Below are 56,940 nucleotides of genomic sequence, written 5' to 3' on the forward strand. Positions count from 1 at the left end.
GGCCGACTCCTCTCTCAACGGGTTCGTCATCTGTGCGTTGTTGTAGCCCGTGAGATCGTCGATATACGTTCCGGCCGATTCGGCTACCCAGAACACCGTCGAAGCGGCGAAGCCGAGCACGAGGCCGATAATGGCCTCTTTCAGTGCCATCACGATCATGAACGTGCTGCTCAGGGACTCCATGACCATGACGGGCTGCCCATAGGCAACGAACGAACTGAAGAGAAGCACGATACCGTTGCGCACCACGCCCTGAAGGACGCCGTCCGCGGTCGGCGGAAAGATGGAGAACACCACATAGAGCCGCACCGACGACAAGCCCAGCAAGGTCAGAATGCGAACCGGGTTCGTCTCGGGCGACGAGAGTAGATAAAGTAGATCGTTCATCTCGTGGGGCGCGCGTTTGCGGCAATCGCCTCGTTCATGTGTTCGTTATCCGTTGTTCGACCTGCCGTGCCGCATCATCGTGACTGCGCGGCAAGGCGTACCCTGGCGAGCGCAGCCTCTTCCGCTTCCTCGTCGGCGGCGTCGGTGGTCTGCATCGTTTCGCCGCGTCGCAATTCGTCGATCCTGTCGTTGCACAAATCGATCCGTCCTCGGTTATTGGCTACGGCACGAACCGCATGCGCGACTTGCTGCACCTTGTCGGCGAGATCCGCCTCGTATTGCTGCAGCTCGCCTTCGAGCGCGCGCAGGCCCTCCGCGACTACATCCGCGTAGCGCATCGTCGCCGTCATTTCGGTCACCGAAACAACCGAGCCGCCGCTCATCATCCGGGCGATCCGGTCGTAGTATTGCTGCAACTGCCCGGCTTTCTCGCTGACCTCGGACGCCTTCTCGTCACGCGCCTGCTGTGCCTGGCTTTGCTCGGCACGGCGAGCCGACAGTTCGGCCGTCAGAGTCTCGTCGAGCCGGCGCCGGCGCGATACCGTTCGTTCGAGCGCCGCGATACGCCGGGCGATGGCGGCCAGCTCCATTGCGTCAGCGATCGGCCAGCATGAAAAGGTGCGCCTCGGTATCGTCCGGCGACGCATACTCCTGAGTCGATTGAGAGAAGAACGCACGAATGGCGTCGTTCTTTTCGATCGCCTCGTCCGCCAGCGGATTGCCGCCGGGTTGATATTCGCCGATCTGAAGCAGCATTTCGACCTCGCGGAATTTCGCGAGCAGCTCGCGCACGCGCGCCGCGGCGCGCACATGTTCACTGGACACGACTTGAGGCATCACGCGCGACAGACTTGCCAGAACGTCGATGGCGGGATATTGGTTCTTCGCGGCAATATCGCGCGACAGAATCATGTGCCCATCCAATATGCCGCGCACTTCTTCGGCGATCGGGTCGTTGCCCGATTCGTCTTCGGCAAGCACCGTATAAAGCCCCGTGATCGAGCCCGTGGCACCCATTCCCGCGCGCTCGAGCAAGCGCGGCAGTTCCGCGAAGATCGACGGCGGAAAACCGCGGCGAGCAGGCGGCTCGCCGGCTGCGAGTCCGATCTCGCGCTGCGCGCGCGCAAAGCGCGTCAACGAATCCATCATCAGCAGCACGCGCCGTCCCTGATCGCGAAAATACTCTGCAATCGCGGTCGCAACGTAGGCCGCCTTCGCGCGCTCGATCGACGAACGATCGGAGGTCGCACACACCACGATCGAACGCGCCATGCCCTCGGGCCCCAGGATCTGCTCCACGAACTCACGCACTTCACGGCCGCGCTCGCCGATCAGTGCGATCACGGTCACGTCGCATTGCGCGCCGCGCGCGAACATGCCGAGCAGCGTGCTCTTGCCGACACCGGCAGGAGCGAAGATACCCATGCGCTGCCCCTCCGCTATCGTCATCATCGCGTCGACCACGCGTACTCCAGTGGCAAGCGGCGCCTCGATCAACTGGCGGCTCATCGGCTGGGGGGATCGCCGAAAATCGGCCGCTCGTCGTCGACCTCGATGGGGCCGAGCCCGTCGATGGGCTCCCCGAGACTGTCGATGACTCGGCCCAGCAGCGCGTCGCCCACCTTGACCGAGAGCGGTCGCCCCAGGCCGACGACCCGAGTCGAACGGGACACGTTCGCCAGGCGCGAGAATGGCGAAAGCAACGCAACGTCGCGCGTGAAGCCGATGACCTCGGCATGCTGGAGCAATGTTCCGTTGGCTGCGCGCAGCTCGCAAAGCTCGCCTAGCGTCACATCGAGCCCGGCCACTTTCACGAGCGTGCCGATCACCTCGAGTACTTTGCCGGTGCGTTCGACCGGCGAACTCGAAAGGATCTCGTGCTCGATCGCCTCGGTCAGCCGTTCGACGTCGAGGCCTGAGACGTCCGGGCTCATACGCTCAGCGGCCGCGCTCGTGGTCGGCATGGCCTGCATCGTGTCTCGCCACTGTTTCGTCGTCGTCATCGAGTTCATCGCCGGTTTCGCATCGCTCGAACTCGCCCAATTCGTCGAGCGCCTCTTCCCGCTCGCGCGGGGCACCGGGCGCGCTCCATGAACCCTCGCGTTGCATCTCGTTGACCGATTGCTTCAGCGCACGCGAGACCGCCGAGCGCATCGCACGGAGCTGGGTCGCGAGACTCGCATCGACGGCGCCGAAATCGGACTCGCACAGACAGGAGCCGGGCGGCAACCGCTTGTCGGCAACGACAGACAACGGAAAGGGGCGCCCCAGCTCGCGCCAGCGCGCAGCCAGGCGCTCGAATGCGCTATTGGCAACCTCGTAGTCCGTCGGGCTCACGCTGACACGCAAATACGTGGCCCCTTCGACGATACGATCGACGGCGCTCAGCGCCTTTTCGAACAGGCTGCGGGATTCCTGAACGCTGACGATCTGCTCGACGGCAACAGTCACGATCTGCGCGAGGCGCTCGCGCATCTTGGCCTGCAGGCGGCGCTCATCGGCGTGCGATAGCGCGAGCCGCTCCATCCACTCGCTGACGGCGCGCCGCTCGCCGTCGCGATAACCATGTTCGGCGGCGGTTTCGAATTCGCGCCGCGCTTCAGCCACGAGCGCCTGCGCTTCCTCGCGGGCCGCCGCAAGAATACCCTCGGCTTCGAGCCCCGCCTCAGCCAGTATTGCCTCGCGATCCGCGGCAAGCTGCGCGTATGCCTCGTCGATTTGCATGAGGGCGCCGAACGCATCGCGCGGGACGACGTCGCCGTGCACCCCCACGCGCGAAGCGTCCGGCTCCAACCCTCTCCGATCCGACCTCAGCCAAATAACCATGCCCACTCCGGAAGCAATTTCGGAAGCATCGCGAAGAGTTCGGCAGTACCGTTCGGATCGACCTGCGCCGCCCCCTCTCGCATCCAGCCCGTATCTGGCAGGGTCTTGGGTAAGGCGAGCCGCAGCAGCGGAAATGGCGGCGCAACGCTGCGCAAGTCGCGAATCACGAGCGCGTAGCCCTCGAAAGTCAACGCTTGCGCATCGAGCCTGTCGAGCGCCGGCATCTGGCCGCGCTCGATGAGCCGGGCGATGTCGGGCGCGTTGCCGCTCGTAGAGCTCCCTTGATTCATGACCTGGTCGAGCGGTATTCCCAGCCACTCGGACAATTGCATCCGGCTGCGCTTCTCGATGAGCCGCCGAGCCTCCGCACGTCGCAGCCGCACCGCACGCATACGAAGCACTTGCAGACCCAGCCGCGCCGGCAAGCAGTCGAGCAACGCCGGCCCGCTTGCGCGCAAGACCCCGAATCCCGGTTGTGTCACGCCCGCGGCGCGCAACAGCGCCCGCGAACATAAGTCGACCTCTTTACGCCCCGCGGATTCGATCGCCTGGCGCAGCAGATCGAGCGCACGCGTCTCGATACGCAGCGCCGAGCCGAACCAGCTCGCGTGGGCCCAGCGCGCGGCGTCCCGCGCATTGCGCTCGTATGCGGCAAGCGCCGCCGCAGCGCGGGCGAAGGGGAACGCCGTTGCGGTTTCCATCAAGCTGCCGAAGACGGTTTGGACCGGCGCAAGCGCGCCATCAGCGCTTTGGTCTTCGCCTGCATGCGCGCCGCAAACGCTTGCACGTCGAACGACGCCGGCATGCCGCGCTTGAGCCAGACGTAAAGTCCGGCCGCGCAAACGAGGAAAACGATCGCAGCGGTCAGGACCACCGTCGGCGCGCTACCCGTCTTCGGGCGCTTCGCCAGCTCGACGGGGTCGGCCGCCACGGCCGTCACGCTGACGGCGTCGTAGGTCAAGCCTTCCACGCTGTGCATCACGAGCGTCTTGATCTGCGGCACGAGGGAGCTCACGTCGGAATCGGGGCGGTACTTGATGAAGACCGCCGCGGAGGACGGCTTCATCTGCTGCGCGAGCGGATCGTTGTTCGGCAGCACGATCTGCACGCGAGCGACGATCACCCCGTCGATCTTCGTCAGCGTCGACGACAATTCCTGCGACAGCCCGTAAATGAAGCGCACGCGCTCTTCGGTCGGCGTCGATACCAGACCATCCTTCTTGAACAACGCACCGAGGTCGTCGTACTTCGCGTGCGGCAGGCCTCGGGCCCGCAACACCTGCATGGCACGCACGATCTGATCTTCGTCCACGTCGAGCGCCCAGGTCTTGCCATCGTCGGCAGTCGTCTTCGCCGCGTCGACGTTCTGCTCGAGCAACGCCTCCACCATTTCGTTGACGTCTTGCTCGCTCAGATTGCCATAGAGCTCCTTCTTGCAACCTGCGAGCGCGAGACACGCCACGAGGACGGCGAACACCGCGAACGCGCGCGGCCGTGACACGAGAGCGCCCATCATTGCCTCATGCATGGCTCATTGATTCTTCATCAGCGTTTCGACAGCCGACTTGGACGAGTTCACGATCCCCATCTTTGCCTCCATGTCGAGCTGCGTGCTCGCGATTTCCATCGTCACACGCATCGTCGCGGCGGTCATTTCCTGCATCGACATATTCGGTGCCTGATTCATCATCGTCACTGTGTCGTTGACCGACTGCTGCAACTGCGCATCCTGCTGCGCGGCCATGGCCGCAATCATGCTCGTGCCACCGTTATTCCCGTCCGATGGCGGCGCCATGTGCGGCTTATCCATCATCGACTTGAATTTATCGCCGAGCTGTTGCGTCGCGGCATCGGACGCACCGGGCTGCACGGCTGCTTGCAGCGCCTCTTGGATCTGCTTCGCGGTAACAGGTACGCTCATGACATGTCTCCTTCGCCAATAGGCTTTCAGATCCGCAGGTAGCCTGGCTGAGGCACAGCCTCCTCCTGTGCGTGTCCGGCCGGTACGGGCGCCGGGTCGGCCGTCTCCCGCGAAGCGGGCGCGCTCAGAGTCGAATCGGCATCGATGTCGTCGGCCAGCGTCGCGATCGATGGGGGCACCTCGAAGGGCGCACCGTTCTTGTGGGCACGCGATGCATCCTGCAGGTCATCGCGTGCCGCCAACGCGCGAACGAGCTGGCGCGTTTCGCGATCCGGATTCTCCCGTATCGCTTCGGCCGCGCTCTGACGCCAGTTCGGGTCGCCCTTGAACGACAGGCAAAATGCCAGCAGCGCCTTGGCGTAAGCGAATTGCGGTACGTTCGCCACCAGGCGCGAGAAAATGTGGATCGCCTCGTCCCAGTGGCCTCGCTGCATCTGCAACAACGCGGCAAACGTCTCCAGCTCGACCACCTTCGGCCGCAGCACCTTGAGCGCGTCCAGCGTCATTTCGATATCTTCCGGATCCGCGTCGATCACCGGAAAGCTGTTCAGCAGGGCCGCCGTCACGGTTTCTATCAAACCGCCGACTACTTCCTGACTGCAGCTCAGATACGTCGGCAAGGGAGTGCTCATGGCGCGAAACTCCTGCAATGTGAATTCGACAGAGAAACGACGCCCGGCCGCCATCATTGCGTCGCGGCGGCACGTTCGCTCGGAGAAAGATATCCAAGCGCGACAGCGGGTTGCATGCCCGACACGAAGCAAGAACATCGTGCGCGAAGTCTCTCAGACTTTCGTAGGAAATGAGCGGGTCGCTTCGCGCTTGCGTCGCTTGCTTCGCATCGCGCGTACGGTCTGGCGGGCGCTCCGATATCGTCGGAAGTTCAGGGATTCCCGGATTCCGGCGCTCCCGCCGGAATGGGCGGGACGAGGCCTCTTGCCGGATTGCAGCGATGAGCGAAGAAAAAACCGAGCAGCCAACTGACAAAAAGCTGCGCGACGCCCGAAAGGACGGCGACACGTCGAAGAGTACCGATCTGGTCGAGGCCGTCACGATGGTAGCCGTGCTCGGCGTACTGGTGTTCGGCGCGGGCGCGTTCGCGGGCGCCTGTCGTGCCATCGTCGATGCGGCCCTGAACTTCATGCGAGGCGATCGCGCGCTGACCGAGTTGTATGCCAGCCTCCTGTCGATCGGCACACGGTTCGTGACGATCGTCGGGCCGTGCGTCGTCTTTGCCGGTATCGGGGCCGTCGCAGGACTCGCGCCGCAAGTCGGCTTCGAGATTGCAACGAAGCCGGTCGTGCCGGACCCGAACCGCCTCAACGTGGTCGAAGGGCTCAAGCGCATCTTCACCTGGCGCTCGCTGATCGAGCTCGCCAAGATGATTCTCAAGGCGGTCGTGATCGGATGCGTGATGTGGTTCACGATCACGCGGATGCTACCGCTTATCGTAGGATCGCTCTATCAGCCGCTGCCGCAGCTCTCGGTCATGTTCTGGGGCCTGCTCGTCAAGCTTTTCGGCGTCGCCGCACTGGTGTTCATCATCATCGGCGCCGCCGACGTCAAGCTGCAAAACATCATGTTCATGCGCAAGATGCGCATGTCGAAGGACGAGGTCAAACGCGAGCACAAGGACCAGGAGGGCGATCCGCGGATAAAGGGCGAGCGCAAGCGGCTCGCGCGCGAGCTCGTCATGAATGCCGCCCCGCAACAGCGCGTCGGCCTCGCCAATGCGTTGATCGTCAATCCGACCCATTACGCCGTCGCTATCCGTTACGCGCCCGACGAACACCCGCTGCCCCTGGTGACCGCCAAGGGCATGGACGAATCCGCGGCGCAACTGCGCCTTTTTGCGCAGGAAGCAAATGTGCCGATCATCGGCAACCCGCCGGTTGCGCGGGCCCTCTATAAAGTCGGGCTCGACGAGCCGATTCCCGAAGAACTCTTCGAGACCGTCGCCACCATCCTGCGTTGGGTCGATTCGATCGGCGCGAAGGGCGGGCGGCCTTCCGGCGCCAATCCCGCATCGGCTCTCCATTGACCGGCATGGCGCCGGGCTCGATGAGCATCGCAACGGAATTCAACGCTTCATGTCACTGATTCGGGTTACCAGGGGATGGTCGAAATGCTGAAAGCGTTCAAGACTCCGGCGAGCGGCGAAATCGGCATCGCGCTGTTGGTGGTCGCGATCATCTCGCTGATGATTTTGCCCCTGCCTCCGGCAGTGATCGACGTCCTGCTCGCGCTCAACATCACCATCAGCGTTACGCTACTGATGGTCACGATGTACGTGCCGAACGTCGTGTCGCTGTCGGTTTTCCCCTCCCTGCTGCTTTTCACCACGCTTTACCGGCTGTCGCTCAATATCGCGTCGACGAAGTCGATCCTGCTGCATGCCAACGCCGGGCACATCATCGATAGTTTCGGGGAGCTCGTCGTCGGCGGCAATCTCGTGGTTGGGCTCGTCGTCTTTCTGATCATCACGACCGTGCAGTTCATCGTGATTGCCAAAGGCTCCGAACGTGTCGCGGAAGTGGGCGCCCGGTTCACGCTCGATGCGCTGCCCGGCAAGCAGATGAGTATCGATGCCGACCTGCGCGCCAATCTGCTCACGCCTGAGGAAGCGCGACGCAAACGCGCGACGCTCGCCGTGGAAAGTCAGTTGCATGGCGGTATGGACGGCGCCATGAAATTCGTGAAGGGCGACGCGATCGCCGGCCTCATCATCACGATGGTCAATATCGTGGCTGGCATTGCGATCGGCGTCGCCTATCACGGCATGACGGCCGGCGAAGCCGCTAACCGCTTCTCGATTCTGTCCATTGGCGATGCGATGGTTTCGCAGATTCCGTCGCTGCTGCTCTCCGTCGCCGCGGGCGTCATGATCACGCGCGTGTCCGACGACCGCGATGCCAAACCGCAGTCGCTCGGCAACGAAATCGGCAAACAATTGTCGGCAAGCTCGCGCGCGCTTTACTTCGCGGCGCTTCTTCTCGTCGGTTTCGCCGCCGTGCCCGGCTTTCCGACCGCGCTTTTTCTCTTGCTTTCCGCAACGCTCGCCTTTTGCGGCTATCGCCTCAGCAAGAATGAGCCGTCGGCGGCATCGCACAGCAGCGAACCGGTCACCGCAATGCAGCGTGCCGGCGCAAAAGTCGACGTGCCGGCAATTCTGACGCGTCCGCCGCAGTTCGCCTGCCCGCTCGGCGTCAGAATTTCACCCGATCTCGTGCCGAGACTCTCGACTTCAGCGCTCGAAAAGTCGTTCGACACGGAACGGGAGGAGCTACAGGAGTTTCTCGGCTTGCCGTTTCCCGGTATCACGATGTGGACGAGCAGTGCGCTACCAGGCTCGACCTGCGAGCTGCTGATGCATGACGTGCCCTACTGCAAGATCGAACTGCCGGCCGGCAAAGTCATGATCGCCGAATCGGTCACGCGCGACGCGGCGCTTCTTGCCACACCGGATATCGCTCAGTTGCTCGATCGCTGCGAAAAACGCGGCGGACTGGACGGCGGCCCCGGTCCCAGCTACTGGACCGACGAGAAATCGGTGCCGCAAAAAATCGCGGCATGGCGCGCGGAGCATGTCATTGCGCATGCGTCGATCATCATGCTGCGCCGGCACGCCTCGCTTTTTCTCGGCATTCAGGAAGTGCAATGGATTCTCGAGCAGCAAAACGCCGAATATCCGGGGCTCGTTGCCGAAGTTCAGAAGGTCCTGCCCCCGCAGCGTATCGCCGACGTGCTGCGGCGTCTGCTTGAAGAGCAGATTTCGATTCGAAGCATGCGAAGCATTCTGGAAAGCCTGATCGTATGGGGCGCCAAGGAAAAGGATATGTTGATGCTCACCGAATACGTGCGCGGCGACCTGGCCCGCATGCTCGCGCATCGCGCCGCGGGTGGCGGCAAGCAGCTTCCTGCCGTGTTGCTCGATCTGCCGGTCGAGCAGCATATCCGCCAAGCCATCAAGCAAACGCCGACCGGTAACTTCCTTGCGCTGCCCCCGGACGAGGTCAACTATCTGATCGACAAGATCCAGTCGTTCGTCGGCGAAATACCGCGCGAAGGCGTTGCCCTCGTCACTTCGATGGATATTCGCCGTTACGTGCGAAGGATGATCGAGGCGCGGCTCGGCTGGCTTGCGGTTTATTCGTTTCAGGAACTGGGCGATCACGTGGAGTTGAAACCGCTTGGCCGCGTGACCGTCTGAACCAGAGCATGTCCTGCGCGATGCCTATCATCGAACCCCGCCCCCTGCGCATCATCGCTGCCGAACTCGACGCACGCGAGCGTACGGCGCGCAGCGGCGGCTCGCATCGCTTCGATTACGCGGCGCTCGCACGCCGCGTGCGCGCGAAACCGGGCCACGTCGAGGCGCGCGCCGACGAAGATGCGTCCGGCTCACAGTCGGACGCCGCGGCCGAGGATCGTCTGTCGGGATTTCGCGAGGCCTCGGGGGACGACGCGAACGAGTCCGAGACACATGCGCCCGTGTCCGGCCAAAGCAGGTCAGGCAGCACACCGGATCTGTCCGAACGGATTGCGCGGACGACGCTACCCGTCGTCGATGCGATGTATCGGACACAGGGCCAGTTTATTCAGTTGGCGGCGACATTGGCTAACGAGGTCGCCGCATTTTGTGCGGATCCTTCGATCACCTCGAACGGGAATTGGAACGTACAGTTGCCGCTCGATTCAAAAATCGTTCCGGATACGGTTTTGTACCTCTCACTTTCGCCTTTCCATCTTTCGCTTCGTTTCGATACCCAAAGTGCACGATCCCGGCAGTTACTCTTGGACCACAGTTCGCTCCTCCAGCGTGAGCTGGACGCACTGCTGCGGGCATGGGGCGCCGCGCGCGACATTGAGTTGACGGTCTGGTAGGCCGCGTGTTGCACAACCGAACATCCATCCGACCGGTGAAACCAACGTATGGGCTTTCCGATCGCTGAAATGCCGGGTGTCGGTCCTGCGCAAAGCCGTGGGATCGACGCTCCCGCCGACGATGAGCGCGCTCGTTCGCCGGTCGACGTTGTATCGGACGTGCCGGTCGGGCCTCTCGCATTGCCCGCCGTCGCGCCGCTCGTGGCCCGCACCGCCAGGGTCGTTTGCGATTTGCGCACCATGTCTGTCCTGCGACGCCTTCCGGAAGTCGAAACATGGGAAGCGGGGCTCGCCGACGACATGGGAGCCGGGCGCCCTACATTCGAGGACCCGGGGGTGATCGAGCTCGCTCATTCGCGCGGTACCGCGCGTGTCACGATCGACCTCGCCGCCTATCCGTCCCTTCAGATCGCCGCCTGGTCGCGAGACGATGCGGCTTCGCCGCTCGACGCCGAGCGCGCGTTGCGTGTCGCCGTCGCTGGCGTGCTGCTCGAGCCGTTGCTCAAGCGCCTGGCGGCGGTCGGGCTCGGTGAAGTACGCGTCGTTCGCGTGCTGCATGCCGCGTCCACCCCCACCCGCCCGAACGATGCCGCGCCGGTCGTTCTGTCGTTCACGATCGAGGGGCGAACGCATACCGCTGAAATATGCGTCGATACACCGCTGCTCGACGTGCTGGAAACGCTGCGCTCGGCGCAGCGAATGGCATCGACGTGGCCCGGCATTTCACCGGCCGGCGCGCCGGGCGATAGGCCCGCGCCGTACGCGGACCATCGCGTACCCGGACGGCTCGTACTGGGTGCCCGGCGCCTGCCCGTTCAAACATTGCATGCTCTTGCGCCCGGCGACGTGTTGTTGCGCTCGCTGGCCAGTTCCCTTTCTTCGCTCGTCAGCGGTGCGGCTCACGAGGCCAAGGCAACGGCCATTGCCGCCTGGGGCACGCCCGGCCTTGTCCGGCTGCACGTCCCGGTGATGATCGACGGGCTAAAACTTTTCGTCATGAAGGAGCCGACCATGACCGATGAGCTGGATCCGACCCGTTTGGGCGAGACGCTCTCGAGCGATCCACCGGACGATCCGATCGACATCGGCGACCTGGATCTGCCAGTGCAATTCGAAGTCGATACGATCGCGCTGCCGCTCTCGCAGCTATGCGCACTTCGTCCAGGCTACGTGCTCGAGTTGCAAACGCCGGTGGCGGACGCGCAGCTCAAACTCGTCGCGCACGGTCAGACAATCGGCTTCGGCGAGCTCGTCACGGTCGGCGATCATCTTGGCGTACGGATTCTGCGAATGGCACACGGCGATGGTTCAATTCAGTGACCTGACGGGGCTGCTGCTCGTCATCGTCGCGATCAGCCTGGTGCCATTCGTTGCGATGGTCGTGACTTCCTATGCCAAGATCGTTGTCGTCTTCGGCTTGTTGCGCAATGCATTCGGCGTGCAGCAGGTGCCGCCGAACATGGTGCTGAACGGCATAGCGATCCTGGTGTCGCTCTACGTCATGGCTCCGGTGGGAATGAACGCGCTGCAGACGCTGCAAAGCCAGTCGATTTCGCCGCAACCGACGCAAGCGGTCATTCAGCTCTTCGGCGCCGCGCGCGAGCCATTTCGGACCTTTCTCAACAAGCACGCGAACGAGCGCGAAAAGCGCTTTTTCATGCGCTCCGCGAGCGTGGTATGGCCGAAGCAAATGGCAAGCCAGCTCAAGGAAACGGATCTCATCGTGCTCGCGCCGGCTTTCACGCTGACCGAACTCACGGATGCTTTCAAGATAGGTTTCCTGCTCTATATTGCATTTATCGTCATCGATCTCATCATCGCGAACGTGTTGCTGGCGATGGGGCTCAATCAAGTGACGCCGACCAATATCGCCATTCCGTTCAAGCTGCTGCTTTTCGTCGTCATGGACGGATGGTCCACGCTCGTGCACGGCCTCGTGATGACCTACCGATAGCTTGCGCTCGGCCATTCCTCCGGAATCCCAAGTATGGAAATCGATACGCTGGTTCGAATGACAACGCAGGGCATGCTGTTATGCCTCTACGTCTCGTTGCCGATCGTGATCGTCGCCGCGGTCGTCGGCCTCGGCGTGTCCTTCATCCAGGCCATCACGTCGATGCAGGACCAGACGCTTTCGCACGCGGTCAAACTGATCGCCGTGACGATTGCGCTCGTCATCATGGCGCCTTTTTCCTCCGCGGCGCTGCTGCATTTCGCCAATGAAGTGATGCGAACGGCTGTCCCGCAATGACGCGTGTCCCCGGTTCTCCTGTCGATTCGACATCGTTCAGACCCACCGCGGCCGAAGACAGTACGCCCATCGGCCATTCGCCGGGCGGCTTGGGCGGCGTCGTGGAATATCACGGCACCCGCTTTTATTACGGCCACCCGACTCCGCTCCAGACCGATCGCGGCTCGCTCATGGCCCGTCAGCTCGCGAAGATCGCGGCGAGGCTCGCGGCGCTCAAGCGGCGTATCGCGGCACGCCGTCAACGCCGCGGCATGCCGGGCGGCGGCGACGACGACTTCGACGGCGAATTCCTCGACGGCGGGCACGGCGAGCACCGACGCGCGGAGGCCGGCGGCGGTGCCGGCGAAGGCGGCGGCGGCTCGGGCGGACAATCGCATCACGACGAGCGTGGCGGTAGCTCGCGCTCGGGCGATCCGGCACCGAAGGTCGAGATCAAGCCGCAGAACATCCGGCCCGTGCGCGATCCGACACCCGGCGCGTTGATGGCCCGTCTCACGGCGCAATCGGGCCTCGACAACGTCAAACCGGAGCAGGTCCCCGACGCGTGGATCGCCGCTCTCCTCTCGCAGCGCGACAAGCTCGCCGCCGATCCCAACTACCGGCTCGACGTCGAATATTTCGACATGTTGCTCGACCTCCTTTATACGAAGGAGCAAATCGGCCCGCTCCAACCGCAGGGCATGTCGACCTGGCGCGAAAAGCTGAAGGCCCTGGTGGGCGAACTTGCGGCAAAAAGCGCCCCCGCCGATTCCACACGCGCTGCTTCGGATGCGGCCACCGTGCCGGCCAGCCGCCGCGAGTTGACCAAGCTCGAAAACTTTCATGCGCTGCTGCCGCTCATTGCGATGCAGCACGATGTCGTAGACGTTCCCTCGAGAAGGAGCCAATCGAAGAATAGGGTCACGACGCTGCGTAACGCAGCGCTCGCTCGGCAATCGAAGCGCTGAGAAGCGTCGGATCCGCATGCGCACAAATTCGCATAGTCGCGGTCCGCTTCGCATGCCCCCTCGCGTACCCACCCAATCCGGATAGAGTACGGCAGACGGTCTGCGCAACATTGGTGCGCGTCGACCAGCGACATCACGGTCCGCCAAATGACGAAACTGCTGCGTATTCTGACTGGCATGCACGCAGGCGCCGAATTGCGCCTGAGCGAGGGCTCGTACCGCGTGGGAGCGGACGACGATGCCGATATCCGGATTTCGGATTGGCGCGGCATGGATGTGCAGCTCACGATCGACAGCACGGGTCTGGTCACCGCGCGACGCATGGTTTTGGAGCCGGTGCTGCACGAAGGCGCGACGGGCGACGCCGAATCGTCCATGGACGGCCAGGCGGCAGCACCCGTTGGCGAGGCCGTGCATGCGGGCGATGCGCCAATCGACCCGGGGACGGTATTGCTCGTCGAGTTCGTTCCGATGCAGTTCGACGATACGGTACTTTGCATCGGCCCGGGCGATGTCGTTTGGCCAAGCGATCTCGAGCTTCTGTCGACACTGTTGAGCAAGCCCGAAGAAGACGCGCGCCGCACCGGCGAGTCGTCGGGGCGGCGCAAGCTGGTGGGTATCGTGCTCGGCTGCTCCATGCTCGGCGCGATCATCGTAATTGGGTCGGTGCTGATTACGATGGCCGTCAGCCGCGCGGCTTCGCACGATCCGGCCGACCTCGCGCAGCGAGTGAATGAAGAGCTGGTGGCGGCGCATATGCGAGAGCTGCATGCGCGCGTGCAAGGTTCACGCGTCATCGTGACCGGCATCGTGCCGACGCCCGATGACGACATCGCCGCACGCAACCTGCTCGCGCGCCTGTCGCCCAATGCCATCGTGCGGCAGTACGACGTGGCGCAGATCGATGTGCGCAATCTCGAGGAGTCGCTCAATACACCCGGCTTGCAAGTGAAGTACTCGGGACACGGTGTTTTCGATATCGAAGGCGCGGTGCCCAATCCACGCGACGTCGATGCGCGCCTCACGAGGATGCGTCATGACTTGAGTCCGAACATCAAGCAATTGCGTGTGCAGGTCACGCAGTCCGAAGACAGCATGCCGGCGCCCGAGGTTTTTTCGGAGCTCATGAACTCGGACAGCGTGCGTTATGCGCAAACGCCCGACGGCGTGAAACATATATTCGTCGTGCCGGGCGAAGACGATGCATCGGCCGTCCAGGCCGAAGGCGCCGAGGGCGCCTCGGCGGCGATAGCCGGCGCATCGGACGCGACAGGGGCGTCCGCACCGGTTGCGGCCGCGGGCGGCGCGTCCGGTGCAACGGTTGCGGCATCGAGTGCAAGCAGTGCGCCGAGTGCCGTAGCAGCGCCGCCGGCGGCAGCATCGGGTTCCGTTGCCGCGGCCAGGCCGGGCGCTTCGGGCGTCGGCGCATCGGTGCCGCCTGCCGCCCCGGCTGCGAACACCGCGGCGCTGCATCCGCCGGGCGGCGGCATGCCCGCAGGACGGCCCGCGCAGATGCCGGCACCGAAGCCCACCTATCTGCCGTTGCCGAGATGACTTTTTTGGGGAGTGACGAAATGTACGAGCCAATCGAAGCCTGTGCGACCGACTTCAACGAATTTCAGCGAATCCTCGCGGATCCGTCGCCGGAAAGCTCGGCGCGCATCGAAGGCTTCCGTGTCGCGCTGGAAGCGACCGCTGCGAACATCGGCAAGGCGACGGGAGCGAACGAAATGGAGCGCAACCAACTGGCGCAGCTGTATCGCGGCATGCTGGCGGCGAGCAGGATCGTGGCGCACTTGCAGGAAAAACGTGGCGCGGCTTGAGGCTGTCGCGGCCACTCCCGGGTGCGCCTTGCCAGCGCATACGGATAGAGGCTTGCTCGCGGTGGCGGCGATCCCGATCGCACGCAGCCGGGGCGGCAATTCATATCACTTGTTAAAGGAGGTAAGACTATGGTAGCCGGAGCAGCTATGGGTCAGTCTGCCGACGCCGTTGCGTCGATGGCAGGCATCACCGCGGCGTCGAACATGGCCACCAAGGCCACGGCGCTCATGAACCTGAGCCAGTCGCTGACGTCTGCGGTGGCGAGCATGGCCAAGGGTATGGGCAGCAACGTGAAGGACGCCGCCCGCCCTACCTGATCGCTTTGCTCAGGGCATGTAATTCACCGGTGCGCGGCTTGTCCGCGTACCGGGTTTCCGTCTTGCCGTTCCTTCTCGCCGCCGTCCCTTCCAGTCGCGAGCGCCCGCCGGCGCGCTGCGGCCGCGCTCAACGCACTCTATGTCCAGCTCCGAACGATACGCGCAACTGGTTCGAGACCTTTGCTACACCGTCGGCTTGCCCGACGCGGAGCATGTGCTTCGCACACGCTCGATCGAAGTCGAAGGATTCGATGTACGGCTCGAGTATTTCGAGAACGATCTGGAGGCGATCTACGCGAATTTCCATTACGGCACGGTGACGGCCGGCCGGACGCTCGTCGTGTTCCGGCTGATGCTCGAGGCCAATCTGCTCATTTACGCGCAGGATCAGGCACAGCTAGGGCTCGATATGGACACGGGGGGCATCGTGTTGATTTTGCGGCTGCCGATGACACCCGATGTAAACGGCGGCGTGTTGGCCGACTTGCTCGCGCACTACGCGGAGCACGGCCGCTATTGGCGGCAGAACATCATCGAATCGACGGATGAGATGTTCGAGGGAATCGTGGCGGGGGAGTACGTCTGGTTGCGGGCTTAGTGTTTTCCATGGGCCGTTGCTAATGCAATTCGTCGGCCCGGCAGACTGGCCTGAAGGGCAATTTCGCCGCCTTCCAGGCCGCACCCTGCTTGTCGCAGGTTAGCCCTTCGCCGCTTCCCGGATCATTTCCCCCATCCGGGTGATGAAGGCGGCTTTCGCGCCAGTGAGTTCCATGTCACGCCGCATGCCGGCTACTTTCAATTGGTCGTCCATGTTTTGCTCGCCCGCTCGGACGAACTCGTCCATGTCCTTGGCGAGGTCTGGGCGCGGCCGCTCGGTCGAAGGGCGATCTGCGTGATGCTCGTAATCGCCGCCGCTACCTTCGATGATCCGATAGGGCGCAAGCACCCGCGGCTCAACCGCGCGATCCAGCCTGTCCAGCCCGAGCGTGTGAGTGGGAACCCGGAGAACCGGAAGCATGGGCGGCTCGGCGAAAGCAGTGCGCGATGCGCTGAAACGGGCGGGCGGTACGACTTCGCCTGTCAACACGGTATGCGTGGCCTCGCTGCCAAGCTTGCCCGTCCTTCGTGCGGGCAGCAGCTCGAGCGCCCCGCCACCGCTCATCCGGGACGGCGCCGGGTTGGTCGACTGATTTGCGTCGGAACTACGGCTCGCTCCGGAATCAGGGGTGACGTGCGATACCTGCCCGCCACTGGTGACGCTGAATGTGCTCTGGTTTGCCATGATCTGCATCTCCCATGAAGTGAGGCGTGGCCACGCGCCACCGCTTAGTGATGCACTTTATAACCGCCAGCCGGCCGGCAGAAGGCCCACCGCGAAGCATTGACCCGCGACCCGAACTCTCGCCGATTGACGGACACGCGCATTCGTTTCGCCCCACTGCGCTTTGCTTCGCACTCGCCCCGTCCGAGAAGGCTCGACACCGCAGAATTGACCGGAATGCCGTAGGAGTCGCCATATGATGCCGTTCCGCCCCCCGCAGTTGATCGAATCGGATGAAATTTTGTTGCGGCCGCCCGCCCCCGAGGACGCCCAGGCGTTGTTCGATGAAATGCTCAGCGACGCGGAAACGATGCGCTATCTCCCGTTTCCCCGGCATACGACGCTCGACGACACGCTCGCGTACATCGAAGAATCGCGCCGTGGCTGGGAAAGCGGCTCATTGCTCCGCTGGTTGCTCGTCGACAAGGCCACCGGCAATCTGACCGCACTGATTCAACTCGAACCGCGCCCGCCGCGCGCCGAAATCGGTGTAATCATCAGCCGCCAGGGCGGCAGCCGAAAGCGCCGCGCCGGCCTACAGGTTCTGCGCAAATTGATCAAGTGGCTGCTTGCCCAGCCCGCGATCTATCGACTCTACGCATGCTGCGCGACAGACGGTCCCGCGCAAAGTGCCATGGAACGCCTGGGTTTCGTGCTGGAGGCCAAGCTCACGAACTATGAATCCCGGCCCAACATGGGTGTAGTCGTGGGCGACAGCTATCTGTACGTGATGACGCGCTCCGCCGCTGTCCCACCTGCGACGCCAGCCACGCGGTGGCTCGCCTCGGCAGAGGAAACTACGGCATAACGCGGGGTGTTGCGCCGCGGCACGCGCGACCACCCCGCGTTATGCGCGCTTCGTGTTCCAGCGCAATACTTCGCGTGGCGCGCATCCACGTGACAGGTGCTGTCACATCGGAACGACATAGTGCAATGCGGATCAACTCTCGCGCATTGCCATGGCGAATCACCGCCGAGTTCACTGCTTCTCGCCGTCCCAATCGAATGCGAATGAACAAACGGAATCGCGCGGGGCTGCCGTCAGCGCGTCGCCGTCCGCCGCAGCGCAACCGAACGGGCCGCTCGCGCGGCTGAAGCACGCGTTCGACAGCTTCCGACAGGTCGAGCGCGCGCGCACAACCGATGTGAGCAGCGCGCTCTTTCATCGCAGCCGCTCCGGCCGCACGTGGAGCCCGTGGCACTTTACCCGCCACGACCGGGAGCAGGATCATGCGGATCGCCTGCCGCCGCTGCCCTCGCGTTCGCACAGAACAGAGCCGGACGGGGCGAAGACGCTTGCGAAATCCGCGATCGCCCGAACTCTCTCGGCCGAGCCTTCGGACAGCCTCGGTGTCGCTACCCCACCGGAGGCGCAAACACCGGAAGGATCCGATGCGCTCCGCTTTGCCCGCAGTGTGCGCGACTCCCTCGCCGCCGAACTCACGGTCTCGCCCTTGCACGGGGAGGAGCTTGATCGCTTTGCCGCGCGGCTCTCTGGCATCGCATCGCTCGATGGCGCTTCGCCGGTCGCTCAGGCTCGCACGCACCTGTTTGCCTGCGCCGTACGAGCGGCCGGCGCGCGGGACGTATGGTTTGCCGAACGGATGCTGCAGCACATCGCCGCGCTCGATTTCGATGCCCCGCACCGGCGCACAGCCGCTAATGACGAAGAGCGTCGCGCGTGGCATGTAGTGCGACAGCTCTCACGCTCGAGCCTCGGATTCTCGATGATCGAGCACATTCGCACGGCCGCCGGCACGCCATTCAGAGATCGAACGCATCGCTTCGCGGTCAGAACCCTCCTCGAAAGCGCGCAGGCCCTCGACTATGCCCCTGGCGATATCCGCGGCGTATCGTGGCGGGACTACTCCCCGGGCGCGGTCAGCGCCCGCAATACGGCGGCGCCGCTCGACACCGAAGAACCGGGCCCCACCGCGCTCGCCAAGCGAGCCTTCGATGCCGCGCGCGCGGTGCTCGAACACGGCCCCGATTCCCTTACCCCGGACCAATGTGGCGCGTTGCTGGCCTGGCGGCAAGGTTTTTGCGAAGACGGACGGCACAGCGAGTTTTCGCAAGCACGCGAGCGGCTGCACAAGTTCGTGACCAAGACGATTCCACGCGTGGAAGAAAACCGCTGGAAGACACTGCTTCCGCGCATGCTGTTCGGCGCGCATACCTCACCGCTGTCGGCACTCCAATTCGGCACGCGCGGCGTGCCGCGCCAGACGATCGAACGCGAACAGGCAGCGCTCAAGCGGAAAACGAGCGAAACGCTCGTACAGATGAAGGATAGCGCGGCCGTCGAACCCTCCGCGGTCCTGACGCATTCACGCGCGCCGCGCAACGCCGGCGCGCGGGCTGCGCGGCAACTCTATGTCGAACACCGCGACGCGTCGATCCGGGAGAAAACGCGTGCGGCACTCTCGCGGTTGATCGCCAGGATCCAACCATCGCGGAGCAGCCTGCTCGCGCACGTCCGCACTCGAAGCTCGGTGGTCGAGCTCGCCGCGCTGCAGGTATGGCTCGATCGCGGTGGGTTTCCGGGCGGACACCCCGATCCGGCCGCGCTGGTCGACATCGCGAAGCGCGCGCACGCTATTGGCCAATCGCTCGCTACTTCACCTGGCATGCTCACGAAAGAAGGAACCGCGCATCGCAAGCTCGAACGTCTTTTCGAAGCGACGGCATCGTGGCAAAAAATGTCCGGCGATCAGTTGGCAAAAACGAAACCGTTCAGCCGCCTGGCTAAACAACCTTTCGACGTCATACGGCTCGCGGCTTGGGGAAAGGTGGCGCACGTGCCCGAGGACGATCCGTTCTGGCTCGAAGTGCAGGATCTGCTCGCGCTCGAGAATCCATCTCCGGCCGCCGGGGCACGCGATATCGCCTCCGTCCGCTCGACGTTGACCGAGGTCATCATGGGTTTGCAGTCCGGACAGCGGTTGCGTCTGAGCGATGGCGGCCATCAGGGTGTCAGTACGCGCGGCCTGAACGGGACCACGAAGTTGTTCTTCGGCGGAGTCGGGATACCCGTGTCGCCACGCCTCGACCTGCGGGCGTCGCGCACGCGTGAAGCGATCGTCGAGGTGAGCCGCTCGACGCACGGCGTCGAGTTGTTCATCGGCAGGGCCGACGGCACCGACCGTCATGTCGGCGCGGGTCTGCTGGTCGGATACGACATCGACGTCGGCCTGACGTCCCTGCGCGCCGGGCTCGTGACGAACGCGACGCTGCATGCCCATGAAATCAGCCGGCCACGCGGCGTGTCGATCCGCGTCGCGAGACGAATCAAACCGGACGACTCGGGCTATGACGACCAAGCCATGCGCGCCAAGCTCGCCGAGATCAACGACTTTCTTTTCAGCGAGGCCGGAGCTGCGCCTGGCGGCGGGCCGAACGGTCTCTGGAACCGTCTTGCCGAACGCTATTGGAACGATCCCGATATATCGATCAGTTGGACCGATGGCGTGAGCGACACGAAACGGCGCGGCGTGACCGTCGACGTCACAGCGACCGTCGAGTTCTACGAATTGGGCGTCGACGGCCCGAACGACCCCGGCGATCTCACGCTGCGAGGGGGGCCGTCGGCCGGTATCGGCCGGCAAACCTCGCGGCAAACGAGCGATTCGGTAGAGCGAAGCGGCTCGCTGCGAGTGGAGCACCATCGTGTCGGCACCGGATCGTTCTGGCAGGAACGCCAGGGCGTCGCGCCCGGCTTCGCCCATCCGTTGTCGGCAACCGGGCACGAAAGCATCGGCCTTTTCTCGATCGATACGCTGGTGAGGACAAGGAAGCTCGACCAGCGCAATACGTCGGCGAAGCTGCAACTCGTTCGCGAAGAAGAACGACTCGTTCACCGCGCATGCCTTGTCGACATCGAGTACTCGAACGTCCAGGCGTATGTCAGCGCGCTTCAGGACTCGCGCAAGGAATTACTGCAACTCTTGCTCGCCTCCGAAAACATGAATGTCCGGGTAGGCGGCGCAAATTCCACCGAACCGCCCGCGCAGGCAATCGCTCGCGCCAATCAGCGGATCAACGCCCATCTTGCCGATGTCCTCGTCAATCGCAGCCCGCACCTGACCTATGTGCTGCGGCACCGGCTACGCAAGCACGCCGCCGAGGCGCTGGACGCGAACGACGCACGGCTCTCTCAAGCGGGCGAGGACCTTGCGCTCAGGAAGCGGATCGAGGCAGACAACGAACGCATTCTGAGCGATCGCAGCTCGTGGATGCTCGTGGAGCTGAAGGTCAGAGAGCGCACCACGCGTTCCCGCAGTATCGGCCCGAACGCGATCGCGCGGTTGAATACGCGCACCAGCGCGACCGGCGACCGCGAAATCATCGTCGAGAATGTGCCGTTCCAGGTGCTGGAAGCGCTCGATCCGGCCTGATCCGGCGGCCGCAATCGTCGAAGGTTCGTTTGATCGACGTGAGGTTCGCCTGAGGTGCACCCCGCATCCCCATCAAGCCCGACAATCGCCTACGTGAAATGTCAGGCGATAGACGGGAGGTTCCTCATGCGCACCGGCAACTTTCAGGGTGGCAACGGATGGCCAGGCGGCGTCGGCTCACAACAGCCGGGATGGGGTGCGCCTCATGCTCCCGGGCCGGGCGCCGGCCAGCGTTTCGGCCCACAGCCCAGCGCCCAGCCTGCATCCGGTTCGTTACTCGGAGGCTTGCGTGATTTGCTGCATCTGCCAGGACGCTCACACGCGCACGATCCCTTCGCAAATGCGACGCATATGGCCGACGGCGGCACAAACGCTCGCGGAGGCTGGCAGTACGCAGGCGGGGGCCGCGCGGTTTGGACCGGCCCATATCAAGGCGATACGCTCACGGCACAACAATACAAAACGCTGGAAAGGGCATTCGCTATTCCCGCTGCGTTGGCAGTTGGCTCTTTCGGCCCGCTTGCCGGGATTTTTACGTACTTCGGCATGCGCCGCGATCTTCGCAAATCGATGGACTACCTGTCGACGCTCGGGAACGAAACCAAGCGGGCGTCAAGCGGTTCGCCGTATAGCAGCGCGGCGCTTCCCTATATGCCGTATATGCCCTACCCCATGATGAACATGCCGGGCATCTGGGGCCCAGCCGCGATGGCGTCGACCATGGACCCGTGGTGCTCGGGAATGGGGGGGCCGTACGGATACGGCATGGCGGGTATGGGCTTTCCCTATCCCGTGCCGTATCCCTATCCTGTCCCGTCGGGCCCGAGCACCGCAAGGCAGCCCCCCGACTCGCAATTCGGCAACGCACGGTTCGCTGTCTCCCCCGATGGCAGGGCTACCGACAGCCAAGGCAAAGAACGCTTGCGGCTGCGCGATGTGGGCGATTCCTGGGATAAGGTGTTCCCCAATAGGTCGTCCAGGGTGGGTGTCGATTTTCAATACTTCATCTTGCAAGGGAAGATCCGCCAGTCGCCTGGCGCTGACCCGAGGTCGGTTGCCGAGGACCTCCGGCAGTTGGACACGTTCTACCAGCAAGCACTGCAGCATCTCGACCGCCCCAACGCGGCGCACACCGATCACGACTCATTGCGGGTATAGCGCGCAGTGCGTTATCGGCAACCGCGGCGGCCGCGTGAATGTGCAAAGCGGCCGCTCCACCGAAGGGCGGACCGCTTATGCATCATTTTCGTCACGCTCCTTGGGTCTGTGCCGCCACGAACGCAAGATGGCTGCGATTGAGCGCTTTGTATTTGTCGCGCAGCTGGCGTAAATGGTAGTCGACGTTATGTGCCGTCGTATCGAGACGACTGGCGATCTCCTTATCGGAGAGGCCCAGCACGAGCAGGCTCAGAATCCGTTGCTGAAGCTGCGACAATAGACCTGCCGCTTCTCGTCTTCCCATCGCTTTGATGTACGCGGAGCAACGCTGATGCACTGACAAGCCGAGTGCGAGCGACTGCGCGAGCACGTTGTCCGTCATCCATGCCATGTTGTGGCGCGGCGACGCGAAGCTGATGATCGAGCGGATCGTCGTGTTGGAAATCGACACGCCGAAACTCAGTCCGCTGCAAGCGCCCTTTTCCCGCATCTGGTCGACAATGGGTTGGAAACGCATGTAGTCGCCGTTTTTGCGCCACGTCGTGACGAGACTCTTGAGATCCCAGACGTGGGGCACGTCGCTCACGAGTGCGGCCCGCAAGTGGCTGTCCCGCTCGAGAAAACCGGCCTCGAGTAATTGAGTCGCGATATTCGTGGTCAGATAGTTACGCAACAGATACACGCGCTGCACGCGGCCACGTTTGTCCGTTTTGACAGCGAGATAAGCGAGCCCCCCATAGCCCAGCATGCGTAAAAGCGTACGCACGAGCCGCACGCGCTCCTCGGCGTTGCGTGCGGCACCGAGCTCCACGGCAATATCCGTTTCCCGGCCGAGTTCGTCACCTCGGATCATCGACGCGATTTCCGCTTCGTCGACATAGCAAAGTTCCGGACCTGCGGACCCGGCATCGGATTCAGGTTCGTCTCGCTCCAGTAATGCCGTGTCAACTCGATCTTGTACCAGAAAGCCCTCGGGCTCTCTCACCACGTCTTGGTACGACATTCGTACTCCTCATCGTTGCAGCGGACAGACACATCCCCCCGCGCATCGAACGATGCGGCAGCATTCCCGTAGTCAGTGGTAGATATCCGCGGGCTCGCTGCCCGGTATTTGATTATGGCAATTGCGCGACGTGTTCAATCGTCGAGAATCCGCCCGGCAATGTAGGCCAATTGGACGCGGTTGAGCGCATCGAAGCGCTTCTCGAGCTGACGTAAATGATAAGCGACGGTATGGACCGACATCGACATTTGTTCGGCAATCTCGCGATTGCTCAGCCCCTGCGAGACGCAGCGAAGCATGCTGCGCTGAACGTCCGTCGGAACGGAGATTTGCCAATCAGGCAAGAGTTGGTCGATGCGCGGCTCGATGAACGAATGCAGCGACACGCCGATCGCGTACGCCTCGCCGATCGTCGCATCCGTAATCCAGCGGCGATCGGGCTGTGCACTGGAAAGTGTCACGATGGCATGCTCGAACGGACGTTCGGTCTGAAGACCGAACGTGACGCCGCTCTGTGCGCCGACCTGAACCGCACCTGCGACGAAGCGTTTCGCCGCGGCGGCGCCCACGCGGCTGGTGTGTTGACCGAAAAGCGTCTGGAGATCCCATGCCAGCGGCCAATCGAAGCGGCATGCGAAATCGATGCGTGGGTCGGTATCGAAAAAAGCATCGCGATTGAAGCGCTCGGCCCAACCCGGCGGCGAATAGGTATCGAACCACGCCAACGCGCCTACGCGTTCTCCAACCCGCTGAATCAACCAATAGCAGAGCCAGTCGAACCCCGCTTTGTGAATGGCACTGCTCGTGAGATGGCGGCGAACGGTCAGGTCCTCGTAACAGCCAAGGTCCGTCAGCAGCGCTGACTCCCGCGTGGTTCCAGGCTGCCACGCTTGAATTCCCTCCTCTACAGGCTGGCCGTCGAGCTGCCTGTCGCCGAACGTGACTACGACGGCGCGGCGCTTCTTTATCCCGCTCATCATTGGTTTCCACCCATCCGAAAAATTGCCGCGACGGATCTTGCCATCGATCCTCCACACTGTTCGTCAGTCGCGCCCGCGATCGGGGGCGCACCGCGCCTGTGCAGCCATCGCTCTTTAAAGTTGACTACTCATTCTCGATGCTGGGCGCTTTGCCACACTGACATTCTAGGAAACGTGCATGGGCTGCAATACATAAGCTCTCGTCAGGTCGCCGCGGACAGACCGCTCGATCCTACGTTTTTTTGGGATGGCCGCACGCGTTTGGCAATCGCGGCCGGTCCGAATCTACACTTCCTCGAAAATCGATGCAAACGCAACCATCTGTGCGGAGATCGAAAACCACTGACTGGTGGCCTGAAAATTCGTGTTCCTCGCCGATGCTTCGCAAAGTCGCTTCGACGCTTTACGCGCTGCTCTAGTATCGCGAGTGACTAACGGAGCACGAAATGGACAACCTTCGAGGTGTGGGAAACGGAAATTGGCAGCCGGGGCTTCCGGGGGATCCCCGCGGCCTTCCGGCACCGGCAACGCCGCCGTCAGGAGACGTTCCTCCTGGCACCGGTGCCACTTCGCAGCCCACCCATCCGGCGTTCACCGATGCGCCCCACCAGAAAGCACGGGGCAGTGAAGGAGGCCCACGAACAGGGTTCTCGGTACCTGGCGGGACGTCCTCCGAAGCCGCCAGCGCCGATCTGACGAATCGAGCCCGCGCAGTCCGGACGCTCGCGGATTTCCACGAAATACTCGGCTCGGTCGTACAGCTGCCCCCCGAGCATCAGGTGAGCCCGCTTTCCGAACTGACTGCCCGCATCCCGGCTATCGATCCCCCGAAGGATCGTCACACCGCGCTGCAGCTGGTTTGCGATACCACATCCGGTCTTCATCGGCGTACCGACTGCGGTGCGATAGTCGTGCAACTGCCGCGCGCCGCTGCTTCCCTCGGCGAAGACGAGCTCGTGTCGGGCTACATGCTGACACGCAACGCGATTTCGGCCGAACTGCGCACCGGTCGCATGAGCGCGGAAGACGTGACCGCATCGCTGATGGGCCTGGCTCGCATTCTGCCGAGCGTGCCGGACTCAGGCAGCCCCATTCAGCATGCGCGGGAAGTCCAGGGCATCATCGGCCGGCTGGAAAAGCTGCCGCTGCAAGCGCGTACGGCAACGCTCGGCTGGCTCGCCCAGATCCGGTTTTTCCTGTCGCCCGATGCAGCCGCGATCGTTAGCGATCATGCCCTGCGCGCGTTTCAGCACGGCGGTCTGAGTGACGATCAACGTCTCGCGCTTGCGGACGGTCTGATCCAGGGACTAACGGAAATGTATAACGCTGGAGCGCACGCGACCGGCCCGCGTTTCGAACAGGAATTCGTGCGACTGTACGAGGCGTCCACGCGAGAGCAAGACCCCCGCGTCCGGATGGCAATGCTCACGAAGCTGTCCGGGTTGATGGATGGTCTCTCCCCCGGGGAGCTCAAGCAATGCGCGAAGCCATTCACGCCGATCTCACAGCACTCGGCAATGCCGAACCACCGCAGATGGACGCGCAGCTTATGCAGGTGGTGGAACAGATCTTCGCGGTGATCGGGGAACGCGCGGACGCCAACTTGGCGACGCACCCCGATCCCCTGGAACGTGCCAACCTGATGAGCCAACTCGCTCAGAACATCCACGAGTTACCGAACGTCGACCAGGGCGGACCGATGACGAATCCGCGAGTCATGGTCTATATGCGCCTGGGCGCAACGATGCTCAAGGAAATGGAGCATGCGCAAAGCGACGAGCACAGAGGTGCGCTCGAGGACGTCAACCGACTGATGGTCGCCGCCCGGAGGCATCTCCAGCCCCACGAGGTCGAGGCAATCAATCAGATGTTGGTGAATGCCGGGCATACTCCCGCTTGAGCTCAAGTCTCTCCTCGCGGGAGACTTAACGGCGGGACTGCGTGGCAGAATCTTCAGCTACGCCGGACGATTACCCGGTACCGCTTCCATTCGTACTCGTTGTGCACACAACTTGTCGTGCACGATCAATCGACGGAATGCGGTGCGCCGCGATCCACGGCCAACTCCGTTTCGTGCTTTTCCGACAATACGCCCCAGCGGCGCAAGATGCCCGATATTTGCCGCGCATATTGGTCACGCAGTGCCGGCGTGGCGGAGTGATACGCCCCGACAGCCGCCCATGTGTTGCCGTATTTCAAAATCTGCCGCCGCAATTGCCAAGCTGCGATATAGATATTCTTGCATGGCGACATCAGCGCCTCGCGCCCGATACCGTAACGGGCGAGCGTCGGCAGATGAATCGTGTTGATCTGCATGACGCCGTAATCGACCGAACCGTTGGCATTGACATGCGTGGCATCGGCACGGTTGTGCGACTCCTGCCAGGCGATAGCGCGCAGCACCATGGGATTGACGTGCTGATAAGCGGCCGCGGCATCGAAACAGTCGGTCGCACGAGCGCGCGGCGAAAAGCTCATCGCGCAAGCAAAGGCGGCGCATTGCATGGCGCCCCAGGCGGCCAGCGAAATCCGCCGCGTGCCGCGCGGCGAGCGGGCGGCACGCGCGGACCGTGCTTGATGGCGAATCCTTGAAATATTCGAGCGAATGATCATGGATGGAGCGATCGAGGTTGCGTAGAACGGCAACGAGCCGATGCTGGATCATCCCCGAATCTAGCGCGCCGCTCCTGGCGGCGCGCGAAAGATATCGCCAAAACGCGAAACAATTGGAAACGACTCGAGGTCTGCTTATGCGAACGGCATGCGCTAGCGTTCGAGCGTTTCCGACGGCGCCTCGTTGAATTGCTTTCGGTAACTCGAAACAAGCGTCGAGCGGTTCTGCACACCCCATTTATTGGCGGCACCGAGAATATTGCGCTCGCTCGTGAACGGATCCTCGAGCTCGGCGCGAATGCGCTCCATGCGCTGTCGGCGGATCAGCTCCGTCGGCGACAAACCGAGGAAGTTCTTGAATGCCGTTTGCAACGCGCGTTCGGTCACGCCGATTTCGATGGCGAGCTCGCGCACCGAGAGATCGGCGCGGTCGAGGTTTTCCTGCATATATCGATAGGCGCGACGATACTTGGCCGGCAACCGGGCCCCGACGTCGTCGAGCTGCGGCGCGCGACGCGTCGTGCGGCTGACGAACGGCGCGATCGCATGCGCATCGGTGCGCAGACATTGCATCGACAACAATGCGTACCGGCTGTAGAACTGCATCGCTTCCGGTGCGCGACCCTGGACCTGCCGCAGCTTCGAGACGCAGTAGAGATATTCGAGCTGCCGGTGACCGGTCGACGTTGCATGATCGAGACGATGCAGCGGCTCGATCAGCGTTTCCGCGAGCTGGGGCGCCCCGCATGCGAGCGCGGCGAGTACGGTCTCGAGGCGCGTGGTGCGCACATACTCGTGTAACCCCGCCTGCTGGGCCCACTGGAGGTGCCGCGTGATCCCCTCCATCGCCGCACGTTCGCCGCGCACGAGCGCGCGGACATCGCGCAGATAATCGATGCGCTGCCGCAAGAGCGGCGCGCTCACGCGCAATGCGGCGCTCTCGCGCACGGAAATCGCCTCGCTCGGATCGGCTGCGCCCGCCATGCCCTCGGCAGCCTCCGAATGCCAGTACACGTGATCGCCAAGCGGATCGGCACCGCGCAGCTCTCGCTGCACGGCCAGGTCATAGCGCAGCGTCGTCACGATATCCTGCAGCCGTTGCCCGTCGCTTTCGGGCAGCGACTCGACGAAGGCACCGAGTTCTTCGAGCAGATTCAGCGCATCGCGCGCGTGGCCAAGCTGATGCAGTGCGCAGATGATGCCGAAGCGGGCGTCGAACACCTGCAGCGGATCGATTCCTGTCTCCTCCATGACGCGCGCAAAACATGACAGCGCCGTCGTGAGCCGGTGCCGAAAGAGCGCCTGCCAGCCTGCGTTTCGGCAAGAGGTCGCGCGCATGGCCTGACGCGGTGCGCGAAGCAGCTTTTGCGAGCGTCGATATTGCTCCTCGGCTTCGTCCCCAATGCCGAGCGTGCTGAGCATGTCCGCATGCAATTGCAAAAGCCAGGGCAGATCCGCATCCTGAGGATCGTCGTCCGCCCAGCGGTTCGCGTACGCGCTCGCCGCATTCAAGCTGCCTTCGCGCACTTTGTCGAGAAACGCCGCAGGCGTGCAGCGCATTCCCTGCGCTGCGACCAGCGGAAAATAGAGAGCCGGAAACATCGTGCAACTCCTCGTTGATGCACAGGTGTCGGTGCGACGCCGCGCGACCGCGTGCAGATGCGATGAATCGATCTCGCGCCGCGTGGGGAGCGGCAACACGGACCTGACACCGAGTGCATTTGCACCACTATAGAGAAGCACCTACACCACATATTCAACAAATCTGACTATCGGCGGCCATTTGAGAACTGTTGAGGATCGTCGGCGACGCTTTCCGACCATGTCCACATAGAGGAACTCGCCGCCGCGAAGTACGGAGTTCCGTAGGCTCGAACCGTTGCCTGTTCGCGTTCGATATCCACGGCCCCGCCGGCCCCGCTTCGCTCGAATCAAGCATATGTGCTGACATAGCAAGAGCGGCGACCCAATTCCGTAGGCATTCGTTTAACAACCGACGCAATTCCCGGGAGGGCGGCGGGAATAAATTTCGCAGATAAGTGTTAGGTCAACGGACGAAAGCGCGCGAGGAAATGCCGCAGCGTAGGCGGCTCCTCTTCGAACGCATAACCGCGCAGCTCGTCCGCGCGACCCTTGGCATCGATGAGCACATCCGCCACGTAGTCCATGTGATCGTTGGTATAGGTGCGCCGCGGGATGGCAAGGCGCAGCAGTTCGAAGGGCGACGGTTTCTGCCGGCCGGTCTTCGGATCGCGGCCGAGCAACAGTGAGCCAATCTCGACACCACGTACACCGCCCGAAACATAAATCTCGTTTGCGAGTGCGAGTGCGGGAAACGCTTCGGCCGGAACATGCGGCAGCATGCGCGCCGCATCGACGAATACGGCATGTCCACCGCATGGACGCTGCACCGGTACCTCCGCTTCGTCGAGACGAGAATACAAGCGTTCGACCTGCGCCACGCGATAGGCGAGCAACGTTTCATCGACCGCTTCGACAAGTCCTTGCGCAATGGCCTCGAGGTCGCGCCCGGCCAGGCCGCCATAAGTGACGAATCCCTCCATCAGCACGCACCGCGAGCGCACCGCTTCGAACAGCTCGCGATCTTCGCGGATGCAGACGAGCCCGCCGATGTTGACCATGGCATCTTTCTTGGCCGACATCGTCAACATGTCGCCGTATCGATACATCTGCGCGACGATCTCCGTAATGGACGCATTGGCGTAACCCGCTTCGCGCGACTTGATGAAAAACGCGTTCTCGCTGAACCTCGCCGAATCGATCACGACGGGAATGCCATGGCGCTGAGCAAGCTCGTAGACCGCCTTCATATTGGCGAGCGACACGGGCTGGCCGCCGCTGCTGTTGCAAGTGACCGTCGTGACGATGGCCACGACATTGCGGGGGCCATGCATCTCGATCAAGGTCTCGACTCGATCGAGATCGAAATTGCCCTTCCAGGGATCGTACGACGCCGTATCGAAAGCACGGCGTGTGAGCGCATTCAACGCCTGTGCACCGGTCAGCTCCACATGCGCAGCCGTCGTGTCGAAGTGATAGTTCGAAATGAACACGGGATCGGTCGCACCGCGCGTCGCACGCGCGCGCTCGACCAGACATGGGAAAAGCACGTGCTCGGCCCCGCGGCCTTGATGGGCCGGCACCATGTACGCATAGCCGAACAAACGCGCAACGGTTTCCTGCAGGCGGAAGTAGCTGCGCGAGCCCGCGTACGATTCATCGGCCTGCATCATCGCTGCCCATTGGCGGTCGCTCATGGCGCCCGTACCCGAGTCGGTCAGCAAATCGATATAGACGTCCTCACCGCGCAACTGGAACGGGTTGTAGCCTGCCACCCTCAACGCCTGCTCGCGCTCGGCCTGTGTCGTCTCGCGAACCGCTTCGACCATCTTGATGCGAAAAGGCGCTGGGAGTCTCTTCATGGGACGACGCTCCTTGACGATGAGTCTCGACACACAGCCCATGCCGCACATGACGACATGCGATGGACTGTCAAGGCCATTCTATGAGCCATCCGAAACGCATCGCCCTCGCCAAATCAGTAGCCATTATCGAGGTCATCGTCAGGCGCTACGAAAACGTCCGATCGACGCCGTTCTCGCCCAAGCCGCATGCCGCGCCGCAAAATCGAACCGGCTCAAGGGGTTGCGCTGCGTTTCCCGCCGATATCCACAAAGACATCCACCGAAACTGTGGATAACTCGGACGTTGGCGATGCGGCACTACAAACGCTTACAAATGTCACCGATCTACGGTCCACCGGAGAGCGCGATGCGGCGTTTTTTCAGGCAATCCCTTTGGAGACTCACATGAATACGAATCTGCCCACCGACCTCCCGCAACGCAGCCGCATCCACCCGCTCATCGCGGCAGCCGCCGTTGCGGTGGTGCTCGTCAGCGGCACCGGCATCGCCGCGATGACGGGACTCTTGCCCACCTCGCGTGCGGTGACGGTGCCGCCGCCCGAGCAGGTCGCCTCCTCCGCGCTGACGGGCGCCAGCATGCCCGTGGCGGCAGTGAACCCCGCGATCGCGCAAGGGTCGACGCAGCGCGCGGAGCCCAGCGTGCCGCGTGTGCCCCAGCACCATATCGCGCGACCGGCGCCTTCATCCGTGAACGAAAATGCGTACGGCAACGGCTCGCAAACGCGGCAGGCGGCAATCGATCCGAGCGCGGGTGAGATCGTCGCAATCAATACAGTGCAGACGCCGGAGCAGACCACCGGTGTCGGCGCCGTGGGTGGCGCCATTGCGGGCGGCTTGCTCGGCAACCAGGTGGGCGGCGGCCGCGGCCGCGTGCTGACGACGATAGCCGGTGCCGTCGGCGGCGGTCTCGCAGGCAACGGCATCGAGCACGCCGTGCGCAAGAACACGACTTATCAGGTGCAGGTGCGGATGCAAGACGGCAGCTACCGCAACTTCAGCTATCCGACACAGCCCGGTTTCCAGATCGGCGAGCATGTGCGTGTGGTCGGGGATTCGCTGAACGCGGCGTGACGAAGTGTCGGGCCGACGCGGTCAAAATTACGCAACCATCGAGAATGTGACAGTTGCGTTATCATGGCCTCTGTATTTTTGACCGGATATCCGAGGCCAGGAGACCATCGTGATCGACGCGAGTGCGTGGTTGACATCCCAGGAATATGCGCATCGTTTGTTGCGCGATGTGATGGGTGCGCACGGTCTGGTGGTTATCGGCATGGGGCGCGCCGGCGAGCGGGGCTTTCAAATGCTGTACCGGTTTTCGGACGCATGCGACGAGTTGGAAGCGAGCGGCGTCAATGTGATTTTCGTTTATCCCAAGGAATCGGCGCGCCACGTTTTCGATGCCACCTCGATCCGGGGCGCTCGCTATCGCGGCAAGGCGTGCCTTTTTCTGGATGCGGAAGGCCGGTTCTTCAGAAAGCCTGTCGACGCGCAGAGCTTGCGCGCGATTCATCTCGATCGGGATATGCGGCAGACGGTAGCCGCGGATATGCCCTTGCGCGATGCCGCGTGGGACGCGAGACTGCGCGCCTTTTTAACTGCGTGCCGCAGTTAGCGCTTCACCGCTCGCCAATTTTCCGATAGCCGGACAGCATTCAACGGCGCTACACTTTCAGCACCATCGCTGGAGAGCCGCCATGACTGATCTCGACCCGAACCGGACGTTTCGCGGGCTCCCGTTGACTCCGGAACAGGATGCTGAAATCCGCCACTACATCAAAATGCGGAAGCAGCAAGGCAAACCCTGGGAGACGCCGGAGCTTGAAGCGATGCTGCGCGACATGCTCGAGCCGCCGCTGGAAGATGACGTCGACGACGATTCCGATCCCGATTTCGGTACCACACGTCTCGCCGCGGAGCGCGCGCAGTTTTCCATCGACGACGAAATGGATCCGACGGAAGCGTCGGAGGAATTGCATGCGGCAATGGAATCCGAGGCCATGAAGCGGTTGAACCGCTAACATCCAACCGCCAGGGCCGCATCAGCCGGACGCGCGCGTGCGGATCCGGCCGGCGGCATGTGGACCTGACGACGTCCGCATGCCGCAAACCAAGCGAAGGCCGTTTATTTCGGCTGAGCCACCGTCCGCAGGTACGGCTTCAGCGTCTTGAACCCTTGCGGGTACTTCTTCTTCGCGTCCTCATTCGATACCGAAGTGGGAATGATGACGTCGTCTCCCGGTTTCCAGTTCACAGGCGTGGCCACCGAATGCGCCGCGTTGAGTTGCAGCGCGTCGAGCAGGCGCAGGACTTCGTCGAAATTGCGCCCCGCGCTCATCGGATAGACGAGCATCGCCTTCACTTTCTTGTCGGGGCCGATGATGAACACCGAGCGTACCGTGGCATTGTCGGCCGCCGTGCGCGTGCCGCCGCTCGCATTCGGATGAATCATGTCGTAGAGCTTCGCGACCTCGAGGTCCTCGCCGCCGATGAGCGGGTAGTTGACCGGATAGCCCTGGGTCTCCGCGATGTCGCCCACCCAATTCTTGTGGTCGCTGACCGGATCGACACTGAGGCCGATGATCTTCGTGTTGCGCTTGTCGAATTCCGGCTTCAGGCGCGCCATATAGCCGAGCTCCGTCGTACAAACCGGCGTGAAGTCCTTCGGGTGAGAGAACAGGATGGCCCAGCTGTTGCCGATCCACTCGTGAAACTTGATCGGCCCTTCTGTCGTTTCAGCGGTGAAATCCGGTGCATCGTCACCGATCCTGATAGTCATATCAAACCTCCTTTCGTCTGGACGTCCCTACATTGACAGGTCCTGATCCGCACAATAGCGATGCGCCGGTTCGAGCGCGAACCGGCGAGCGCAAGGCACGGGATGAGGCTCCGAATTATAGACGCCGGAGACCCCTCGTTGGGTGGGCGAGCGCACCGAACCCGAATCTGCCGCGCCGAAGGAGTGCGACGCATGGCCGCCGCTGCACTGCTGCGGTGCAATACCCCCGGGCTTTCCGCGCCCCGAGATAGTGCGCGCGGCGCGCCACCGCGCGCAAACCCAATATGCGCCATGCATTTCACCTCGCTGGCATAGCCCTTGCGTTACTCCGCCCGCGCCCTGGCAACGGTGTCGGGCGCGGGCAAGACATGATGCGATGCGGCACCGTTGCCGCGATCGCCAACGGATTAGGACAACGGCGTCCCCTCGTGCATCGGCACGGGCGGGCGCCGTTTGTTTTCGGGTTCGGATTTTTGGTCGGGCAACGACGCTGCGACGCCACACGCTTGAGAAGGAGTCCAATCGATGAACAAGCCACGACTCGTCGTAATCGGCAACGGCATGGCCGGCATTCGCACGATCGAAGAACTGCTCGCCCTCGCCCCCGACCAGTACGAGATCACGGTCTTTGGCGCCGAGCCGCATCCGAACTACAACCGGATCCTGCTTTCGCCGGTGCTCGCCGGCGAGCAATCGTTCGACGACATCGTGCTGAACCCGCTCGATTGGTATGCGAAGAACGACATTCAGTTGCACCTCGGCAAAGCCATTTCGCGCATCGATCGCAAGCGCCGCCTTGTCGTGGCGGAAGACGGCACGGAAGCGCCCTACGACCGGCTACTGATCGCCACCGGCTCGCAACCGTTCATCCTGCCCGTGCCGGGCGCCGGCCTGAAGGGCGTCATCACCTACCGCGACATCCAGGATACGCAGGCGATGATCGACGCCGCCAGCGTGAAACGCCATGCCGTCGTGATCGGCGGCGGGCTGCTCGGCCTCGAAGCGGCCAATGGACTCAAGCTGCGCGGCATGGAAGTGACCGTCGTGCATCTGGCTTCCACGTTGCTCGAACGCCAGCTCGACACCCAAGCGGGCAAACTGCTGCAGCGCTCGCTCGAAGCACGCGGCCTCACGTTCCTGCTCGAGAAGTCCACGAGCGAGATCGTCGGCAACGAAGCCGGCGAAGTCGCTGCCGTGCGCTTCAAGGATGGCGAGGAAATCGCAGCCGATCTAGTCGTCATGGCCGCCGGCATCCGCCCGAACACGACGCTCGCCGAACAGGCAGGCCTTTATTGCAACCGCGGCATCGTCGTCAACGACACGCTGCAGACTTACGACCCCCGCATCTATGCCGTCGGCGAATGCGTGAGCCACCGCGGCATTGCCTATGGGCTCGTGGCCCCGCTTTTCGAGCAGGCCAAGGTCTGCGCGAACCATCTCGCGCTGATGGGCATTGGCACGTATAAAGGCTCGGTGCTCTCGACGAAACTGAAGGTCACCGGGATCGATCTCTTTTCCGCGGGCGACTTCATCGGCGGCGAGGACACCGAGCAGATCGTGCTGTCCGACCCTTCGAGCGGCGTCTACAAGAAGCTCGTGATCCAGGACGACCGCCTCGTCGGCGCCTGTCTGTATGGCGATACGGCCGACGGAGCGTGGTATTTCAAGTTGCTGCGTGAAGGACGCAAGCTCGGCGAGCTGCGCGATCGCCTGATGTTCGGCGAATCGAGCATTGGCGACGGGGGCGTGCAGGGTCATAACCGCGCGGCCGCGATGGCCGACAGCGACGAAGTCTGCGGCTGCAACGGCGTGTGCAAAGGCACCATCGTCAAGTCCATCACCGAGAAGGGCCTCTTCACGCTCGACGACGTCAAAAAGCACACGAAGGCGGCCAGTTCGTGCGGATCGTGCTCGGGGCTCGTCGAGCAGATCCTGATGAGTACGGTGGGAACGAGTTTTCAGGAAACGCCCAAGACCAAGGCGATGTGCGGCTGCACGGAGCGCACGCACGACGAAGTCCGCAAGGCGATTCGCGAGAACAAGCTGCTCACGCACCAGAACGTCTACGACTTCCTCGAGTGGCGCACGCCGAACGGCTGCTCGACGTGCCGCCCGGCCATCAACTACTACCTGATTTCGACGTGGCCCCACGAAGCCGTCGACGATCCGCAAAGCCGCTTCATCAACGAACGCGCGCACGCAAATATTCAAAAGGACAACACCTTCTCGGTGGTGCCGCAAATGAAGGGCGGCGTGACGACGCCCGATGAGCTGCGCCGCATCGCGAATGTCGCCGATAAATACCAGATTCCGATGGTGAAGGTGACGGGCGGTCAGCGCATCGATTTGCTCGGCGTCAAAAAGGAAGATCTGGTCGGCGTCTGGCGCGATCTCGGCATGCCGTCGGGCCATGCGTACGGCAAATCGATCCGCACCGTGAAAACCTGCGTCGGCAGCGAGTTCTGCCGCTTCGGCACGCAAAACAGCACGCAGATGGGTATCGATCTGGAAACCATGCTGGCCAACATGTGGTCGCCGCACAAGGTGAAGCTCGCCGTCTCGGGCTGCCCGCGCAATTGTGCCGAAGCCGGCATCAAGGACGTCGGGGTCATTGCGGTGGACAGCGGATGGGAAATCTATGTCGGCGGCAACGGCGGCATCAAGACGGAGGTCGCGCAGTTCCTCGTCAAGGTGAAGACGGCCGACGAGGTCAAGGAGTACACGGCCGCGTTCCTCCAGCTCTATCGCGAGGAAGCGCACTACCTCGATCGCACCGTGCACTACCTCGATCGCGTCGGGCTCGACTATGTGAAGCGCAAGATCGTCGACGATGCGGCGAGCCGCCAGGCGCTCTACGAACGCCTGCTGTTCTCGCTCGAGGGCCTGCCCGATCCGTGGCAGGAGCGTATCGAAGGCGCGCAAGAGCGCGAATACATTCCGCTTACGGTTGTCAATTGAGGATTTGATGATGGATCGCTTGTCCCTTCCCAACTGGACTCACGTCTGCCAGGTCTCCGACATTCCGCGGCTCGGCAGCCGTGTGCTCAAGCGTGCCGACGGCGATATCGCGATCTTCCGCACGGCCGATGACGAGGTCTTCGCCCTGCTCGATCACTGCCCGCACAAGGGCGGCGCGCTTTCGCAAGGCATCGTGCACGGCAAGGCCGTCACCTGCCCGCTGCACAGCTGGAACATCGAACTCGCAACCGGCGAGGCGCGCGCGCCCGACGAAGGATGCGCGCGGCGCTTTCCCGTCAAGGTCGACGGCGAGGCGGTATACGTCTCGATCGCATGACGGGGAGCCCTACCGCGATGAAAACCGTCACGCGCTCGACTTGTTGCTACTGCGGCGTCGGCTGCGGTGTGCTGATCGAAGCCGAGCACGGCCGCATCACGGGTATCGCGGGAGATCCGGATCACCCGGCGAACTTCGGGCGCCTGTGCACGAAAGGCCGGACGTTGCCGCTGACGGCGGCCGGCACCGGCGGCCGCGCGCTGCGCCCTGAAATGCGCCTGGCGCGCAATGCCCCGCGCGAAGCGACCGATTGGGATAGCGCGCTCGATCACGTGGCCTCGCGTTTCGCGCAAATCATCGAGCGCGACGGGCCCGACGCCGTCGCGTTCTATATCTCGGGTCAGTTGCTGACCGAGGACTACTACGTCTTCAACAAGCTCGCGAAGGGCCTCGTTCGCACCAACAACATCGACACGAATTCGCGGCTTTGCATGTCGAGCGCCGTGACCGGCTACAAAAAAGCACTGGGCGCCGATGGGCCACCCACCTGCTACGAAGATCTCGAGCTCGCCGAAACCGTGCTGTTCGCGGGCAGCAATATGCCCTACGCGCATCCCGTCCTGTTTCGCCGGCTCGAGGACGCCAAGGCGAAGAACCCGGCGGTGCGCTGGATCGTCGTCGATCCGCGCCGCACGGACGTGGCCGCGCTCGCCGACATGCATCTGGCCATCCAGCCCGGCACCGACGTGGCGCTCTTCAACGGCATGCTGCACCACTTGATCTGGGAAGGCTTGATCGACCGCGACTTCATCGAAGCTCATACGAACGGCTTTCTCGATGCCAAGGCGCTCGTACGCGAATATTCGCCGCGCACGGCCGCCAGTGTGTGCGGTATCGCCGAGGAAGATCTGATCCGTGCAGCCGAATGGTTTGCGACGAGCCCCGCGGCGCTTTCGCTTTACTGCATGGGGCTCAACCAGTCGAGTCACGGCACCGACAAGAATCTGGCGCTGATCAACCTGCATCTCGCCACGCGACAGATCGGCAAGCCGGGCGCCGGTCCGTTCTCGCTCACGGGGCAGCCGAATGCCATGGGCGGGCGCGAGGTGGGCGGTATGGCGACCATGCTCGCCGCGCATCGCGACATCGGCAATGCCGGGCATCGGGCCGAAGTCGAAGCGCTTTGGGGCGTCGAAGGATTGTCTGCGCGCCCCGGTCTGCCGGCCGTCGACATGTTCGACGCCATCGCGGACGGCCGTATCAAGGCAGTCTGGATCGCCTGCACGAACCCCGTTCATTCGATGCCCGACATCGCCCGCGTGCGAAAAGCGCTCGAGAAGGCTGAGCTCGTCGTCGTTCAGGAAGCGTTCGTCCATACCGACACCGTGCCGTACGCCGACGTATTGTTGCCTGCGGCGACATGGGGAGAAAAGTCGGGCACGGTAACCAACTCGGAACGGCGCATCTCGCGCGTGCAAGCGGCCGTGCAAGCGCCCGGCGATGCAAGAGCCGATTGGTGGATCGCCGCCGAAGTGGCGCGGCGCCTCGAAGGCCGCCTTGCCAGCCGTACCCGGCGCCCGGAGGGCGAGCCCGAAGGCATCGCTTCGGACTCCACACTATTTCCTTATTCGTCGCCGGAAGCCATTTTCGACGAGCATCGGGCACTGACGATCGGCCGCGATCTGGATATCGGCGGGCTCAGCTACGCGCTGCTCGAAGACGAAGGGCCGAAGCAATGGCCCTTCATTGCGGGCGCCGGTGAGGGCTTGGCACGCCGTTATACCGACGGTGTGTTCGCGACGGCCGACGGCCGCGCGCAGTTTCATCCGACAGCTTACCTGGGCGTTGCCGAACCGACCGACGCACGGTATCCGTTTCGCCTCGTCACGGGCCGCTTGCGCGATCAATGGCACGGCATGAGCCGCACCGGTCGCGCCGATGCCCTCTTCGCGCATGCGCCCGAGGCCACCGTCGTCATGCAACGGGGAGATGCCACGCGGCGCGGGCTCAAGGACGGCGATCTCGTCGCCGTGGCGAGCCGTCGCGGCAAGGTGGTGCTGCCCGTCGAAACGTCGGACGACCTGCGCTCGGGCACGCTGTTCACCGCGATGCACTGGAGCGGCCAGTACCTCAATAGCGGCGGTGCGAACGAAGCGACGATCGCCGCGGTCGATCCTCATTCGGCTCAGCCGGAGCTGAAGCATGCCGCCGTTCGGATCGAAGTCCCGGACCTGCCTTGGCGCGTCGTTGCGGCCAAGCGAGGCGACACGCTCGCGCTGCGCGCCGCGGTCCAGCCGCTATTGGCCGAGCGCCGCTACGCGTCCGTGCGCATCGAAGACGACAATCTGCTCGTCGTCTCGGCGGCCGACTCGGTCGCGCATTCGGAGTGGGTCGAAAAGCTCCACGATGCGCTGGGACTACCGCGCGGCGACGACCTGCTCGAATATCGCGATCCACGGCGTGGGCGCGAACAACGCGTCGCCTGGAGCGGTAACATGCTCGACGGATTCCTGCTGACGGGCGACACGAGCGGCGCGCGCGCCTTCATCGAGCAAATCCGCTCGCTGGCACCGTGGCCGGGGCCCCGGCACACGATTTTCCTGCCGGGCGGCGAAGATGCATTGCGCTCGCTTGCCCCGCGCGCGCGTATCGTCTGTAATTGCAAACAGGTGACGCAAACGCAAATCGAACAGGCCGTCGGTGCGCATGCCAGCTTCGACGATTTGAAATCGACGCTCGGCTGCGGTACCGTCTGCGGCTCTTGCGTACCGGAAATCAAGCGACTGATGAAAGCACCTGCTGCTGCATGACCTCGACGATGCTGCGCATCCTGCTCGTGACCGACACCGAAAAGCCCATCGGCGAGATGCGCGAGGCGCTCGCGCGCCTCGGCTACGAGATGCTCGCCGAAGCGGCCACGCCGCAGGCGCTGCCGAAGGTCGTCGAGCGCGAGCGGCCCGACGTCATCATCGTCGATACGGAATCGCCGTCGCGCGACACGCTCGAACATCTCGCCGTCATGAACGAGGCCGCGCCGCGACCGGTGCTGATGTTCAGCCATGACGCGAACCAGCAGCTGATTCGCGAGGCCGTCGACGCGGGCGTGACCGCCTATGTCGCCGAAGGTCTCGCACCCGAGCGGCTTGCACCGATTCTCGAAGTGGCGCTCGCGCGATTCGCCCACGAGGAGAAGCTGCGCCAGCGCCTCGCCAAGGTCGAAGGCGAACTCGCCGAGCGCAAGACCATCGATCGGGCCAAACGGCTTCTCATGGAGCGCGGCCAGATGTCCGAGCACGACGCCTATGCCACGCTGCGAAAGCGCGCGATGGATGCTGGCGTGCGGCTCGCCGAAATCGCTCGTCGGCTCGTCGACGCGGCCGACTCTTCGAGGTAGACATGGATACCGATACGCTGGCCGCCAGCGCCCCCAACTCGCCCGGCGCGCTCGAAAAAACCCACTTGCGGCTGGGGTTCGTCGCGCTTTCCGACGCCGCGCCGCTCGTTGCCGCGAAGGTGCTCGAATTCGGCCACCGTCATGGGCTCACGCTCGAGCTGTGCCGCCAGCCGTCGTGGGCCGCCGTGCGCGACAAGCTGCTCTCGGGCGAGCTCGATGCAGCGCATGCGCTGTATGGACTCGTCTATGGCGTGCAGCTCGGCATCGGCGGCCCGCAAGCCGACATGGCGGTACTGATGGTGCTGAACCGCAACGGGCAGGCGATCACGCTGTCCACGCAACTCGCGCAGGCACTCGATACAACCGGCAGTTTGAAGGCCGCGCTTGCCACGCTGGGTCGCGCCCCCGTGTTTGCGCAAACCTTCCCGACCGGCACCCATGCCATGTGGCTTTATTACTGGCTCGCGGCACAAGGCGTGCATCCGCTGGAGGACATCGAGAGCGTCGTCATCCCGCCACCGCGCATGGTCGATGCGCTGGCGCGGCAGACGCTCGATGGGTTTTGCGCCGGCGAGCCCTGGCATGCCCTTGCCGAGGCGCGCGGGGCCGGTCAGACCGTTGCCGCAACGAGCGAAATCTGGCCGAACCATCCCGAGAAAGTGCTTGCATGCCGGCGTGACTTCGTCGCGCACCACCCCAATACGGCGCGTGCGTTGATTCGCACGATGCTCGAAGCGTGTCGGTGGGTCGACGCCCCCTCGCACCGCGACGAAATCGCGCCTTGGCTCGCCAAGGCCGATGCGCTCGACGTGCCGGGCGAGCTCATCGCGCCACGCCTTGCCGGCCGCGACGGCGGCGTGCGCTTCGCCAAACCTCCGCTGCCCGTTGCGTTCTTCGACAGCGGCGCGGTCAACTACCCGCGCGTGTCCGACGGCCGCTGGTTCCTGGCTCAATATCGCCGCTGGCGTTTGCTGCGCGGTGGGCCAACCGCTGGCGCCGACGACGCAGCCATCGCCTCGGAGATCAATCAAACCGCGCTCTACCGCGAAGCCGCCGCGCTCGCCGATGTGCCGATTCCCGCCGAAAACCGCACCGAACTCTTTTGCGACGGTGCGACCTGGCCCTGAGCGCCGATAAACGTTTTGCCGATCCCGCGCCAGCCGGACGTTGTATTCGCGCATCGCTGCCGATGGCCGACACGTGACGATATGTCACGGCGCGATATAATCGCTGCCCGCTCGCGACGAGCCGGCACGTACTGCCGCACGTCGCTTCGCTTTCGATCATACAAAACGAAACGTCACGTGCTTCATCCCGCCCTCGCCCGCTGGCTGCTCACCTTCGTCCCGCATCCCGTCTCCGTTCCCTGGCGCGAACGCATTCGCTCGTGCATCGGCGCGCTGGTCGGCATCGCCGTGACCGGAGCAAGCATGCACTGGCTGCTTGGCGACGAGGGACGCATTGCGCTGCTCGTGGCGCCGATGGGTGCCTCCGCTGTGCTCCTTTTTGCCGTACCCGCGAGCCCGCTTGCGCAGCCGTGGTCGTTCATCGGCGGCAATCTCGTGGCTGCCACGCTAGGCGTGCTGGCGAGCCGCTTGTTCGGCGATCCGATCGTCGCCGCCGCATTCGCCGTGGCAGCGGCCACCTGCGCCATGTTTGCGCTGCGCTGCGTCCATCCGCCGTCAGGCGCTGTCGCGCTGACGGCCGTACTCGGCGGGCCCGCCGTGCATGCGCTCGGTTTTCGCTTCGTGCTCGAGCCGATCGCGCTGCAATCGTTCGTACTCCTTACCGCTGCCATCGCCTATCACACGTTGACGCGGCATCGCTATCCGCATGTGCGCCGGGCGAGCGCTCAAGCTCAGACGGCAGGCGATACGGGCGGCACCGGTGTGACCCGCGCCGACATCGAAGCGATCGTGCGCCAGCAAGGCGAGCTCATCGACGTGGCCACGGACGACTTACAGTCTCTCTTACGCGAAGCGCAGCTGCTGGCGTACGCGCGCAGCTTCAGCGATATGACCTGCGCGCGGATCATGTCGCCCGACGTCGTGACGGTGACGGTCGATAGCACCGCAGCGGCAGCCTGGCGGTTGCTCGAACGCCACCGCATCAAGGCGCTGCCCGTCATCGACGGCGAACGACGTGTCGTCGGCATCGTCACGCGCACGGATTTCGTCGGCCGCACCTCGTTCGGGCTGCGGCGCGTGCGCAACGCACGCTTCGGATGGTGGCGTCGGGACGAGGCGGCGGGCCGCCGCGTAGCCGAATTGATGACATCGGCGGTCTGCACGGTCAATGTGTCGGTCGCGGTCGCCCAATTGATCCCGCTTTTTGCGCATTACGGCCATCATCACATTCCGGTCGTCGACGATAAACAGCGCCTGGTCGGCATGATCACCCAGTCCGATCTGATCGGCGGGCTGCACCGCCAGACGCAGACGCGGCGCTTGCAATCGGCGTAAGGCGGAGCAACATGCGCGTCACCCCCTTGCTACACGGGCGGCCCAGAACCGAAATATCACAATGTGATATAGTTTCGCGTTCACATTTTCGCTCTGCCGACCATGAAAACCATAGCTTCCCGCGCGCTCGCCAAAACCGACTTCGAGCAGCTTTCGGAGTTTCGTTTCCAGATGCGCCGTTTCGAGCGATTTTCGGAGCGCGCTGCGCAAGACGAAGGCATTACGCCGCTGCAGTATTTGCTGCTGCTTCATATCAAGGGATATCCAGGCCGCGAATGGGCGACCATCGGCGAGTTGGCGGAGCGGCTGCAAGCGCAGCATCACGGCGTGGTAGCGCTCGTTACGCGCTGCGAAGCGATCGGGCTCGTCAAGCGCAAGCCGAGCGAGGTCGACCGCCGGCAAGTGGAAGTCCATTTGCTCAAAGCGGGCGAAACCATTCTCGTGCGGCTGGCCGCGCTGCATCAGGCCGAATTGAAGTCATTACAAGGCACGTTCAGCGTGCCGCAAATCGATCTTTGAAGTCAAATTTCAGATGAGCATCGACACACACAAGCGGGATTTCTCTTCCAATGCGCGACTGCCCGGCATTTGCGCACTCGCGGCCGCCATCGGTGTGCTCGGTACCATCGCAGCGTATGTCCTGCTCAACCTGATTCGCCTTTTCACGAATCTCTTCTTCTTCGGCGCTTTCTCGTTCGCCGACCGGCCGCCTGCAGACAATGCGCTGGGGCTTTGGGTCATTCTCGTTCCGGCTGCGGGTGGGCTCGCCGTCGGAATGATCGCGCGCTTCGGCTCCGAGAAAATCCGCGGGCACGGCATCCCTGAAGCGATCGAGGCCATTCTTTTCGGCAAGAGCCGGATGTCGCCGAAAGTGGCGATCCTGAAGCCGCTTTCGTCGGGCATCGTGATCGGCAGCGGTGGGCCGTTCGGTGCCGAAGGCCCGATCATCATGACCGGTGGCGCGCTGGGTTCCCTGCTCGCGCAGTGCTTCAAGGTGACAGCCGGCGAACGCAAGACGCTACTCGTCGCGGGCGCCGCCGCCGGCATGACCGCCGTGTTCGGCACACCGGTTGCAGCCGTGCTGCTCGCGGTCGAACTCTTGTTGTTCGAGTGGCGCCCCCGCAGCTTCCTGCCTGTCGCGCTCGCCTGCGCGGTCGCGGGTTTCATGCGCGCGGCGTGGCTCGGTTCAGGTCCGCTCTTCCCGCTCGAAACGGCGCAGCCGAATGCGATTTCGCTTCTATCGTGCGCGATTCTCGGCATTGCCTGCGGTGCGCTGGCCTGCGGGCTCTCGATGGCGCTCTACAAGACCGAGGATCTCTTCGGCAAGCTGCCGCTGCACTGGATGTGGTGGCCCGCACTCGGCGGGCTTGTCGTCGGCATCGGCGGCTTCATCGAGCCTCGCGTGCTTGGCGTCGGTTACGACGTGATCGGAGACCTTCTGCATCAGCATTTGGCAGTGAAGGTCGCGCTTGCCATTCTCGTCGTCAAAGCGATCGCCTGGGTCGTTGCGCTGGGCTCGGGCACGTCGGGCGGGGTGCTTGCGCCGCTGCTCATGCTGGGTGCCGGCCTGGGCATCGTGTTCGGTCAGGTGCTGCCGGGCAACGAACCGGCGTTATGGCCGCTCGTGGCAATGGCAGCGACGCTCGGGGCAACCCTCGGCGCGCCGCTGACCGCCGTCGTTTTCGCATTCGGCCTCACGCACGACAGCAACGCGTTTTTGCCGCTCCTCACGGCGACCCTGTTTGCGCATGGATTCACGACGGTCGTCATGCGACGTTCGATCATGACCGAGAAGATCGCAAGGCGCGGTTATCACATTTATCGCGAGTACGGTGTCGATCCGCTCGAGCGTCATTTCGTCGATGAGGTGATGACGCGGACCGTCAAGACGATCGATGCCGCGATGCCCGTGCACGATGCATCGGAGACATTTTTCGGCGCGAGCCAGACGCATCGTGCCTATCCGGTCGTGCGCGGCGAACGTCTCGTGAGTGTCGTCGATCGCATGGCGCTGATGGCGCTCGTCGAAGGCGAGGCGGCCGTCAAGAGGGGCACTTCGGTCGGCGATGCGATCGCGCGCACTACCCCACCTGTCGCGCTTGCCAACGAGACCTGCCGCCTCGTCGCAACCCGCCTCGCCGTTCACGGTCTCGAGCGCTTACCGGTCGTGGCCGATCGCGAGTCGCTGCGCCTCATCGGGATCGTGGCGCGTAGCGATCTCGTCAAACCGGCGCAACTGCATTTCGACGAAGAACACAAGAAAGAACGGTTCCGCCGCTTCACACCGCTGCGAGTGGGGAAGCGGCGCACGGGGATGTGACGCGAAGCGTCTCATGCGCTGCGCGGTGGGACGGTGCGGCGCTCGCTCGGTCTTTGCGGACCGCGGCGCCTCACGGTCCTCGGCTATGGCGCCATATTTGTCGAAGGTGAATGCGGTCACATCGGATCAGCGCATGCCCTCACGCATCGGTCCGAGCATTTCGTGAACTCCAAAAGTCATCATCGCGAGAAACGCCAAAAGCGCGAGATAGTAGAACGCGTAGCTTAGCTTGACCGACGGCGCGATGTCGTAGTACTGGGCATTCTCGGCGCTCGTCGGGTCGTAGTGCCATGCCCGCTTGAGCTGCGGGAATGCGAGAATAGCCATCATGATCAGTAGTGGACTCGGATGCCACGCAAACAGCGCGATGAGGACCGGAACGCCCGCAAACCAGATCCGCGGCGAAAGCACTGCAGTGATCCGGCCGCCATCGAAGGGCGACAGCGGAATCATGTTGAACAGGTTCAGGAAGAAACCCGCATATGACAGCGCAAGCAGCCAGTTGCTGTCGAGGTGGCGCGCGAGAAAATAGCAGGCGAGCGCACCGAGGGTGCCGGCAAACGGTCCCGCGAGACCGATATACGCCTCAGTTTCGGCGTCGTGCGGCATCTCCTTCAACTGGATCCACGCGCCTACGAACGGGACGAACGTCGGCAACCCCACGTCAAGCCCACGCTGCCGGGCGGCCACGTAATGGCCGCTTTCGTGCACGAACAGCAGAAGCATGAAGCCCACCGCGAAAGGCCAGCCGTAGAAAACCGCATAAACGACAATCGACAGCAGCATGGTGCCGGTCGTAGTCAAGACCTTGCCGAGCTTCAATCCGTTCAGCAGAAGAATCAGTAGTTTGGTCATGATGGAACGATCATGGGTGCTCGTCGGGACGACGCGAGGCCGCAGAGGCTTCGTCGGCCGGCAAGGGCGCAGCGAGAGTCGACTCGACGGCCGGTGCGGGCGATGACGAATGAGCCGCAACCGACTGGATGACCCTCTGCTTGCGCTTGAAAAGCCGCCTGATCGATGCGCCGAACGCCAGCAGGGCCACGATGCCGATCTTGAAGAACTTGACGGCGAATGCGGCGATGATCGCGAATAGGCCGAGTTTCTTCACCGCGACTCCGGCGATCAGGGCGGCAAGCCCGTATTCCGCGACGTGATCGGTCGCGGAGTTGAAGTCGGCGTAGCGCTTGCCGTCGAGGTAATCGATATCTGCGAGCAGCGCGGTTGCGATGGGCTTGTCAGCGGGGAGCGATGACAGTTGCGTCACCATCGTCAGGGACAAGTAACCGTCGCGCCCAAGGGCGAGGGTTCGATAGTTCACATCGGGCGCACTGGCGCTCTGGCCTTTCGTGCGGATGATTGCAGACCAGACCAGGCGATGCGTCTTGGCGTCGTACGCCGGCGTTTCCGCCCAGCCGGTCACCTCGAGTTCCGGCAGCCCCCGGTCCCGGCGCCCCGAATTGGACTGCTCGGTCCCGTCGCGCAAGTTTTTCAGAATGTCGTCGGGGTTCCAGTTTTTCGCGTCGTCGTCGCGGACGTAACCCGCTTTCTCGAAGCTGAGTACAGCGAACCAGTTTGCTCCGTCGGCAAGCGGCACGATCAGGCCGACGAGCGATTTCTCATCCACATGGTTACCAAGCGCACGCAGGTAACGGATGGCGGCGGGTGCCGGCACGAAACCGTGATTCGCCGGCAGCGCAAAATTTGCCTCGTCGGCGACCGCAACCTTGCTCGGTCCGCGAATGAGTGCATTATTGGCTTCCTTCACGGCGGATTTCAGCTCCGTCTGGGTGGCTTGGTTTTGTGCGAAGCCCGCTGTGGCGATCGCCATGAAACATAGCGACAGCAGCAATCTGGTGAGTACTCTCATGGTTTGGTCTGTATGGTGTTTTTTGAGTTCGGCACGACGTCACGCCAGCCGAGATCTTAGGCCCTCAGTGAATAACGGCGGCTTGCATAGAGATCTTTAGGATGTCGTTTGACCAAGATTGCACGCTTGCGGTCGCGGCCGCAGCTGGCTCCTGAAGTCGCCCCATCCAAGCTTCGTCAGCCGAGGATGACTTCCACGAGAACGGCGATGCTGCCGAACGTCGCCACGTTCCAGATGAGGGACCGGATCGAATGCCGGACGCATGGAGCGGTATGCCGACGACTTCCCACGCCCCCATGCGAACAAGGATGAACACCCTCACGGATAAGGTGCGATGGGGTCGTCTTGAGCACGAAGCGGGGCATCCGGTTCGTTCGGCCTCGCACAGTCCGATCCGACCGAAGGTATGACAATAGGCCGCAATCGCAGACGCCGATCTGGCGTGCGAGGAGACCGAAAATGAATATGCTCGATATGGCCGCGCGGGCCGGCCTGCAGGTACTGCTCGATGCGCGCATCGGCAACGAGACCTACCATAGCGTGAGCGGCTCGATCGCATCGCTGCAGCGTTTTGCCGATGCGGTCGCCGCCGCGACGCGGGCTGAAGTGCTCCACGCCTCGTGGCCGAAAGCGGGCGTCAACTCGTCCAGGCTGCGTTGTGCCGCGGCACGCAGACGACGCGTCCGCTCTCTGGTCCTGCGATGCTTCCGGCAATCGACGCCACGACGGGGTTCCGCACGATGGATCAGTGCGGTCGTGCCGCGTCGCGCACCTTCCGGCTGATATCCTCAGCGATAGCACGATTCGTTGCGGCCAGTGTAATGAGGTCTGTTGCGCCCTGCGGCCGCTCCGCGACGTCAAGGATTTGCTCCGCCGTTGCAATCTTGGACAGCATTTGACCGTGTTCAGAAAGCGCATTCAGCACGGTCATGCCATCTTTTCTGCATGCGATTGCGAGCAACCGCTCCCTAAGGGCGAGAGCCTGCTCCCGGCTCGAGCCGAGCCGAGCCGGCAGTTTGCCATGGGCAGCGCTAAGCTGCTCAAGTATTGCCGAGCTGTGCTCCTTTATCGCACCTGCTAGCTCTGTGTAGGTGTAGCCCGAATCCACGAGGTCTGCCAGCGATGCCAGCTTCGTTGCGCCGTTCTGTTCCGCGGCGAGATTCAAAACATGGGGGAGCGATGCACCGTGGAGCAGCGTTTCCCAATGCCGAGACAACGCGCGCAACACCGTTACCCCATCGTTCCCACATGCGATTTTAGTCAACTGCTCGCGACGCGCAGCCTGCTCCGAGGGCACTAAGGCAGTCGACACATTGCTGTGGGCTCGGCGAAGCGCTTCGAGCCCTGCTGAACCGTGTTTCGCTTCGACGCTGCCCAGTTGTTTCGCGGTATAGCGGAAATTCGTGAGATGCGCCCTGGCCTCGACATTATCGGCGGGCGTCAAGACGGAAAAAGTAACGTCCCGGCCGGTACCTTTTTGAGGCGCGTCTTGCAATGCCGGGCTCTCACCTTGCGGCGCTGCATGCGAACCCGCTTCGACGCGTTCCGAATGCGCGGCTCCGTCTGTGGGGGCTGGCTGATCCGCGCCTCCCGTGCCTTGTGTCGCTCGTCCGACGTTCGTCATTTGAGACTCCTCCCGCTGATCGATGAAAGTGACTTCGCAGCCACTATAGGCGGATGAGCGAAACCTCAACGGCGAATAACGAAGCGGGGAATCGTCGGGCGAACGGGACGTGGTTCAGTTCATTCGTCGGCCGCCAGATCTTTTTTTGCATCGGCACCGAGAATACGCTCGGAAAGTTTCTGATCGTAACTCGAATGGATATGTGTGCGCTTTTTCTCGGGAAACGCGTACGTATAGGCCTTGCGCAACGCAAGCGAGGCCTCGTGAAAACCCGAAAGAATCAGCTTTTGCTTGTTCGGATAAACGGCAATATCGCCCACAGCGAAGATGCCCGGACGCGACGATTCGTAGTTCGACGTATCGACAGCCACACGCCCCGCGAGCGTCTCGATCCCCCAATGCGCGATCGGTCCGAGTTCGGCAACGAGGCCGTAAAGCGCGATGACATGATCCGCGTCGATGACCGTCTCGCCACCGATCTGCTTGATATCGACCGACTTGAGCACTCCGCCATCGGCGTTGAGCGCGGCAATCGTACCAATCACGATATCGAGCTCACCATCGGCTGCCGCGCGCTTCGCTTCTTCCACTGATGCGTGCGCCGCGCGAAACGTCTCGCGCCGATGCACGAGCGTCACGCGCTTTGCGATGTTGCGCAGCGCAAGGGCCCAGTCGAGCGCCGAGTCGCCGCCCCCTGCCACGATGACGCGCTGCCCCGCGAATGCGGCAGTTTCACGCACGGCATAGTGGATGTGCCGGCCTTCGAGCGCTGCGGCCGATTCGAGTGCGATACGCTGAGGCACGAACGCACCGTTGCCGGCAGCCAGCAGCACCGCCGCGGTATCGAACACGAGTCCCTTGTCGGTACTCACGCGCCAGCGCTTGTCGTCGCCATGCGATTCGAGCGTCGTCACGCGATGCCCCAGGTGTTGAGGCGGATCGAACGGACGGCATTGTTCGGTCAGCCGCTCGACGAGTTCGCGCGCGGTGCATACAGGTATCGCGGGAATATCGAAAATCGGTTTGTCGGGATACAGCTCGATGCATTGACCGCCCGGCACCTCGAGCGCGTCGACGAGGTGACAGGTCAAACCGATCACGCCGGCCTCGAACGCCGCAAAAAGACCCACGGGCCCCGCGCCGACGATGAGGACATCTGTACGAATGGTGGCGTTCTCTGACGATGACGTGCTGCTCACGTTCGAATCCTCTCGATGACGGCGGCGGGCCCTCGAAGCGAGGTTCGTCGGCTCGATGCCGGTTTCAATGGCATCGAGTATAGAGGCGGCGCAGGCTCCGAAATGCAGTGGCCCGTTCTCCAGTAGGGAGAAGCGCATGGAAAAAAGGCGCCGCAATGCGGCGCCTTTTCAGACAGCAATCAGACGCTGAAACCCGCTTTAGAAACGGTGACGCAAACCGACCGTTGCGGACGTCTGGTTGTTCGAGCTCGAGATGCCGCCGTTATTGGCGTTGTAGACCCATGCCACAGCACCGTTACCCGAAGCGTGCTGGTACACGACCTGCGCGTAGACGTCCGTGCGCTTGGAGAGCGCATAGTCGGCTTGCGCGCCGATTTGGTTGAAGTGCTGACGTGCGCTCACGCCCAGCAGCGATGCTTTTTGCTGCGTGTACGTGTAAGCGACACCCAGACCCAGCGCCGGCGTCAGGTTGTACTTGCCGTTGATTTCGTAGTTGTTCTGGCTGAGCGACAGCGGCGCCACAGCGAAGTTGTCGACGCGAGCCTGCGTCCAGACGAAACCGACTTGCGCGGGACCGAACGCATACGAAGCGCCGGCGCCGTAAGTGCGCTGGCGGAAGTTGCCCGGCACACCGAAGACTGCGACAGCCGACGTATCCGACGCGCCGTTGTTCGCGGCAAGCGGGTTGTTCTGCTGCGCGTACGAAGCCGCGACACGCAGGCCCTGGAACTGATAGGCCGCGCCAACGCTGTATTCGCGGTTGTTCGCGAAGTTGGTCTGGTTGGAGAAGCCGTAGGTCGCACCGAACGTGAAGCCCGCGTAGTTCGCGCTCGTGAACTTGATCGAGTTGTTGACCGCGACGCCGTAGTTCGTATTAAGGTTGTCGAAGTTGCCGAAGTGCGCGAACGACGTGCCGCCCCAGCTACCCGTTGCGCTCAGCGGCGCGAGGTAGTCTTGCTCGGCGTCGTACTGGCGGCCGAGCGTTACGGTGCCATAGTTGCTCGACAGACCGACGAACGACTGACGCGTGAACATGCTGCTGCCGTTGGCGAAGCGGCCGCTATTCACGTTGAAACCGCTTTCGAGCGTGAAGATCGCCTTCAGGCCGTTACCCAGGTCTTCCGAGCCCTTCAGGCCGAAACGGCTTTGATCGATGCCGCCGCTCGTCTGCTGCCAGTCCGAATGGCCGCCGACATTGCTCGTGTAATTGATGCCTGCGTCCAAAACGCCGTAGAGCGTGACGCTGCTTTGCGCGTGTGCCGCGACGGCAAACGAAGCCGAAACCGCAGCAACGATGAGGGTCTTTTTCATTGGAGGAAATCCCTTTCTGGTCAAACTGGCCCCGTGGCCAGACTTCGGAAGAACGGCTCTCGTCACCGCGGCTCTCGACGGCGATGACTTATGTCAGATGAATGAGCTGTTCAGCGAGGGGCGAGTCTACGGGGAGGGGGTGTCCGGGTAAACGCGGATTCTGTAATACATTATTGCGAAAACAGAAACGATAGGGTGCGGCTATTGGTGCATTCCCTTGTTTTGGTTGGATTTTTTTCGTGGTTAAGAAGCGCGTTCATTTCAGGACGCAAGCGAGCGAACGCCCCGCTAGTTGCGAATCCGCCACACACTGGCCCGCGCTTATCATGGGCAATGAGCGTCATCGCACCGATACGACATCCCGGCCGATCCATTGGCGGATTGCGCCGATAGTCTCTCGTCCGCAGCCGCGGGCCGAAGCCTATGCTTGGCGTTGCTTCCCTACGCGCGCAAGGCGCGAACAGGGGTATCCGAAGAAATACGAGAACCGAGGGACGATTGCGAGCGATGAGCATTCGAGCATGGGCCGGCGCAGTTCTGATAGCGACGACGAGCGGACTCGTGTGGGCGCAGCGGCCACTCGTCTATCCGTTGCGCAGCCAGTCGCCCGGCGCGCAAAGTGTCGACAACGCGTTTTGCTATTGGCAGGCCAAGCAACAGACGAACGTCGATATCGCGCGCGAACCGCAACGCCCGTTGCGTACCAAAGCGATCGAGTTTACGCCGGACGCGGGGCGCGGCACGTCGGTGCCGCCGTTGCCGCCAGGCGCGGACCGCGCGAAGGCGGCAAGCGGGGGTGCAAGCGCAGCCGCGGCGTCGGCAGCCTCCCCGGCGACAGTGGCGTCCCAGGCGACACCGGCATCGTCGGCGACGAGCGTAGGCGCATCGGGTGCGAGCCAAACTGCCGCGCTCAATGCGGCATCGGGCGCAAGCAGCGTCAACCTTCCTCCTCTTCCTCCGCCCGAGCCCCCTATGACGCGCTACTGGCAGGCATACGGCGACTGCATGCAAAGCCGCGGTTACGGCGTGCGTTGAACGAGCGTCGAAAAACGTAGCAAGCAGACGTGAGCCAGGTGCGCGCATACCGCGCACCGAGCGCCGAAACGCAGCGATCCCACTTCTTGCGAACGACCCGCTTCAGCGGTGCTTTGCGCCTATCGGCCGTGCGGCAACAGACTTTACAGTCTGTTACCCGGGGCCCGCGTACAGCCGATTCGGCTTTCCCTATACTCCGATCCGCAACTGACTTACTTGCGCTTTGCGAGCGCTCAATCGATACCGAGTCAAATCATGAAACGCCCCACGCTGATCAAGACCACTCTTCTGACTGCGCTCATAGCGGTCGCCGGCTTGTCCCTTACCGCATGTGTCGCGCCGAACCCGTACGGAGCATACGGTGCGCAGCCGCAGTACGCGCAACCGCAGTACGCGCAGCCGGCATATGCCCAGCCGAGCTACGCGCAACCCGCTTATACGCCGCCGCCACAGCCCGCCTACACTCAGCCCGGCGAATACGGCACGCAGTACGGCAGCGTCGCGGGCATTCGGCCGATCGGCGGCGCGACGAGTCCCTCCGGCGTCGCGGGCACGCTCGTCGGCGCGGTGGTAGGCGGAGTTATCGGCAATCAGTTCGGCCGCGGACATGGGCGCGATGCCGCCACGGTTATTGGGGCACTCGGCGGTGCTGTCGCCGGCAATCAGATCGGTCAGAACATGGGGCAGCCGTCCGGCTATCGCGTCGACATTCAGTTGAGCGACGGCAGCATGCGTTCGTTCGATATGCAAACGCCGGGCGATTTGCGGCCGGGCGACCGCGTGCGCATCGACGGTAACCAGATCTCTCGCTACTAGGCTGCTTTGAAACGCGGGTAGCGCACAACAGGGCGGATGCGCCGGCAATGCCGGCGCACCGCGAGTCCGTCAAACCATCACCGAGCTTCCGGATGGCCTCACCTGTGCGAGCGCAGCGTATCGCGCATTGAGGGCAAGGACACCCGGGCGCTCGAACACGTTGCAAAACTTCAGCGTCGCCTCTTTCGCCGTGCTCGTCGACTTTACGGCGCGGATGGCATCCGAATGCGTGGTCTGCAACTCGTGCTTCAAAAACGCGTAGTTCGCCTCCACGCTCGACGGGTTCATATGGTTGCGTGCCGCGAAATCGAGGAACTCCCGTTTGCGCGAACCCGTCCATTGCGCCACACCGTAGCCTTGCCCCATGTTCGAGCTGGGCGCCCCGGCATGCCCGCCTTCGTTCATGTTGGGATGCATGCCGCCGCTTTCGTACCAGAGGTTGGCGACGATCCCGGCCGCCTGGTTAGGCGTCAAATTGAAATCCTTCTGCAAATGGGTCATGAAGTAGCTGGCCACCGGCTTGCCGCCCCCGCTTGCGCCCGAGTATGAAGCGACGCGGGCGCTACCTGCGCGCGAAGTGCCACCCGGGCTTGAAGAGCCACCGGATATCAAGGCCGCCAGGAGCGAATCCGTCGAGGATTCGCCGTCTCCGAGCGCAGATGAAAGCAACGCCAACAGTTGCTCGATTTCCTTGACGATGCCGGCTTGATACAGTGCGGGGTTCCAAGCAGCGCCGCCAGTGCCCGTCGGCTCGCTTTGCAGCGTATCCAATCCTCGTAATCCAGCGGTATTGATCACAGCCATCTCCGATGACAATGGGTAGCCCGTCGACTATGCGATTTGGGCCGGCACTACGAAGAACATAGCAAAGGCATCCTTACGATACTTTCGATACGCGAAGCGAACGACGTCAAAGCGAAGCGGGGATCAAAGCGAAGCCGGCCCGGTACCGCGAGAGCGAGCGACGCCTCGGGCTCGTCGCTGAACGCTCAATGAAAATTCCTACTGGAAGTCGACAACTCGCCGAGCAAATGCGACAGGTCGACGAAACGGTGCGCAACCAGATGCCGTACCTCTCCTTCGCATTGCCAAACGCCGAACACTGCGAGGAGCGTCGCGCCGAGCGCCTCTTTTCTCTGCCGTTCGAGCATCTTCGGCCAGACGATGACATTGACGTTACCGGTCTCGTCTTCGATCGTGACGAAGATCACGCCCTTCGCCGTATCGGGCCGCTGGCGCACCGTCACGATCCCGCAAGCTCGGGCCAGCCGGCCGTTCGGATAATGCTGCAATACCGCAGCCGGCATCAGCCGTTTCTTGTCCAATTGCGAGCGCAAGAGCGCCACGGGATGACGTCCGAGCGTCAGGCCCATCGTCCGGTAATCCCCTACGATATCCTCCGCTTCCGACGGCATACCAAGCGCCGGCGTTTCGTCCTCCAGGACCGCGCGCGCGAGCATGTCCTTGTCCGGCACGGCGGCCGCCGATTGCCACAACGCTTCGCGGCGATTACCGGCGAGCGATGCGAGTGCATTGGCCGCGGCGAGTACTTGCAAGTCGTGGCGATCGAGTTCGGCCCGGCACGCCATGTCGCGTACGCTCTCGAACGGCCGCGCCGCTCGCGCGAGGGCGATGCGTTCGGCCGCGCCATCGCGCATGCCCTTGAGCTGCGACAGGCCAAGACGAACCGCGGGCCGTTCCCTGTGCGCCACCTGTTCGAGCGTCGCATCCCACTGGCTGATGGCAATATCGACAGGCAATACCTCGACACCGTGGCGCCGCGCATCCTGCACGAGCTGCGACGGTGAATAAAATCCCATCGGCTGGCTATTGAGCATCGCCGCGAGGAAAGCTTCCGGCTCGTGACGCTTGAGCCAGCTGCTCGCATAGACGAGCAGTGCAAAGCTTGCCGCATGGCTTTCCGGGAAGCCATACTCGGCGAATCCCTTGATCTGCTCGAAAATACCGTCGGCGAACGATTTCTCGTAGCCGCGCGCGGTCATGCCGCCTACGATGCGATCGTAGTATTGCTCGAGCCCGCCTTTGCGTTTCCATGAAGCCATCGCCCGCCGCAGTTGATCGGCCTCGCCCGCCGTAAAGCCCGCGGCGAGCATCGCGACCTGCATGACCTGCTCCTGGAAGATCGGCACGCCGAGCGTGCGCGACAACGCAATTTCCAGCGCCTTGCCGGGGTACGTGACGGGCTCGAGCTTCTGGCGACGCCGCAAATAAGGATGAACGGCGCCGCCTTGAATCGGCCCCGGCCGCACGATCGCAACCTCGATCACGAGATCGTAGAACGTCCGCGGCTTCAGACGCGGCAGCATCGACATCTGCGCGCGCGATTCGATCTGAAACACGCCGACCGTATCGGCGCGCGAAATCATTTCGTACGTCGCAGTATCCTCCGGCGGAATGTCCTGCATTTCAAAACGTTCGCCTCGCAGTTGCGAAACGAAATCGAGCGTGCGGCGAATGGCCGAGAGCATACCCAGGGCAAGCACGTCGACTTTCAGCAATCCTAACGATTCGAGATCGTCCTTGTCCCATTCGATGACGGAACGTTCCGGCATGGCCGCATTTTCGATCGGTACGAGCCGCGACAGCTTGCCGCGACTGATGACGAAGCCTCCCGAATGCTGCGACAGATGGCGAGGAAAACCGAGCAGTTGCGTGGCGAGCGATGCCCACGCCTGTATCAGCGGCGCTTCGGGATCGAGCCCGCAGTCCTGGAAACGCTTGAGCAAGTCGCGTCTGCCATCGAACCACTGGTGCGATTTGGCCACCCGATCGACGATTTGCGGGTCGACACCGAGCGCCTTGCCCGTTTCGCGCAGTGCACCGCGCGGGCGGTATGTCGACACTGCGGCGGCAATGGCTGCCCGGTCCCGACCGTATTTCGAATAGATGTACTGAACGACCTCCTCCCGGCGCTGATGCTCGAAATCGACATCGATATCGGGTGGCTCGCCACGCTCTTTGCTGATGAAGCGCTCGAACAGCATATTGCCGCGAGCTGGATCCACTTCGGTAATGCCAAGGCAGTAGCAAACCGCCGAATTGGCAGCCGAGCCGCGCCCCTGGCAGAGAATGCCGCGGCTGCGGGCAAAGCGGACGATGTCATAGACAGTCAGGAAATAAGGCTCGTATTCGAGCTCGCGTATGAGATCGAGTTCGTATTCGATCTGGGTTTGAATATCGTATGGGATACCGCTCGCAAAGCGCCGGTGAGCGCCGATATAGGTTTCCTGACGCAAGTAATCGGTCGGCGTCGTTCCGGGCGGCACGAGTTCGTCCGGATATTCGTAGCGCAGCGAATCGAGCGAGAACGTACAGCGCGCGAGGATGTTCGTCGTTTCCTTCAGCGCATGCTCGGGATAGAGATTGGCGAGCCGCAGCCGCGGGCGCAGGTGCTGTTCGGCGTTGGGCGCAAGCTCGTAACCGCATTCGTGCACCGGTTTGCCCACCCGGATCGCCGTCATGGTGTCCTGCAAAGGCTTGCGCGAGCGCACATGCATGACCACATGCCCGAGCGCGACGACCGGTAGCGCGCATTGCTGCGCGACATATTCGATCGTGCCGCGATGAATGTCGTCCATCGCGCGCTGATGCAAAACGAGACCACACCAGGCTCTGGCGGGAAACGTCGCGTCGAGCCATTGCAGGCGCTCGCCAAGCAGCGCCTCCTTGGCGGGGAAATCGGGTACGAGGATCGCCAGGCATCCGGGCATGCCGCGCAGATGTGTGTACGGTTTTTCCGGCCGAGCGAGATCTTGCGGCGTCAGCCGGTATTCGCCCTTTGGCGCACGCATTCTCCCCAGCGTGATGAGCTCGCATAAATTGCCATAACCGTCCCGGTTCTGTGCAAGCAGAATCAGCCCGAAAGCCGGCGAGCCGTCGGCATTGACCAGCTTGAAATACGAGCCGACGACGAGCGGCAGTTGCGCTTGCCTGGCCGCCACATGCGCGCGCACGATGCCGGCAAGCGAGCACTCATCGGTGATCGCCAGGCCGGCGTAACCCAATTGCGCGGCGCGCTCGGCCAACTCCTCGGCATGCGATGCGCCTTGCAGGAACGTGAAATTCGATAGGCAAAAAAGCTCGGCATAAGCCGGCAGCGCGGTCGGAACAGTCATCGTCGCGCCTCAACCGAAAAGCCCGTGAAGAAACCAGCTCGGCTCTTTTTCGATATCGCGGCTGCTTACGCGCTCGCGATAGATCCAGTAGCAGCTTCGGTCTTGCGCCTGAGCCACGAAGTAATCGCGCGTCACGAGTTCGCCGTCGAACCAGCCGGCCTCGATCCGCTCGCCGGTCGAAACGATCTTGAGCGGCGAGCCGTAGAACGGACGATGCTGACGCATCAGCAAACGCACGGGCGTCTCGAGCAACCAGGTGGGACGCGGCAGGACCGCGGGCGCGCTCGCCGCTTGGATCTTGGCATGCACCGGCACCCAACGGTTCGCGATCTCGGGACGATAGTCGGCCGCCGGCGCCGCGCGCAGCACGTTTTCTTCTCCCAAACGCGCGACGAGCAACTCGATGAGCCGCGCATGATCCTGTGCCGAGCCGCCGGGCTCGGGAAAGAGCGTTTCCGAGGCCGGCACCGCCGGCGCCACGTTCGTC

The 56,940-nt window shown here is 63.1% G+C and carries 52 protein-coding genes and 1 pseudogene (2 of these 53 only partly in view); 30 read left to right on the forward strand and 23 right to left on the reverse strand.

Features of this window, described 5'->3' with window-relative positions; translation table 11 throughout:
• The 8 genes and pseudogenes from sctT to ACR9ZC_RS03530 form a co-directional block, all read right to left on the reverse strand.
• Window positions 1–387, reverse strand: the start of a protein-coding gene (sctT, locus tag ACR9ZC_RS03495) for a type III secretion system export apparatus subunit SctT (protein ID WP_331567141.1). It extends 435 nt beyond the left edge of the window; the window shows 387 of its 822 coding nt (coding positions 1–387); it begins with the start codon at window positions 385–387; the stop codon falls past the left edge of the window.
• A 74-nt stretch (window positions 388–461) separates the two neighbouring features.
• Entirely contained in the window at window positions 462–977 is a 516-nt protein-coding gene (locus ACR9ZC_RS03500; RefSeq protein ID WP_481579144.1) for a type III secretion protein, read from the reverse strand.
• Between the two features lie 4 nt (window positions 978–981).
• Window positions 982–2,321: pseudogene (gene sctN / locus ACR9ZC_RS03505) on the reverse strand (type III secretion system ATPase SctN).
• Between the two features lie 4 nt (window positions 2,322–2,325).
• Window positions 2,326–3,213 (reverse strand): type III secretion system stator protein SctL, encoded by an 888-nt coding sequence (sctL, locus tag ACR9ZC_RS03510; RefSeq protein ID WP_331567145.1) that lies wholly within the window; start codon window positions 3,211–3,213, stop codon window positions 2,326–2,328.
• Window positions 3,198–3,914: a type III secretion protein HrpB4 gene (locus tag ACR9ZC_RS03515; RefSeq protein WP_481579145.1), complete on the reverse strand. Its 717-nt coding sequence runs from the start codon at window positions 3,912–3,914 to the stop codon at window positions 3,198–3,200. The genes sctL and ACR9ZC_RS03515 overlap by 16 nt, the downstream gene beginning before the upstream one ends.
• Entirely contained in the window at window positions 3,914–4,729 is an 816-nt protein-coding gene (gene sctJ / locus ACR9ZC_RS03520) for a type III secretion system inner membrane ring lipoprotein SctJ (protein ID WP_481579146.1), read from the reverse strand. Before sctJ ends, ACR9ZC_RS03515 begins: the two co-directional genes overlap by 1 nt.
• Before the next feature lie 15 nt (window positions 4,730–4,744).
• Entirely contained in the window at window positions 4,745–5,134 is a 390-nt protein-coding gene (locus ACR9ZC_RS03525; RefSeq protein WP_331567149.1) for a type III secretion protein HrpB2, read from the reverse strand.
• A 26-nt stretch (window positions 5,135–5,160) separates the two neighbouring features.
• Window positions 5,161–5,766 carry an HrpB1 family type III secretion system apparatus protein gene (locus tag ACR9ZC_RS03530; RefSeq protein ID WP_481579147.1) on the reverse strand — a complete coding sequence of 202 codons (606 nt, stop codon included), beginning with the start codon at window positions 5,764–5,766 and terminating at the stop codon, window positions 5,161–5,163.
• 320 nt (window positions 5,767–6,086) lie between these two features.
• On the opposite strand from ACR9ZC_RS03530, the gene sctU reads away from it, so the two are divergent.
• The 11 genes from sctU to ACR9ZC_RS03585 all read left to right on the forward strand — a co-directional run bounded on the left by sctU (window position 6,087) and on the right by ACR9ZC_RS03585 (window position 15,955).
• Window positions 6,087–7,175, forward strand: coding sequence for a type III secretion system export apparatus subunit SctU (gene sctU / locus ACR9ZC_RS03535; protein ID WP_481579148.1), 1,089 nt, complete (start codon window positions 6,087–6,089; stop codon window positions 7,173–7,175).
• A gap of 84 nt (window positions 7,176–7,259) precedes the next feature.
• Window positions 7,260–9,344, forward strand: a complete 2,085-nt coding sequence (sctV, locus tag ACR9ZC_RS03540; protein WP_481579149.1) for a type III secretion system export apparatus subunit SctV — start codon at window positions 7,260–7,262, stop codon at window positions 9,342–9,344.
• Window positions 9,345–9,364: 20 nt separating this feature from the next.
• A complete protein-coding gene (sctP, locus tag ACR9ZC_RS03545) occupies window positions 9,365–10,018 on the forward strand; it encodes a type III secretion system protein SctP (RefSeq protein ID WP_481579150.1) in 654 nt (217 codons plus the stop codon).
• A 240-nt stretch (window positions 10,019–10,258) separates the two neighbouring features.
• Complete coding sequence (gene sctQ / locus ACR9ZC_RS03550) at window positions 10,259–11,338, forward strand: type III secretion system cytoplasmic ring protein SctQ (RefSeq protein ID WP_481579151.1); 1,080 nt, start codon at window positions 10,259–10,261, stop codon at window positions 11,336–11,338.
• Window positions 11,322–11,972, forward strand: coding sequence for a type III secretion system export apparatus subunit SctR (gene sctR, locus ACR9ZC_RS03555; RefSeq protein WP_481579152.1), 651 nt, complete (start codon window positions 11,322–11,324; stop codon window positions 11,970–11,972). Before sctQ ends, sctR begins: the two co-directional genes overlap by 17 nt.
• Before the next feature lie 33 nt (window positions 11,973–12,005).
• Window positions 12,006–12,269, forward strand: a complete 264-nt coding sequence (gene sctS, locus ACR9ZC_RS03560; protein WP_331567163.1) for a type III secretion system export apparatus subunit SctS — start codon at window positions 12,006–12,008, stop codon at window positions 12,267–12,269.
• Window positions 12,266–13,216 carry a hypothetical protein gene (locus ACR9ZC_RS03565; RefSeq protein ID WP_481579153.1) on the forward strand — a complete coding sequence of 317 codons (951 nt, stop codon included), beginning with the start codon at window positions 12,266–12,268 and terminating at the stop codon, window positions 13,214–13,216. Before sctS ends, ACR9ZC_RS03565 begins: the two co-directional genes overlap by 4 nt.
• A 147-nt stretch (window positions 13,217–13,363) precedes the next feature.
• On the forward strand, window positions 13,364–14,770 hold the full coding sequence (locus ACR9ZC_RS03570) for a secretion protein (RefSeq protein WP_481579154.1): 1,407 nt from the start codon (window positions 13,364–13,366) through the stop codon (window positions 14,768–14,770).
• Window positions 14,771–14,790: 20 nt separating this feature from the next.
• Window positions 14,791–15,039 (forward strand): type III secretion protein, encoded by a 249-nt coding sequence (locus ACR9ZC_RS03575; protein ID WP_331567169.1) that lies wholly within the window; start codon window positions 14,791–14,793, stop codon window positions 15,037–15,039.
• Between the two features lie 147 nt (window positions 15,040–15,186).
• Window positions 15,187–15,357, forward strand: a complete 171-nt coding sequence (locus ACR9ZC_RS03580) for a hypothetical protein (RefSeq protein ID WP_331567171.1) — start codon at window positions 15,187–15,189, stop codon at window positions 15,355–15,357.
• A 139-nt stretch (window positions 15,358–15,496) separates the two neighbouring features.
• A complete protein-coding gene (locus ACR9ZC_RS03585; protein ID WP_481579155.1) occupies window positions 15,497–15,955 on the forward strand; it encodes a CesT family type III secretion system chaperone in 459 nt (152 codons plus the stop codon).
• 99 nt (window positions 15,956–16,054) lie between these two features.
• On the opposite strand, the gene ACR9ZC_RS03590 is transcribed toward ACR9ZC_RS03585, so the two are convergent.
• A complete protein-coding gene (locus tag ACR9ZC_RS03590; protein WP_481579156.1) occupies window positions 16,055–16,639 on the reverse strand; it encodes a hypothetical protein in 585 nt (194 codons plus the stop codon).
• A gap of 235 nt (window positions 16,640–16,874) precedes the next feature.
• On the opposite strand from ACR9ZC_RS03590, the gene ACR9ZC_RS03595 reads away from it, so the two are divergent.
• The 3 genes from ACR9ZC_RS03595 (at window position 16,875) to ACR9ZC_RS03605 (ending at window position 22,230) form a co-directional block, all read left to right on the forward strand.
• Window positions 16,875–17,486, forward strand: a complete 612-nt coding sequence (locus tag ACR9ZC_RS03595) for a GNAT family N-acetyltransferase (RefSeq protein ID WP_481579157.1) — start codon at window positions 16,875–16,877, stop codon at window positions 17,484–17,486.
• A 151-nt stretch (window positions 17,487–17,637) separates the two neighbouring features.
• Window positions 17,638–21,072, forward strand: a complete 3,435-nt coding sequence (locus tag ACR9ZC_RS03600; RefSeq protein WP_481579158.1) for an autotransporter — start codon at window positions 17,638–17,640, stop codon at window positions 21,070–21,072.
• Window positions 21,073–21,423: 351 nt separating this feature from the next.
• A complete protein-coding gene (locus tag ACR9ZC_RS03605) occupies window positions 21,424–22,230 on the forward strand; it encodes a hypothetical protein (RefSeq protein ID WP_481579159.1) in 807 nt (268 codons plus the stop codon).
• Window positions 22,231–22,321: 91 nt separating this feature from the next.
• Here ACR9ZC_RS03605 and ACR9ZC_RS03610 read toward each other — a convergent pair whose 3' ends face one another.
• The gene (locus ACR9ZC_RS03610) at window positions 22,322–23,233 is read right to left on the reverse strand and encodes a helix-turn-helix transcriptional regulator (protein ID WP_481579160.1); all 912 of its coding nucleotides are present in this window, start codon (window positions 23,231–23,233) and stop codon (window positions 22,322–22,324) included.
• A gap of 134 nt (window positions 23,234–23,367) precedes the next feature.
• Complete coding sequence (locus ACR9ZC_RS03615; RefSeq protein ID WP_331567185.1) at window positions 23,368–24,213, reverse strand: helix-turn-helix transcriptional regulator; 846 nt, start codon at window positions 24,211–24,213, stop codon at window positions 23,368–23,370.
• 779 nt (window positions 24,214–24,992) lie between these two features.
• Here ACR9ZC_RS03615 and ACR9ZC_RS03620 point away from each other — a divergent pair.
• Both ACR9ZC_RS03620 and ACR9ZC_RS03625 read left to right on the forward strand, forming a co-directional pair.
• Window positions 24,993–25,793 (forward strand): hypothetical protein, encoded by an 801-nt coding sequence (locus ACR9ZC_RS03620; protein ID WP_481579161.1) that lies wholly within the window; start codon window positions 24,993–24,995, stop codon window positions 25,791–25,793.
• Window positions 25,748–26,113, forward strand: coding sequence for a hypothetical protein (locus ACR9ZC_RS03625; RefSeq protein WP_481579162.1), 366 nt, complete (start codon window positions 25,748–25,750; stop codon window positions 26,111–26,113). The genes ACR9ZC_RS03620 and ACR9ZC_RS03625 overlap by 46 nt, the downstream gene beginning before the upstream one ends.
• Before the next feature lie 125 nt (window positions 26,114–26,238).
• Here ACR9ZC_RS03625 and ACR9ZC_RS03630 read toward each other — a convergent pair whose 3' ends face one another.
• The 3 genes from ACR9ZC_RS03630 to ACR9ZC_RS03640 all read right to left on the reverse strand — a co-directional run bounded on the left by ACR9ZC_RS03630 (window position 26,239) and on the right by ACR9ZC_RS03640 (window position 30,269).
• Window positions 26,239–26,718 (reverse strand): lytic transglycosylase domain-containing protein, encoded by a 480-nt coding sequence (locus ACR9ZC_RS03630; protein WP_481579708.1) that lies wholly within the window; start codon window positions 26,716–26,718, stop codon window positions 26,239–26,241.
• Window positions 26,719–26,979: 261 nt separating this feature from the next.
• On the reverse strand, window positions 26,980–28,428 hold the full coding sequence (locus ACR9ZC_RS03635) for a helix-turn-helix transcriptional regulator (protein WP_331567189.1): 1,449 nt from the start codon (window positions 28,426–28,428) through the stop codon (window positions 26,980–26,982).
• A gap of 440 nt (window positions 28,429–28,868) precedes the next feature.
• Entirely contained in the window at window positions 28,869–30,269 is a 1,401-nt protein-coding gene (locus tag ACR9ZC_RS03640; protein WP_481579163.1) for a tryptophanase, read from the reverse strand.
• A gap of 387 nt (window positions 30,270–30,656) precedes the next feature.
• Between ACR9ZC_RS03640 and ACR9ZC_RS03645 the strand changes: the two genes are divergently transcribed.
• The 3 genes from ACR9ZC_RS03645 to ACR9ZC_RS03655 all read left to right on the forward strand — a co-directional run bounded on the left by ACR9ZC_RS03645 (window position 30,657) and on the right by ACR9ZC_RS03655 (window position 32,293).
• On the forward strand, window positions 30,657–31,343 hold the full coding sequence (locus ACR9ZC_RS03645; protein ID WP_481579164.1) for a glycine zipper 2TM domain-containing protein: 687 nt from the start codon (window positions 30,657–30,659) through the stop codon (window positions 31,341–31,343).
• Window positions 31,344–31,452: 109 nt separating this feature from the next.
• The gene (locus ACR9ZC_RS03650) at window positions 31,453–31,887 is read left to right on the forward strand and encodes a hypothetical protein (protein ID WP_481579165.1); all 435 of its coding nucleotides are present in this window, start codon (window positions 31,453–31,455) and stop codon (window positions 31,885–31,887) included.
• A gap of 82 nt (window positions 31,888–31,969) precedes the next feature.
• Window positions 31,970–32,293, forward strand: a complete 324-nt coding sequence (locus ACR9ZC_RS03655) for a hypothetical protein (RefSeq protein ID WP_331567195.1) — start codon at window positions 31,970–31,972, stop codon at window positions 32,291–32,293.
• A gap of 104 nt (window positions 32,294–32,397) precedes the next feature.
• Here the strand turns inward: ACR9ZC_RS03655 and ACR9ZC_RS03660 are convergent, their stop codons facing one another.
• Window positions 32,398–33,051 (reverse strand): peroxiredoxin, encoded by a 654-nt coding sequence (locus ACR9ZC_RS03660; RefSeq protein WP_481579166.1) that lies wholly within the window; start codon window positions 33,049–33,051, stop codon window positions 32,398–32,400.
• Window positions 33,052–33,576: 525 nt separating this feature from the next.
• Between ACR9ZC_RS03660 and nirB the strand changes: the two genes are divergently transcribed.
• From nirB to ACR9ZC_RS03700, 8 genes are all read left to right on the forward strand, one after another.
• On the forward strand, window positions 33,577–36,009 hold the full coding sequence (gene nirB, locus ACR9ZC_RS03665; RefSeq protein WP_481579167.1) for a nitrite reductase large subunit NirB: 2,433 nt from the start codon (window positions 33,577–33,579) through the stop codon (window positions 36,007–36,009).
• 7 nt (window positions 36,010–36,016) lie between these two features.
• Complete coding sequence (gene nirD / locus ACR9ZC_RS03670; RefSeq protein WP_414720165.1) at window positions 36,017–36,346, forward strand: nitrite reductase small subunit NirD; 330 nt, start codon at window positions 36,017–36,019, stop codon at window positions 36,344–36,346.
• A gap of 17 nt (window positions 36,347–36,363) precedes the next feature.
• Complete coding sequence (locus ACR9ZC_RS03675; protein ID WP_481579168.1) at window positions 36,364–39,096, forward strand: nitrate reductase; 2,733 nt, start codon at window positions 36,364–36,366, stop codon at window positions 39,094–39,096.
• An 8-nt stretch (window positions 39,097–39,104) separates the two neighbouring features.
• Window positions 39,105–39,680, forward strand: a complete 576-nt coding sequence (locus ACR9ZC_RS03680; RefSeq protein WP_331567261.1) for an ANTAR domain-containing response regulator — start codon at window positions 39,105–39,107, stop codon at window positions 39,678–39,680.
• A 2-nt stretch (window positions 39,681–39,682) separates the two neighbouring features.
• Window positions 39,683–40,807: a CmpA/NrtA family ABC transporter substrate-binding protein gene (locus tag ACR9ZC_RS03685; protein ID WP_481579169.1), complete on the forward strand. Its 1,125-nt coding sequence runs from the start codon at window positions 39,683–39,685 to the stop codon at window positions 40,805–40,807.
• A gap of 177 nt (window positions 40,808–40,984) precedes the next feature.
• Window positions 40,985–42,142, forward strand: coding sequence for an HPP family protein (locus ACR9ZC_RS03690; RefSeq protein WP_481579170.1), 1,158 nt, complete (start codon window positions 40,985–40,987; stop codon window positions 42,140–42,142).
• Between the two features lie 102 nt (window positions 42,143–42,244).
• Window positions 42,245–42,661, forward strand: coding sequence for a MarR family winged helix-turn-helix transcriptional regulator (locus tag ACR9ZC_RS03695; protein ID WP_331567207.1), 417 nt, complete (start codon window positions 42,245–42,247; stop codon window positions 42,659–42,661).
• A gap of 13 nt (window positions 42,662–42,674) precedes the next feature.
• Complete coding sequence (locus ACR9ZC_RS03700) at window positions 42,675–44,462, forward strand: chloride channel protein (RefSeq protein WP_481579171.1); 1,788 nt, start codon at window positions 42,675–42,677, stop codon at window positions 44,460–44,462.
• Window positions 44,463–44,588: 126 nt separating this feature from the next.
• Here the strand turns inward: ACR9ZC_RS03700 and ACR9ZC_RS03705 are convergent, their stop codons facing one another.
• Both ACR9ZC_RS03705 and ACR9ZC_RS03710 read right to left on the reverse strand, forming a co-directional pair.
• A complete protein-coding gene (locus ACR9ZC_RS03705; protein WP_481579172.1) occupies window positions 44,589–45,317 on the reverse strand; it encodes a site-2 protease family protein in 729 nt (242 codons plus the stop codon).
• Between the two features lie 10 nt (window positions 45,318–45,327).
• Window positions 45,328–46,332, reverse strand: coding sequence for a DUF2167 domain-containing protein (locus tag ACR9ZC_RS03710; RefSeq protein WP_481579173.1), 1,005 nt, complete (start codon window positions 46,330–46,332; stop codon window positions 45,328–45,330).
• A gap of 459 nt (window positions 46,333–46,791) precedes the next feature.
• Here ACR9ZC_RS03710 and ACR9ZC_RS03715 point away from each other — a divergent pair, with 459 nt between their 5' ends.
• Complete coding sequence (locus tag ACR9ZC_RS03715; RefSeq protein WP_481579174.1) at window positions 46,792–47,115, forward strand: hypothetical protein; 324 nt, start codon at window positions 46,792–46,794, stop codon at window positions 47,113–47,115.
• Here the strand turns inward: ACR9ZC_RS03715 and ACR9ZC_RS03720 are convergent.
• The 3 genes from ACR9ZC_RS03720 to ACR9ZC_RS03730 form a co-directional block, all read right to left on the reverse strand.
• A complete protein-coding gene (locus tag ACR9ZC_RS03720) occupies window positions 47,078–47,956 on the reverse strand; it encodes a hypothetical protein (protein ID WP_481579175.1) in 879 nt (292 codons plus the stop codon). The two genes, ACR9ZC_RS03715 and ACR9ZC_RS03720, sit on opposite strands and share 38 nt — an antisense overlap.
• 119 nt (window positions 47,957–48,075) lie before the next feature.
• Complete coding sequence (locus ACR9ZC_RS03725) at window positions 48,076–49,155, reverse strand: NAD(P)/FAD-dependent oxidoreductase (protein ID WP_481579176.1); 1,080 nt, start codon at window positions 49,153–49,155, stop codon at window positions 48,076–48,078.
• A gap of 198 nt (window positions 49,156–49,353) precedes the next feature.
• Entirely contained in the window at window positions 49,354–50,466 is a 1,113-nt protein-coding gene (locus tag ACR9ZC_RS03730; RefSeq protein WP_481579177.1) for a porin, read from the reverse strand.
• 507 nt (window positions 50,467–50,973) lie between these two features.
• On the opposite strand from ACR9ZC_RS03730, the gene ACR9ZC_RS03735 reads away from it, so the two are divergent.
• Together ACR9ZC_RS03735 and ACR9ZC_RS03740 are read left to right on the forward strand one after the other, a co-directional pair.
• Complete coding sequence (locus ACR9ZC_RS03735; RefSeq protein WP_481579178.1) at window positions 50,974–51,501, forward strand: hypothetical protein; 528 nt, start codon at window positions 50,974–50,976, stop codon at window positions 51,499–51,501.
• Between the two features lie 255 nt (window positions 51,502–51,756).
• The gene (locus ACR9ZC_RS03740) at window positions 51,757–52,317 is read left to right on the forward strand and encodes an outer membrane lipoprotein (protein ID WP_440563202.1); all 561 of its coding nucleotides are present in this window, start codon (window positions 51,757–51,759) and stop codon (window positions 52,315–52,317) included.
• A 69-nt stretch (window positions 52,318–52,386) separates the two neighbouring features.
• On the opposite strand, the gene ACR9ZC_RS03745 is transcribed toward ACR9ZC_RS03740, so the two are convergent.
• The 3 genes from ACR9ZC_RS03745 to ACR9ZC_RS03755 all read right to left on the reverse strand — a co-directional run.
• Window positions 52,387–53,115, reverse strand: a complete 729-nt coding sequence (locus ACR9ZC_RS03745; protein WP_481579179.1) for a phage tail tip lysozyme — start codon at window positions 53,113–53,115, stop codon at window positions 52,387–52,389.
• Window positions 53,116–53,306: 191 nt separating this feature from the next.
• A complete protein-coding gene (locus tag ACR9ZC_RS03750) occupies window positions 53,307–56,453 on the reverse strand; it encodes an error-prone DNA polymerase (RefSeq protein ID WP_481579180.1) in 3,147 nt (1,048 codons plus the stop codon).
• A 9-nt stretch (window positions 56,454–56,462) separates the two neighbouring features.
• On the reverse strand, window positions 56,463–56,940 hold the final stretch of the coding sequence (locus ACR9ZC_RS03755; protein WP_481579181.1) for a Y-family DNA polymerase. Its footprint extends 992 nt past the window's final position; 478 of the gene's 1,470 nt are visible here — the last part of the coding sequence; its start codon lies beyond the right edge, outside the window; the stop codon is at window positions 56,463–56,465.

The organism is Trinickia sp. HAY1-2D (assembly GCF_056754935.1).

Excerpts from the sequence above, each read along its gene's own strand:
- sctL (WP_331567145.1), bottom strand. The coding sequence starts at position 3,213 with ATGGTTATTTGGCTGAGGTCGGATCGGAGAGGGTTGGAGCCGGACGCT.
- ACR9ZC_RS03500 (WP_481579144.1), bottom strand. The coding sequence starts at position 977 with ATGGAGCTGGCCGCCATCGCCCGGCGTATCGCGGCGCTCGAACGAACG.
- sctV (WP_481579149.1), top strand. The coding sequence starts at position 7,260 with ATGCTGAAAGCGTTCAAGACTCCGGCGAGCGGCGAAATCGGCATCGCG.
- ACR9ZC_RS03570 (WP_481579154.1), top strand. The coding sequence starts at position 13,364 with ATGACGAAACTGCTGCGTATTCTGACTGGCATGCACGCAGGCGCCGAA.
- sctQ (WP_481579151.1), top strand. The coding sequence starts at position 10,259 with ATGTCTGTCCTGCGACGCCTTCCGGAAGTCGAAACATGGGAAGCGGGG.
- sctS (WP_331567163.1), top strand. The coding sequence starts at position 12,006 with ATGGAAATCGATACGCTGGTTCGAATGACAACGCAGGGCATGCTGTTA.
- ACR9ZC_RS03590 (WP_481579156.1), bottom strand. The coding sequence starts at position 16,639 with ATGGCAAACCAGAGCACATTCAGCGTCACCAGTGGCGGGCAGGTATCG.
- ACR9ZC_RS03685 (WP_481579169.1), top strand. The coding sequence starts at position 39,683 with ATGGATACCGATACGCTGGCCGCCAGCGCCCCCAACTCGCCCGGCGCG.
- ACR9ZC_RS03610 (WP_481579160.1), bottom strand. The coding sequence starts at position 23,233 with ATGTCGTACCAAGACGTGGTGAGAGAGCCCGAGGGCTTTCTGGTACAA.
- ACR9ZC_RS03735 (WP_481579178.1), top strand. The coding sequence starts at position 50,974 with ATGAGCATTCGAGCATGGGCCGGCGCAGTTCTGATAGCGACGACGAGC.
- ACR9ZC_RS03515 (WP_481579145.1), bottom strand. The coding sequence starts at position 3,914 with ATGGAAACCGCAACGGCGTTCCCCTTCGCCCGCGCTGCGGCGGCGCTT.
- ACR9ZC_RS03625 (WP_481579162.1), top strand. The coding sequence starts at position 25,748 with ATGGACGCGCAGCTTATGCAGGTGGTGGAACAGATCTTCGCGGTGATC.
- ACR9ZC_RS03705 (WP_481579172.1), bottom strand. The coding sequence starts at position 45,317 with ATGACCAAACTACTGATTCTTCTGCTGAACGGATTGAAGCTCGGCAAG.
- sctJ (WP_481579146.1), bottom strand. The coding sequence starts at position 4,729 with ATGATGGGCGCTCTCGTGTCACGGCCGCGCGCGTTCGCGGTGTTCGCC.
- ACR9ZC_RS03585 (WP_481579155.1), top strand. The coding sequence starts at position 15,497 with ATGTCCAGCTCCGAACGATACGCGCAACTGGTTCGAGACCTTTGCTAC.
- ACR9ZC_RS03750 (WP_481579180.1), bottom strand. The coding sequence starts at position 56,453 with ATGACTGTTCCGACCGCGCTGCCGGCTTATGCCGAGCTTTTTTGCCTA.
- ACR9ZC_RS03605 (WP_481579159.1), top strand. The coding sequence starts at position 21,424 with ATGGCCGACGGCGGCACAAACGCTCGCGGAGGCTGGCAGTACGCAGGC.
- ACR9ZC_RS03630 (WP_481579708.1), bottom strand. The coding sequence starts at position 26,718 with ATGCAATGCGCCGCCTTTGCTTGCGCGATGAGCTTTTCGCCGCGCGCT.
- ACR9ZC_RS03640 (WP_481579163.1), bottom strand. The coding sequence starts at position 30,269 with ATGAAGAGACTCCCAGCGCCTTTTCGCATCAAGATGGTCGAAGCGGTT.
- nirD (WP_414720165.1), top strand. The coding sequence starts at position 36,017 with ATGATGGATCGCTTGTCCCTTCCCAACTGGACTCACGTCTGCCAGGTC.
- sctU (WP_481579148.1), top strand. The coding sequence starts at position 6,087 with ATGAGCGAAGAAAAAACCGAGCAGCCAACTGACAAAAAGCTGCGCGAC.
- ACR9ZC_RS03695 (WP_331567207.1), top strand. The coding sequence starts at position 42,245 with ATGAAAACCATAGCTTCCCGCGCGCTCGCCAAAACCGACTTCGAGCAG.
- ACR9ZC_RS03645 (WP_481579164.1), top strand. The coding sequence starts at position 30,657 with ATGAATACGAATCTGCCCACCGACCTCCCGCAACGCAGCCGCATCCAC.
- ACR9ZC_RS03720 (WP_481579175.1), bottom strand. The coding sequence starts at position 47,956 with ATGACGAACGTCGGACGAGCGACACAAGGCACGGGAGGCGCGGATCAG.
- ACR9ZC_RS03635 (WP_331567189.1), bottom strand. The coding sequence starts at position 28,428 with ATGTTTCCGGCTCTCTATTTTCCGCTGGTCGCAGCGCAGGGAATGCGC.
- ACR9ZC_RS03595 (WP_481579157.1), top strand. The coding sequence starts at position 16,875 with ATGATGCCGTTCCGCCCCCCGCAGTTGATCGAATCGGATGAAATTTTG.
- ACR9ZC_RS03680 (WP_331567261.1), top strand. The coding sequence starts at position 39,105 with ATGCTGCGCATCCTGCTCGTGACCGACACCGAAAAGCCCATCGGCGAG.
- nirB (WP_481579167.1), top strand. The coding sequence starts at position 33,577 with ATGAACAAGCCACGACTCGTCGTAATCGGCAACGGCATGGCCGGCATT.
- ACR9ZC_RS03575 (WP_331567169.1), top strand. The coding sequence starts at position 14,791 with ATGTACGAGCCAATCGAAGCCTGTGCGACCGACTTCAACGAATTTCAG.
- ACR9ZC_RS03530 (WP_481579147.1), bottom strand. The coding sequence starts at position 5,766 with ATGAGCACTCCCTTGCCGACGTATCTGAGCTGCAGTCAGGAAGTAGTC.
- ACR9ZC_RS03740 (WP_440563202.1), top strand. The coding sequence starts at position 51,757 with ATGAAACGCCCCACGCTGATCAAGACCACTCTTCTGACTGCGCTCATA.
- ACR9ZC_RS03615 (WP_331567185.1), bottom strand. The coding sequence starts at position 24,213 with ATGATGAGCGGGATAAAGAAGCGCCGCGCCGTCGTAGTCACGTTCGGC.
- ACR9ZC_RS03715 (WP_481579174.1), top strand. The coding sequence starts at position 46,792 with ATGAATATGCTCGATATGGCCGCGCGGGCCGGCCTGCAGGTACTGCTC.
- ACR9ZC_RS03730 (WP_481579177.1), bottom strand. The coding sequence starts at position 50,466 with ATGAAAAAGACCCTCATCGTTGCTGCGGTTTCGGCTTCGTTTGCCGTC.
- sctR (WP_481579152.1), top strand. The coding sequence starts at position 11,322 with ATGGTTCAATTCAGTGACCTGACGGGGCTGCTGCTCGTCATCGTCGCG.
- sctP (WP_481579150.1), top strand. The coding sequence starts at position 9,365 with ATGCCTATCATCGAACCCCGCCCCCTGCGCATCATCGCTGCCGAACTC.
- ACR9ZC_RS03525 (WP_331567149.1), bottom strand. The coding sequence starts at position 5,134 with ATGAGCGTACCTGTTACCGCGAAGCAGATCCAAGAGGCGCTGCAAGCA.
- ACR9ZC_RS03660 (WP_481579166.1), bottom strand. The coding sequence starts at position 33,051 with ATGACTATCAGGATCGGTGACGATGCACCGGATTTCACCGCTGAAACG.
- ACR9ZC_RS03600 (WP_481579158.1), top strand. The coding sequence starts at position 17,638 with ATGGCGAATCACCGCCGAGTTCACTGCTTCTCGCCGTCCCAATCGAAT.
- ACR9ZC_RS03655 (WP_331567195.1), top strand. The coding sequence starts at position 31,970 with ATGACTGATCTCGACCCGAACCGGACGTTTCGCGGGCTCCCGTTGACT.
- ACR9ZC_RS03580 (WP_331567171.1), top strand. The coding sequence starts at position 15,187 with ATGGGTCAGTCTGCCGACGCCGTTGCGTCGATGGCAGGCATCACCGCG.
- ACR9ZC_RS03675 (WP_481579168.1), top strand. The coding sequence starts at position 36,364 with ATGAAAACCGTCACGCGCTCGACTTGTTGCTACTGCGGCGTCGGCTGC.
- ACR9ZC_RS03700 (WP_481579171.1), top strand. The coding sequence starts at position 42,675 with ATGAGCATCGACACACACAAGCGGGATTTCTCTTCCAATGCGCGACTG.
- ACR9ZC_RS03565 (WP_481579153.1), top strand. The coding sequence starts at position 12,266 with ATGACGCGTGTCCCCGGTTCTCCTGTCGATTCGACATCGTTCAGACCC.
- ACR9ZC_RS03710 (WP_481579173.1), bottom strand. The coding sequence starts at position 46,332 with ATGAGAGTACTCACCAGATTGCTGCTGTCGCTATGTTTCATGGCGATC.